Consider the following 57203-nt stretch of genomic DNA (forward strand, 5'->3'; position numbering starts at 1 on the left):
CTCATCCGTGACGACACCTTCGCCGAGCTCGATGACGATGCTTCTGAGTTCCTCGACGAACTGCAGTCGCTGCTCACCCTGGAAGCGATCCAGGCGATGAACGAGGCCTCCGCCATTAACCGGCTCGATCCGGCACAGGTGGCGAAGGAGTTCCTCGACGAGAACGGAATGATGTGAAATGACCCAGCACTCCACAGGAACCTCGATCACCTTTGACCGAGCTACGAAGACCTACCCAGGCGCGGCCGCGCCCGCTCTCGACGCTCTCGATCTTGAGGTCGAGGCCGGAGAACTCGTCTGCCTCGTCGGACCCTCCGGCGGGGGAAAGACCACAGCCTTACAGCTGGTCAACCGACTCGTCGATCTCACCAGCGGCGACATCCGCATCGGCGACCGCTCGATCAGTGACCAGTCAGCCATCGAACTGCGGCGGACCATCGGCTACGCGATCCAACAGTCCGGCCTCTTCCCCCATTACACGGTTGCCCACAATATCGCCACAGTCCCTACCATCCTCGGCTGGGACAAAGAGCGTATCCGTACGCGCACGGCCGAACTGCTCGAACTGGTCGGGCTCAGCCCAGTCGAGACCTGGCTGTCGCGCTACCCGGCTCAACTCTCCGGTGGACAGCAGCAACGCGTGGGCATAGCCCGGGCGCTCGCCGCTGACCCGCCGGTCATGCTCATGGACGAACCTTTCGGTGCCCTCGACCCGATCACCAGGGTCGCAGTGCAGGACGAATTCCTCGCTATTCACCGTGCGGTGGGCAAGACGACGCTGTTCGTCACCCATGACATCGATGAGGCGATCAAGATGGCGGACCGGATCGCCATCCTTAAGCCCGGCGGCAAACTCGCTCAGTTCGGCACGCCGTCCGAGGTGCTGTCGAACCCGGCCGATGACTTCGTCGCCGAGTTCCTCGGATCCGAGCGCGGACTCAAACGTCTGGCGCTGACGACGGTCGGCGAGATCGTTCCCGGCCGCAGCGACCGAGCGAGTGCTGAGACGGCGCAGTGGCCCGACGTCGAGGCCACAATGACTCTGCGCGAAGCACTGTCTGTAGTCTCCGCTGCTCGGGCGGAGGGGGCCATCGTCCACAAAGGCGGCAACCGCCTCGGCGAGGTGAGCCTGCACGACCTCATCGCACCGCCGGTCGCCGTAGAGGACCGGGAAGGCGTGAGAACATGAGCGACTTCGCCCCCGCCGGCGACCCCGTCATCCCCGACTACGGGCAGGCCTCTGACTGTGTGATCAACAACGGAGCATTCTGCACCGACTGGTTCATCAGCCAATGGTCGACCGTCTTCTGGCCCCCAGTGCTCAGTCATATCGTCATGGTTGCCATCGCCGTATCGATCGGTTTCGTCATCGCATTCTTCGCCGGACTGTTGGCCTACCGAAAGAAGTGGTTGGCTGGACCGATCGGCATGGCCGCGACTTTCCTCTACACCCTGCCGCCATTGGCTCTGTTCCAACTGCTCGTGCCTTTCACCGGGCTGAGCCTGCTGACAGTCGAGATCGCGCTCGTATGCTTCACCCTCGTCATCATCTTCCAGGCAGTGCTCGTCGGACTCTCCGGCGTCCCCGATGACGTGCGCCGGGCCGCGACAGGCATGGGGCTTGACCGCAATCAGCTGCTGCTCAAGGTCGAGCTGCCACTGGCGCTGCCATCGATCATCTCCGGGGTACGCATCGCCACGGTGCTCACGGTGAGCATCGCGACGATCGCCGCTTTCGTCATCGACGACGGTCTGGGATCTCCGATCATCAAAGCAGTCTCGTCACCATTCAACACGCAATTCGTTGGAGCCGGAGCCCTTGCAGTGCTGCTGGCCTTCGCGCTTGACGGTCTGCTCGTCCTGCTTGGCAGAGGACTCACCCCCTGGACGAAAGTGAGGAACTGATGCACGTCATCTTCGGAGCTTTCCCCTTCATGATCGACAACGTCGCGTTGCTCCTGACCAAGACCGGCGACCATCTGGTCATCAGCCTCATCCCGTTGCTTGCGGCCATCGCCCTCGGTGTGCCCATCGGGGTCTGGCTCGGCCATGCCCACCGCGGCGAGTTCCTCGCTGTGAGCGTGACCAACATCGGTCGTGCCCTGCCGAGTCTCGCGCTCATCGCGATCCTAATCGGCTTCGTGGGCATCGGCATGCTCAACGCGATGATCGCCCTGTTCCTGCTCGCCTTTCCGCCGATCCTCAGCTATGCCTTCCAAGCTGTCGACTCGATCGACCGTGACCTCACTCGCGCTGCTCGCGGTATGGGCATGTCACCCGGTCAGGTGCTGCTCAAGGTCGAACTGCCCTTGGGGCTGCCGATGATCATCGCGGGCATCCGCACCTCCGCGGTGCTGACGGTGAGCTCGGCGACCATCGCCACGATCGCCGGCAGCGGAGGCCTGGGCGATGTCATCCTCAACCAGGTCGCCTACGGGATGGAGGGAGTCATCGCCGGCGCCATCTGGGTCGCCGTACTCGCCATCCTCGTCGACCAGGCATTCGCGCTCCTTCTGCGCGTCAGCGCTCCGGCCGGAGTGAGACAGCTCCAGAGCGCAAACGCTATGTGAGGACAGCCGCAATAAGCGCGGCACAGCAGATCTGCTCCACCCACAGAAGATCACTAGGAAACAGAGGACAATGTGAAGAAGCATTTCATCGCTGGAAGTCTCGCCGCTGCGACGGCGATCGTCATCACCGGATGCACTCCTCCGGGAGGCGCAGACGACAGCTCAGGCGGCGGCAGATCGGTGCTCAACATCGGATGGAACGAAGCCTTCCGGTCGATGAATGACATGACGATGGACGGCAATGCCGTCGCCAACACCATCGTCGCCTATATGAGCAATGACAATTTCAAGTACTACGACGACGAACTCGAACTGCACGATGGTGCCCTCGGCGAAGTGGAAAAGGTCTCCGACGACCCGCTGAAGGTCAAGTACACATTCGGCGAAGACGCAAACTGGTCGGACGGAACTCCGGTTGACGCAGCAGACCTCGCTTTGACCTGGGCGGCACGATCCCAGCACTTCAATACCGTCGACGACAACCGTGACGATGACGGCACCCTGCAGGACAATCCCGACGGCACAGTCTTCTTCGACTCCTCGGCAGTGGGCGCCCCACTGATCGACGACTTCCCGGAAATCAGCGAGGACGGCAAATCCCTGACGTTCACATACTCGAAACCCTTCGCCGACTGGGAGACCGAATTCGGACTCGGAGCCTACGGTTCGGGAGTGCCCGCACATATCGTGGCCAAGAATGCTTTGGGCAACACCGACCCACAAGAGGGCAAGGAAGCGATCCTCGATGCGATCGAATCCAACGACAAGAACGCTCTGTCGAAGATCTCGAACTTCTGGAACACCGGCTTCGACTTCACCTCGATGCCGGAGAACAAAGACCTGCTCGTCCACAACGGGCCCTATGAGATCACCGACTTCGAAGAGGGGCAGTACCTGACGTTGTCCCGCGACGAGGACTACACCGGATCGGTCGAACCCAAGATCGATACTGTGACGATCCGCTACAACGGTGACCCGATGGCCATGGTCCAGGCGATCGAAAATGGCGAGGTCGACCTGACCCAGCCGCAGTCGACGGCCGATGTCCTCTCCGCTGCGGAGAAGCTCGAGGATGTGTCGATCCTGCCAGGCGAGGACGCCACGTTCGAGCACGTCGACCTCACATTCGACAACAGCGGCCCCTTCGACCCGGCCAGCTATGGCGGGGACGAAGACGCTGCGCTCAAGGTCCGTCAGGCATTCCTCAAATCACTGCCACGTCAGGAGATCGTCGATCGGCTCATCAAGCCTCTCAACGAAGAGGCCGAGGTACGGGATTCATTCAATCAGGCTCCTGACTCGCCGCTGTACGACGATATCGTCGCCGAGTCCGGAATCTCGGACTACGACGAGGTCGACATCGACGGAGCGAAGAAGCTGCTGGACGAAGCCGGTGCCGAGGCACCGAGCGTGCGCTTCCTCTACGACAACACGAATGCCAGACGATCCCAACTGTTCGCGCTGATCAAGGAATCAGCAGAGAAAGCCGGCTTCAAGGTCGAGGACGCCGGAGACGTCAACTGGGGGACCCGCCTCGGCGATGGGACCTATGACGCCTCGCTGTTCGGATGGGCGCTGAGCACGACGGCGGTGACGGAGTCGGACTCGTACTACCGCAAGGGCGCACTGAACAACTACAGCGGGTACGACAACAAGGATCTGAATAAGACGCTCGATGAGATGCTAGTGACCATCGACCCGGACAAGCAGGCGTCCCTGGCTAAAGACGTCGAGAAGCAGCTCGTCGATGATGCTTTCGGGTTGCCGCTCTTCCAGCACCCGTCACTGACGATCCACGGGGACAAGGTCTCGAACGTATCGACAACGACGCTCGATCCGTCGATGTTCTGGAACTACTGGGAGTGGGAGACCAAGTAAGTTCGCATCGGGCCGCAGGGCGGGGCCGCAGGTAGGGGCACCCCCGCGCATGGATGCGCCATGCTCAACGCAGCAGTGCGCTGCGCAGTGGGTCGAGTCCGATCGACCCGAGGTTCAGTGCACGACTGTGGAATTCCTTGAGATCGAATCCCGCGCCCGCAGCGGTGCGGGATTCGTCTCTGATGTCCTCCCACAGCCGCTGACCGATCTTGTAACTCGGGGCCTGCCCGGGCCAACCGAGATACCGATCGAGTTCGAACGCGAGGAAGGTTCGGTCCATGGCGACGTTCTGCGTGAGGAATTCCCACACTTTGGCTCGGTCCCAGACGCCTCCGCCGAGGCGAGCCGGCGCTTTGAAGCCGAGGTGGAAGCCGATGTCGACGATCACTCGTGAGGTGCGCAGTCGCTGGGAGTCGAGCATACCCAGATAGTCGCCGGGTTCGTCGAGGAAGCCGAGTTCGGCCATGAGGCGTTCGGCGTAGAGGGCCCAACCCTCACCTTGGCCGGAGACCCAGCAGACGTGTCGGCGCCACTTGTTCAACGAATCGGCGAGGTAGGACGCCTGCCCCATCTGCAGGTGATGGCCCGGAATGCCTTCATGGTAGACCGTGGTCTTCTCCTGCCACGTCGCAAATTCGGTCACACCATCGGGCACCGACCACCACATCCGGCCCGGACGACTGAAGTCTTCGCTGGGCTGAGAATAGTAAACCGCTCCGGTGGCCGAGGGTGCGATCATACACTCGATGGTCCGCAGCGGTTCCGGGATGTCGAATTGGGTCTTGCCGAGTTCGGTGATGGCTTCGTCGGCGACCGTCTGCATCCACTCCTGCAGAGCATGGGTACCATGGAGAGCGCGTTGCGGATCGCTGTCGAGCATCCGCATGACTTCGAAGAGTTCGGCACCGGGGTGGATGCTGTTGGCGACTCGTCTCTGCTCCGCATCGATCGAAGCGAGTTCGTCGAGGGCCCAGGCGTAGGTCTCTTCCAGATCGACCTCGGCGCCGAGGAACTCGCGTGAGAGCAAAGTGTAGTCTTCCCGACCGCAGGCTTCGTTCTTCGGAGCGGAGCCGGCCAGTTCGGTTCGGAGAAAGCGGGCGAGGTCGCCGAAGGACTCTCTGGCGGTTTCGGCGTGGACGGTCAGTTCGCGGGCGAGGGTTTCCGCGGTGGCGCTGGTGGCCTCTGCGGCGATCGTGGTGAAACGGCTGTCAGCCTGACTGAGCGCTTCTGACTGGTCGGCGACACGCTCAATCTGAATGCGTGCGGGCACTCGGCCGAGCTGGTCCCGCGCATATCGAAGTGATTCTCGGTAACCCTCGATCGAGCCCGGCAATGCGGCCATGGTGGCAGAGACGGTCTCCCAACCTGCTGTGGAGTCCGTGGGCAGGAGATCGAAGATGTCTCGCATCTGTTGGACCGGCGATTCGATGACATTGAGGACAGTGTGCTGCAGGCCCGCTTCAAAGAGGTCCGTGGCGGTGCCCAACCGTTCGCGCATCGCGTCGATGGTGACGAGATCGGTCTCATCGAGGCTGCTCGTCGTAAGCCCATACGCCTCTGCAGCATCGACCTTGGCCCGTGTGCGAGCGCGCAGGTCGTTGGCAGCTTTCAGCCCCTCGGGGGAGTAGTCGTCGAAACCGTGCGGGTTCTCGGCCCCGAGGAACAGTGAGATCGACGGGGAGAGGACACACAGATCGTCGAAGTAGGCATCGGCGATGGCATCGATAGCCGAAGAATTTCTGCGGGAAGACATGAAGAGACTCTATCCACGAAATTGATTGCTCGCCGAGTTGCCCGCAGTCCGACACAGGGGCCGGAGAGAGGCTGCTTCCCGCCCGTTGACTCGGCTAAACGTGGCCTTCGGCGACGCGTTGGTTGCCCTCTTCCGACGCGGTTACGGCGAGTGGCCTGGAGTTGGCTCTGACGGCGTCTCAGCCGGTTAGTTCTCAGCGGAGGCCGAAGAGCTTTCCGAACGCGCTTCCGGACGACTGATCACCCGACTGCTTGGTCTCCGGTGCCTTTTCTGCCGGCTTGTCAGCTCGAGTTTCGGCTGGCTTGACCGGTGGCGGGGGAGGGAACTCCGCGCTTGCAGATTCTGCGTTCGGAACCGTCGGTGCCGCACTCTCCGGTGCCGTCCGAGCAGGTGCGGCAGTCTCGGCAGCCGGGGTCGGGGTCACCGACTCCGGGACTTCGGGCGCCGGGGCGGCCTCGGCGGCAGGTTCCGGCGTTTCGGTGGGGGCCTCGGCCTGGACGGCGGTCTCGGACGAATCGGCGGGGGCCGCCTCGGCGAGGTTCTTAATGAGGGAGAGCTCGAACTCCAGCGTGATCTTGTCGCTGACGAGCACGCCGCCGGAATCGAGCTTCGCATTCCAGGTTACGCCCCAGTCCTTGCGATCGATGCGGCGGGAGCCTTCCAGGCCTGCGCGCACGTTGCCGTCGGGGTCGGATTCGACGCCGATGAGCTCGAGGGGAATCGACACGGTCTTCGTCATGTCACGGATCGACAGCTCACCGGTGACGATATAGGAGCCTTCGTCGACCTCGTCGATGGCCGAGGAGACGAACCGGATCTCCGGGTAGGTTTCCACGTCGAAGAAGTCTGCCGAGCGCAGGTGCTCGTCGCGTCCCTCGCTGCGGGTGTCGACGCTGACGGTCTGGATGATGACCTCGGCGGTCGAATCGGCGAGGTCCTCGGCTATGTCGGCGAAGCCGGAGACATGATTGAACGCTCCGCGCACACGCGAGACCATGGCGTGGCGTGTGGAGAATCCCAGTCGAGAATGTGAGGGATCGATGTCCCAATGACCTGTGATCCCAGAAGTTTCTGTCATGGGAGATAGCTCCTTCGGTTCCTCCGCGCTCCTCTGGGGAGGCTGTCGTAGTTGGTGTGCCAATTCGCTGATCAAGCGATCATTGAATGAGCAATCGCCTACGTAGTCTGACATGCTCGACTGCTGATATGCCACCTCGGCGGGTCAACGATCGATATTCCCCGCCAGCGTTCCGACCTGGGCCACGGCGCCCACCTGTGCCATCCCGCGTCTCTCACGGCCGTAGAATCACGTCATGGCACAAAGACTGGGCGAGCGGGACGACGGCTCCGGGGGCGGCAGACTCTCGACCTTGGACAGGCGGATCATCTCCGCCCTGCAGATCCGCCCCCGCGCCACCTGGGCGATGATCGCCGATGCCATCGGCGAGCCCGCCCGCTCGGTCACGCGCCGGGGTTCGGACCTCATCGCCACCGGCACCATCCGGGTCGTCGGAGTCAACGGCCCCACCCGCACGGCGCTCGCCTTCTGCCGCCCGGTCATCAACACCACCCGGACGGTGCTGCGCTCTCTCGCCGCAAGACCCGACTGCGTCTTCGCCTACGCTCTGACCGGTCGGTGGCCAGTGCTGGCGGAACTGCGCGTCGACGACGAAGGCCTCGAGAGGCTCTTCCTCGACGAGCTGCCCGCCACACCGGGGCTCGCCGACCTGCAGGTCCGCCGTGCCAGTCGGGTCCTGCGCTCAGTGCGGGAATGGATCCCCGACATCCTCACCCCCGAGGAGCAGGCGAGACTCGGCTACACCGCCGGCCGCACCGGTTTCCCTATCGTCAGCGTCGACCCCGACATCTCACCGCAGGACCGGGAGCTGCTGCGTTTGCTCATGGCAGACGGCAGAACACCGACGGCCGAACTCGCCGCCCGCACCCGACTGTCGGAGAACACGGTGCGCAGACGCCTGGCCTGGCTCGAGGACAACCACTACTCCCGACTGCGCGTCGTCGTCGAACCTGAGGACCTCGGGTTCTCCCATGAGGCGATCGTGCGCCTCGACTGCGTGCCGGGCAGCTCCGTCCAGGTCATCGACAGTCTGTTGCGCGGCAGTGCGGTGAGGTACCTCGCGGCCCTCGGTGGAGACGATATCCTGCTCGCCCACGTGGTCGGCCGCAGCATCGACGAACTCCATACCCTCATCTCCTCCCCGGAATGGACCACCGGCGTGCGTTCCCTCGACTCCGCCCACCTCGTCGCCGCGGTCAAACGCAGCGGGCACCTGCGCGATACGGACCAGAGGGGCCGCAGCCTCTACTGAGCAGTGCGCAGGTGCCCGTCTGAGCGCCGAAGCCGTCAGCCGGGATGTCAGCGGATGCCGACTCCTGGTCCGATCGGCAGTCCGAGGAGGTACCAGACGATGAAGAGGGCGACCCATACCGCGAGCATGGTGAAGGCGAGGGGGATCGTGAAGGACATGAACGTGCCGATGCCCGCATCCTTCCGGTACCGCTGCATCATCCCCAGCGCGAGCACGAAGTATCCGCTCATCGGTGTGACCGCGTTGGTGCACGAATCGGCGATGCGGAAGACGAGCTGCGTCGTCTCCGGTGGGATGTCGATGTACATGAGCATGGGCACGAGCACCGGCGCGAGGATCGACCACATCGCCGACCCCGAGGTGACGATGAAGTTGAGGCCCGAGACGAGGACGATGATCGCGAGCAGGATGACCAGCGGGGGCATTCCCGATCCACGCAGCACATCGGCACCCCCGACAGCGAGGACCGATCCGATGCCCGTCCACTTGAAGTAGGCGAGGAACTGGGAGATCGCGAAGAAGAGGACGAGCACCGGCGCCAGGGTGCCCATGCCGCCGGCCATCGCGTCCGGAACCGCCCGCAGGTTCGGAATGGTCCTGGTGATACGTCCGTAGACGATGCCGACGAGCATGAACGCGAACCCGATGACCACGGCGATGTTTGCCAGGATCACCGAGTCGACGATGCCGCCGTCCTCACCGCGGAAAGGTGAGTTCGTCGGTGCGAGGATGGCGACGATGACGAGCGCGAGGACGAACAGCGTCGTCGAGGCGGCCAGCAGGCCCTTCTTCTCCACTGCCGTGAGTTCAAGGCGGGCATCCTCCTCGACGGTGGCGGGGTCGACGTCCGAGTCGAGGCCCGGACGTTTGGCGAGCACGAGTTCAACGACGAGGGTCACGGTGATCGCGAGGATCACCGAGGACGCGATCGCCCAGAAGTAGTTCGCCAAGGGGGTCACGACGTAATCGGCGTCGACGATCTGCGCCGCCGTGGTCGTCAGCGAGGAGATGATCGCATCGGAGGGCGTGACCAGGGGAGAGGCGTTGTAGCCGGCGGAGATCGAGGCATAGGCGACGACGATGCCGAGGACCGGGGACCGGCCGACGGCCTTGAACGCGAGAGCAGCCAAGGGGAGGAGAACGATGAACGAAGCATCGAACATCACGTGAGAGATCATCGCCGTGAACGCGACCGCGAAGGTCACCCAGCGGGCGGGCAGGCGCACGATCGTCAGCCGCAGCAGAGCATCGAGGACACCGCTGCGTTCGGCCACGGCCACCCCGATGATGACGCTGACGACCACGGGCAGGGGAGCGAATCCGGCGAAATTCTCCATCGCCGAATCCACGGCCATGACCGCTCCCTCGACAGAGAGGAGGCTCTTAACGGCCACGGTCTCGTCTGTTCCCGGCAGAATCACCTCGACGCCGGCTGCGGCGAGGATCGCACTGATCACACCGAGGATCGCCGCGAGCACCCAGAACAGCCAGAACGGATGGGGCAGCAGGTTGCCCACCCGCTCAACCGCCTCGAGGCCGCGGAAGAGACGTCCCATCCGCGGCTGGTCGGTTCTGGTGCGAGGGGCGGGTTCCGGCGCCGAGGCGGTGATCGCCTCGCCCGTACTGCGCGGATCTGATGGTGAGGGTGCGGGCATCGTGTCTCCTCGTGTGTGCGGTCACGGTGCTCATGGTTCGGTCCGATAGCCATGAGACTTGGGTCACAGTATGTGGGTCTTCGGGGAGCTGATGGGCTTGCTGGGCGCGGATGCGCGATTCGGCCACATCCGTGACCGATTTCGCCGATATTCCGTCTGGTGGACTGTGTATGGGCACGATGGACGCAGACTTGTCCCAACCGCCGCGACTACGCATAGGAGAGGCCCTCATGACCGCATACGCCGATCTCGATCTCACTGAACTCACCACTGCGATCCGCACGGGTCAGCTCTCGCCGTCGGAGGCTCTCGAGGGGCACCTCGCGCGCATCGACGCCGTCAACCCGTCTATCAACGCGGTCGTAACCCGAGTCGACGAGGCTGCGCGGGAACGCGCCGCTGCCGCCGACGCACAGTTCGTCGCCGCCCGTGCCGAGGGGCGGGATCTGCCCCCACTCTTCGGGGTGCCGCTCACCCACAAGGACAGCATCCCCACCGCCGGTATCCGCACGACCTTCGGCTCACCGCTGTTCAAGGACAATGTGCCGACCGCCAGCGCCGTCCTCATCGACCGGCTGCAGGCGGCGGGTGTGAATTCGACCGGCAAGACCAACGTCCCGGAATTCGCCGCCGGTTCCCACACGTTCAATCCGCTGTTCGGGACCACGCGTAACCCCTATGACCCGACTACCTCGGCGGGCGGAAGCAGCGGCGGTGCGGCCGCGGCGATCGCAGCGGGCATCCAGCCGGTCGGTGACGGCTCCGACACCGGCGGGTCGTTGCGCACACCGGGTTCGTTCTGCAACCTCATCGGCTACAGGCCCTCGCACGGACGGATCCCCGTGGTATCCGCTCTCAACCCGTGGACGTGGATGTCGCGTCAGGGATTCCTCGCCCGCACCGTCGCCGACATCCGACTGCTCATGCGCGCGGTCGCCGGCCCTCATCCCGCCGTACCCGGCTCTCTGCCGGTCGACGGCAGCTATAATGAACCGGCCGTCTCGGCGCTGGAGAACCTCACCGGGGTGCGGGTGGGGTGGAGCACCGACCTGGGACTCGGTCTGCCGGTAGAGTCTCGGGTGCTCGACGTCATCGCCGCGCACCCGCAGACGTTCGCCGACCTCGGCGCAGTCGTCGAGGAGGCGGTGCCTGACCTCAGCGACGCAGAGGAGGTCTTCCAGGCCACCCGCGCGTTCGACTTCGCCACCGCCTATGCCGACCTCATCGATGCCCACCGTTTAGAGATCAAGGACGCGATGGTGTGCAACGTCGACAAGGGCACCGCGCTGACCTTCACCGACTTCAAGTCAGCCAATGCCGCCCGGGCAAGGCTCGAGGCCTCGCAGCGGGTCTTCTTCGCCACCCATGATGTGCTCATCACCCCGGCAGTGCAGGTCGCGCCCTTCGACGCGGATCTCGAATTTCCCACCGAGGTCGCCGGTGTGCTCACCCCGAACTACCTCGACTGGATGAGGGCGGCGACGACGATCTCGGCCACGGGCCTGCCGTGCCTGTCCGTGCCGGCCGGGTTCACCCCCGAGGGGCTGCCGGTGGGTCTGCAGCTCGTGACCGCCGCCGGCAACGATGCCCTCCTATTGCGCATCGCCGAGGTGTTCGCTCGGGCGACCGGGTACGCGCAGAAACGTCCGGTTATCTGAGTCTCCGGCGGCCTAGCGGGGTGTTCGTCGGCGGGTCGGTAGTGAGGGAGGCTCTGCGTGGATGATTGACGGAGAGTCGCCCCGGCGCGCGTCAGCGCTCGACGTTGCCGGCGAGGACCCCCACCAGCGTCAGCGCCATCGCGATGGCCAACGCGATCGCCGAGGCTACGAAGGCAGCAGCGATCTGCTCGCTCAGGGCCGCTGCGACAACGGCGGGACCGACGATCTGACCGATGCTGTACCAGGACGTCAGCTTCGCCGAGGCGTTCGCGACACCCATCTGTGTGCCGACGCCAATCGTCATCATGACCACGCCGACGAACGTGAAGCCGAAGAGGGCTGCGGCGATGATGAGCACGACCTGTGAGGACCCGAAGACGGCGAGCAGGGCACCGAAGACCTGGAGGCAGTAACAGAAAGTCAGAGCTTTGACCGTGCCGATGCGGGCCGCGACCGCTGACCACGTCAGGGGAGACGCTGCCGTCGCGATCCCGGCGATCAACCACGTCGAGGCGGCCGCGGTCGCTCCGAAGACTGGTCCGGCGAGCACGACGAGGTAGGTGCCGATGATGATGTAGCCGCCGCCTTGGAAGAAGTAGCCGGTGGAGAGGATGGCCATGGCTCTGCGGCGGTTGGCATCGAAAGGGGTGACGGTGTCGGCCGCGGTCGGATCGTCTGGTTCGATCGGGTCGGCCGCCTCGGCGGGGGTGATATGTGGTGGGAGCCGGGCGGGGATCGGCCAGGTCCAGGCGATGGTGGAAAAGACAGCGGACGCGGCCGCGCAGATGAGCCACAGCTGGCGCCAATCGGCGAAATTGCCGGCGACCAGCACGATGGCTCCGGAGACGAGGATGCCGAAGCCGACCCCGCCGTAGGAGATGCCGCCGTCGCGCGGTTTGCGGGAGTTCGCGGGAATGCGTTGGGTCACGCACACGAAGATCAGCCCCGAGGCGATGCCGGCGATCGTGCGGATGCCGCCCTGCCAGACGAGGTTCGGGGTCAGGGCCACCGCTGCCAGGCCCACGGAGGAGACGATGAGGCTGAGGCGGTAGACGAACCGGTTGGGTTCGACCCAGCCTTGAGCAATGACGAGTGTGCCGATGAAGTAGCCGACGTAGTTGAGCGTCGCGATCCATGCGCCGGGAGCGGAACTCCAGTGCAGGGCGGCGACCATGAGCGGCAGGGCCGGGGTGTAGAAGAACCGGCCCATGCCCATCGCCACCGACAGACCCAAGGCTCCGCGGATGGGGGTGAGGGAGGAACTGCCGGTATTGTCGGGCACTGCGATTCCCCTCCTCAGGTGGCATGGTCTCCACCACTACGATGCCACGGCCGCGTGGCGGCCGCCTCGGCGGGTGGGGATACGGACAGTGGGCGTCGAGGTGGTGGAGAGGTGTTTCGAGAGGACTGTTCAGTTCTGGTCAGGACGTATCGTCGTCAGGGAGGGTGCTTCGTCGAACGCGTTCCGGAGAACCTCAGTGCTTGCTCGGGGCCTCGCCCATGTCATCTGGAACAGACCGATCGCCATGGCGGCAGCTGCCTCGCTTCGTTCCGCATCACCGCCAAAGTGCGATTCGGCTACGAGCGCTTCTGTGAGTTGGCTTCGCCAGGCGCGGGTGAGTTCAAGAGCTGACGAACGGATGCCTGGTGAGGCTTGCAGGATGCGAAATGCCATGCCCGCTCGCGAATTCGGATCGAGTGATTCGATTGCTCCGCACATTGCCTCGCGCAGCACTTCCCAGGCATATTGACAATCGCTGTTGCGCACTAGGAGTGCCACCTGTTCGCCGAATGCTGCGATGTGATCAAGCACCAGCGCATCACGCGAGTGTACATAGCGGAAGAAGGTCGGCCGCGATACACCACATTCTCTGATCAGGTCATCGGTGGTGACATTGGGATAACCGCGGTCGAGGAAGAGCTTGAGCGCGATGTCGTCGATGTGATCCCGGCTGGTGGCACGGGGCCTCATCCGATGAGCTCCGAGACCGTGACGAAGCCGTACCCCTGCTCCTTCAGCCGATCGATCACGGGGCCGATCGACTTCTGAGTGCTGGTTCTGCCGAACCAGGGGTGCAGAAGGATGATCGATCCCGGCTGAGTGTTCTCAACAGTTGCATCAACGATGTCGCCGCTGCTCTGAGGGCTGCCTGACCAGTCTTCGTAGGCGACGTCCCAAGTCACCGTGAGGCGGTCACGCTTTGCCAAGTAGAGCGGCAAGGTGAGGAGCTTCTGACCGTGTGGGGGCCGGAAAGTCAGGGGCCCGTCGTATCCACTAGCGCGAATGACATCATCGGTGGGTTCGATCTCCTCGGCAACTGTTGAAGGGGAGACGAATGCCATGCGCCGATGATTCCACGTATGGTTGCCGATCTCATGCCCGCCCGCGATGATCCGCCGCATGGTCGAAGCATTGCCTTCGACATCTTTGCCGTTGACGTAGAACGTTGCTGGCACATCACGGTCAGCGAGCACGTCGAGGACGGCATCGGCATCGGCGTCGGTGGGGCCGTCGTCGAATGTCAGTGCCACGATACGTTCATCGGTCTCGACCCGGCTGACGAGTTCTCCGGCCACCTGCCAGGAACGCGTCTGAATCACCCGCTTGACGCCGTAGGCAAACACGAACAGAACGATAAGGGTGATCGCGGTTCCAACGAGAAGGCGCCGGCGACGACCCCGGCGAGAAGCAGAGGCGGCAGAGTTATGAGACATAGTATCAATTGAAGCGATCGTGCTCGTCGTGGTCAAGGCATCGGACGAGGCAACCTCGCCTGCGTTCGGCAATCGGCGGGGCGGGTGATGTTTCGAAAGGGACTGTGGAGGTTGTTGATTCCGCAGGGACAGGGCAGAGTTATCGAAGTGAACCTCAGAAGGAGCATCCAGGGCGGCGCCGTGGCGCTCGTCTTCGTTCTCTCGGGGTGTTCGTGGTTCGATTCGGGCGGGTCATCGTCGTCTGGTCAGGCTCCGGAGCCGAGCCCCACTCCGACCGAATTCGAGCAGTTGTTTGCCGGTGATGTCTCCGGTGAGGCCGCCGCAGTCACTGCGACGGCAGAGCGGGCCGGGGCCGGGCTGACCGCTGACAATATCGGGGTCTCCTTCGAAGCGACCGACCTGGCCGACCCCCGGCTCGATCCGGCGCAGTCCAACCTTGACGAGCAGCTGAAGACGCTCGGGTCGCCGGCGCTGCGGTTCGGCGGCAATGCCCTCGACCGGAGGACGTTTTGGACGTCGACGGGTGAGAAGCCGAAGCACGGTGAGAAGGTCACCATCACCCCTGATGACTTCAAACGTCTGAAGAAGCTCGTCGACGCCACCGGTTCGTCTGTCACCATCGGCGTCCCCCTGGGCGCCTTCGATCCGGGACGCGGAGCGGACATGGCCGCGCACGCGGTCGACATCCTCGGCGATTCCCTTGTCGGTCTGGCTATCGGCAATGAACCGAACGGGTACACCGTCAAAGATGTGCCCAGTGGAGCTGTGCGCGGCAAGGGGTGGAACAAGGACGAATACGTGGAGCAGCTTGAGGCGTATGCCAAGGCGATCCATGCCAAACGGCCCGATGCGCCGATCATCGGCCCAGATGTCTACGACGGGGCGTGGATGGACGCATTCGCCGCCTCCGGTGTCAAGAACAAGACCGCGATCTCCCAGCACTGGTATCAGCTCTACGAATGCGACGCTTCAAAGGTGCCCGGTCGCGGTCCGCAGGCGGCGAAACTCATCGACCCATTAGCGAAAGAGGCTGCGAAGAAGAACCTCGGCATCGGGAAATCGAAGGCTGACGCCGCGAATTTGCCGCTGTGGTTAGAGGAGACCGGGCCGACGAGCTGCCCGGGCACGAACGACACCTCACTGACGAACGCCTCGGCGTTGTGGGCTGCCGACTACACGATGTACGCGGCCAGCCTGGGAGTCGAACGCATGGCCATGCATTCGATGCTCGGAGCCTGCAAAGGGGGAGCGCCGATGTCGCTCATCTGCGACCCGGCCGATCACGGGGACCGGTCGAATGAGTTTCAGGTGAGGCCGAACATGCTCGGGCTGCGGCTGCTCGTGCCCAGTGTCGGCGGGCATTTCACTAAGACTTCGGTGTCTGGGGGCGGGACTATGAGCGCCTACACCGTGGTGAAGAACAATGGTCGAACCCTGGTCACGACGGTGATCAATGCGAATGACGCGGCTTCGGTGGGTGGGAATCCTGTGACGCTGTCTATGCCGTTGGGGTTCAGTGTTTCGTCGGCTTTGCAGGTGTACGGGGAGTCGAACGATGTGAAGAGCGCGACTCAGGTGGTGCCTGCGAATCCGCTTCCGGCTGATGTGCCGTTCACTGGGGAGGCGGCGGTGGACTCGACGGGTGCGTCGCCTTCCACGAGTGACGAGGCGGAGGACGGAAAGCTGAGGATCGATCTTGCTGGAAGCTCGGTGACGGTCTTTATGATGCGCAAGGGGTGAGCGCCTGCTGTACGGCGAAGGTAACGCAGTGGCATCTGTGCCGAAGGTGATCCGGAAAGCTGCTGGGCCGATCGGACGGCCCTCTTGCGCTCACGCCCCCCCCTAGCCGGTCGATCAGAGGGCGCCGTCACATCGGCATGGCAGTGGGAAATGCAGCCAACTCCGGCGCGGGATCTCCCAGGATGCTGCGGGCGACGGCATCGCCCAGCAGTGGCCCGAGAGTCAGCCCGCCCGCGCCGTAGCCCGTCATAGTCCATAGGCCTGATCTGCCTGGCACCTCTCCGGCGATAGGCAGGTTGTCTTCGCCCATGGGGCGGATGCCCACCCGGGTCTCGATGACGGTGGCATCGGCCAGCCCCGGCGCCAGGCTCAGAGCGTCCTGGAGGACCTGCATCTGTCCTGCGGCGGTGACGCGGGGATCGTAGCCGCTCCCGATCTCGCGGGTTGCGCCGACTGCGATCCTGCCATCATCGAACGGGGTCATGTAGTTGGGTGTGAAGGGGTGGACCGTCGGCCATTGTGAAGTGTTCACTCCACGAAGGTTCAGATGCGTGATCTGTCCGCGTTGGGGGCTCACAGCGCAGTTCACATCGAGGGGAAGCAGCAGTTCTGGAGTTCTTGCCCCTGCTGCCACGACGACAGAGTCAACGTCGATCGGACCGCGCATCGTCTGCACTCGCCATCCGGTGTCGCCGAGGGGATTGATCGCGATCACTGCGTCCTCGCAGTGCTCGGCCCTTAGAAGGACTGCGGCACTCAACGTCGCATTCCGGAGAACGCGGCCGTCGACCCGTCCGCCGCCGGAGACGTACAAACCCGTCAGTTCGGGGGACAGGGCGGGAAACAGTTCGTTGACCTGTGTGCTGTCTACGCGCTCCAGCGTTCCTGCGACGGAACCGGACTCAGCAATGCGCTGGGCTACCCGGTCTTCGACGGCGTCGAGTTCTGCTTCGTCTCGCGAGACCATCAGGGCGCCGGAGCGCCTGTATCCCAGTTCGGGAATCCCCAGGTCATGGAGCCTTGCGAGGAACTCCGGGTAGTAGTTGCCTCCGGCTGAGTACGCTTCATAGAAGGCACCGCTCGACGAAGATACCCAGGGAGCGATGATCCCGGCGCTGGCAGCTGTCGCCTGACCTGATGCGGCATCGTCGATCAGGGTGACGGCCGCGCCCCGGCGCGCCAGACCGTAAGCGGTGGTGACACCAGCGATTCCTCCGCCGATGACGGCGATCTTCATCGTATTCATTGTTGGCGATATTCCTTTCGGTCCGGGCTGTGGGGTCGTTGACTCAGGTTGAGAGCTGTTTGGAACTAGGGAGTCGGCACCTGCTTGATTCCCATCATGCGGCGGCGTGATTATTCTCCAATAGCTATCTTCGAGCCTCCGGCAGCGACGACCGCGAGGCCCACGCCGAGAAGGTAATCGGCTTTCGTCGCCGACGCGAACAGTGGAAGAGCTGGGCGTTGATTCCTAACGCTGCGGCCGACACGGAGAGCCACGGTTGTCATCGGGCGAGAGCGCGACCGTCTGGGTCAGGGTGCAACTCGAAAAAGTTGTCATCAGGCTCTGGTCAGCGAGGACCCTTCTTTGCTAATCTCAAAATACGTCAACACAAAATTTATGTACGTCAATTAATAATTGACAATAGCGAAGGGTAAGTGCACCGTGGCACAGACTGATTCGACAATTTCTTTCGACCCGCACGCAGTGATGGATCCCCGCAATCTCGGGGCAATGCAGCCGAATCGGCTCTCTGCATCGCGGAGCTTCATGGCGAAGATGATTCGAGAGAAATGGACCATTGAGAGAGAACTCTTCGAACTCGATGCACGGGGCAATGGGCAGATCCGCTATGCCGTGACAACTCCCGGAGGTCCGCTCACATTCATCGCCTTCCTTCAGGAACCACAAGGCAATAACCGAACCGGTCGAATCATAGGAACCAGTTGGGACATGATCGGAGCCCTTCTGGATGGAGTGGCGACGTCAGAGCAGGTGCGTGCCACTCGGGAAGAGATTCCTCGACTCTACGAAGGCCGTGCGACTCCGAACACTCTCGTGTGGTTTCGGTCGAATCAGAGCCTGCGGATATTCGGAGAGGTACGCAATGCGCTTTCGGAAGGGAGGCAACCGGACGTCAAGGAGCTGCACAAGGTCGGTTACCTCATGCGCAATACCGGCTTGGACGGTAACGGAACGTTCGGAACGATCCCGTTCGCCGCAATCCCCAAAGGGCACCCTTTGGCGACGTCCTATCACGCGCAGATGCTCTCCGCGTACCTCATGCGCGAACTCTCCGTCGACCTTGTGGAAGAGCTGGCACGGATCGATTCGCCGAATATGGCAGTGAGGTTGGACAAGGAGGTGAAGAGGACCCTGGGAGTCGGCAACGGCTCGGCGCTCGGCCTGGCCATGCTGTTCTATAACCGGCCGGTTCTCGTCAATTCTTATATCGCAGCCTATCTCGACGTTTTGGCGCATATACTCGAGGACCCGGAGGCGAGCACCCCGGAGAAGCTCTCCTTGCTTGAAGACCACCTCAACAGGACGATCCGATATAGGGCTTTCCTGCCTACTTCATATCGATTTTTCACCAGCAATATGGAGATGGTGGCTGATCTGCGACGCATCCGCGCTAAGGTTCGGGCAGGTGTGCGCGGCGACATCAGCCTCGCGGCTGGAAAGACGGTGCTTGGCACGATTCATTCAGAAGCCGCGACACAGGTAAGCAGCGAAGCTCTGCATTCATTTAATGCACTAATCATGGAGCTCGACTCCGACTACTGTGACGAGATCGCTCAAACCAGCCTGACTTTCGACGAGCGCCTGGAATTGGATCCGCAGATGACGCTCAAGGAGGTCCTGGGATTCCTCGAAGGACCATTTCGGTGGGCATTGGAGATACCGCTCAATGACGAGGACGACCGGGATCGGGTGTGGTACCAGTCTCGAGCCGCCGAAGAGCCGCGATCCGGACCGCGAGAGGAGGTTCCGTACGCGCATGAGCTCGTCCAGAGTTATCCCGACCAAGTACGTGCGCTCAGAGGTGCGATCGAGGAAGTCGACGATGTTTTGACCACGACGATCGGCGCTCTCGTCGCTGACCGGCCGGAACTCGAATACATCGCCCGGCTGGTTGTGGCACTGGCCGACAAGCCCTATGCCACGGCCCACGCCGATCCTCACGACTCGGACTTCGTGCCGGTCTGGGTGATCCGCTTCATCAACTCCTTCATTCACGGTCTGGATCGCACCGAAGACCACATGGGCAGGGATGTGCGTGGGCTGATTTTCGAGGGCGCACCATATCGGGACGAAATCGCTGATGCCGATCCAGCCACTTGGTGGTGGTCGTACTCAAAGCCCGCCGCTGCTTCTGGCCGTTCCTCTGCTACCCAGCCTCCTTCGCCGAGCGCGATCACTACCCCGATCACGGCGCATGGGGCTGATGCGTCTGCACAGACGGCACCTGGTGCGACGGTCGTCCTCACTCCGACACAGTCGCCTATCTCGCCGCCATGTGAACATGCGACAGAAGCGATCGGATTCAAATATCGTGAAATGCGACTGATGGCCGGACGTGCTTATCAGGCGCTCAACCTACCTTTCGGTGCATGGCACGGTGCCCGAGAGTTCTTCAACACGGCGCTAGTCGCCGATCTTCGGACAGCGACTGCCTTCGGAGAGCTCCTGATTCGGGACGTTGATTCGGACACGGGGCAGGCTGGACCGTGGCGCGCTCCGTGCAGCGAGGACGGCGACGACAGCCTCATCATCGACAACCACGGTCAGAGCCTGCTGGTCACCGGCCACGTACTCGTCAACCTCCTCGGAGCACATGCGAATCGACGAGGTCGACGTTTCATCATCCGTAATGCACAGACCGACCATGCACTTCCGGGTTTGCGACTTGAGCTGCACCGCTATGGGGTCGAACTCCACATCGAGGCGACCGCCGGTGAGGTGACCGGCATTGTCCGACTCGGTGACTCCCCGCAGAACTCTCGGCAGGAATATCGCACAGCCATGGACGAGTACTTCACGAACGGGCGGACGATCGAAGCTGAAGCTTTCTGGAAAATTTACTATCGGGGCAACGCCGGTCTCGATGTTGACACGCCGATTTCACGCCAGCACACCGGAGGGACCGTCCTCGACGTCATCCGTCCTGGAGAACGAATTACCAAGCAATTCACCAGCGAAGAGCTCCATCTGCTCACGGACCCAGATGAACTCGACAACCAGAACCTCGTCCACTTCATCGCTACCAACTGACCGAATGGTTGCACCGCTGCAACCGAACGCTACTCACAAAGGACACGAAATGCTCTACGTCGACAGCCTGCTCTGCACCCCACTCGAGAAGGAGAAGCCTGACCATCGCCCGGCTTTGGAAGAGATCGCGACCGGAGGAGTCGGCTGCGCCACAGTCACCGTGGGCTTCTGGGAGGACGCGACCGAATCGATGGACCAGATCGTCCGCTGGCAGCACATGGCTGAGGACAATTCTGATCTCGTCGAGATCGCCTACACAGCCAGTGACATCGAGCGAATCGCAGAATCTGGGCGCTGCGCCATTCTCCTCGGTTTCCAGAATGTGGCCTTCCTCCAGGGGCGCCTCGGCTATGTCGAACTCTTCGCCCGAATGGGGACCCGGGTTGGGCAGCTGACTTACAATATTCAGTCCGATATCGGCGGATCCTGCTATGAGCCTCGCGACTCGGGGCTCTCCCGCTACGGAAAGTACGTGGTTCGAGAGATGAACCGATGCGGAATGGTCGTGGACCTATCCCATGTCGGCAACATAACGACCATGGACGCTATACGACACTCCGCGGAGCCAGTTGCCATCACGCATTCGAATCCGGCTGAGTTGGCGCCGCACCCGCGGAACAAGCCCAACGACGTCCTCGATGCGCTCAAGGACAACGGTGGAGTCATCGGGCTCTCCGTGTATCGCAATATCGTCGGCGAGTATACGACGCCGGAGAAGTGGTCGGAGCTCGTGGCATGGACGGTCGACCGGATCGGCATAGACCACGTCGGCATCGGAACCGATTTCGACCAGACGGGCGGGATGGCTTATCTCGAATGGATGCGTCAGGGCCGGTGGGCAAGGGAAATCCAATACGGAGCAGGTTCGAAAGCCAACTCCGGTCCGCAGCCACGTCTGGGGTGGTTCGACGACCCCTCGCAGTTCCCCAACGCGGAGAAGTGCCTGCGCGACCGTGGATTCGCTGACGTCGAGGTCGCGAAGATCATGGGCGGCAATTGGCTGGACTTCTACCGCCGCACGTTCAAGTCACTCTGAGAGGACCGACGCATGACCATCACACAGCCGTCAACTCACATGACCAATACTCTCGAAGGGTCGTCTGCCATGACCAGACCATTCGTCTCAGCGCTGGCGCCGAGCAAGCAGTTCGGCGAACACCGAGCCGTCGACAACGTCTCGCTTGATGTAACTAAAGGTGAAGTCGTCTCAATCATCGGCCCCTCAGGTGCTGGAAAGTCAAGTCTGATCAGATGCCTCAACCTCCTCGAGTCTCCTGATGCCGGAAGCCTGAGTATCGGTGATACGACCATCGACTTTGACAGCGGCAAACCAGGCAAGGCACAAGTCACCCGATTGCGCCGCTTCACCGGGATGGTATTCCAATCATTCAATCTCTTTCCTCACTTCACTGCTCTGAAGAACGTCGCGCTTCCACAGATGCGCGTGCATCGGCGGTCTCGAGCGGAAGCCGAAGAGCGGGCAATGGAAGAACTCCGCCGAGTCGGTCTCGAGGCCAAAGCGGGTGCATATCCGACTCAGTGCTCGGGCGGTCAGCAGCAGCGGATCGCCATCGCGCGAGCACTTGCCATGGATCCGGAGCTGATGCTCTTTGACGAGCCGACATCGGGCCTCGATCCCGAGATCGGTGCAGAGATCCTTCAGGTGATGAGGAAACTGGCCGCCGACGATATGACGATGCTCATCGTCACCCACGAAATGGAATTCGCGCGGCAGGTCTCCAACCAGATCGCCGTGATGGTCGATGGCGCAGTGATCGAACAGGGCAACCCTGAGAAGATCATGTCCGACCCCGAACAGGAGCGAACGAACCGATTCCTGTCAGCCGTCCTGGGGCGCTGATATGGGGGAGATCATAGCGTATATCGCCATGGGCACCGGGTGGACGGCGGTCATGACCTTTGGGTCGGCGGCGATCGGAATAGTCCTCGGTCTGCCGATGCTTGCTCTGGCTCAGAGTAGGTTCAGCGTGCTCCGCGGAATTTACCACGCCATTGTCCATGTCGTCCGTGGAGTGCCGACCATCGTCTGGCTCTTTATCGCCTTCTTCGGAGTCGGTCAGCTCGGCCTCACCCTTTCTCCCGTGGCTGCTTCCCTTCTGGTGCTGTCGATCATTGCTGCGGCATACATGGCTGAGATCTATCGCGGAGGAATCCAGGCCGTACCGGCGGGTCAATGGGAGGCCGCCAACGCGCTCAATCTCGATCGGTTCTCGACTCTGCGCTTCATTATCGGGCCGCAGCTTTTCAGAGCAGTCAGTCCGTCCGTCGCTACTCAAATCATCGGGCTTCTCAAGGATTCGGCTCTGGTATCTACGATCGGCGTCGCTGATCTCGTATTCCGGGCCGGCATCATGACCCAGTACAACGCGCATGGTCTCTACATGTTCGGAATCGCGGGTTTGATCTACCTGGCTTTGAGTCTGCCGATCGCGGCGTTCTCACGTTCCATCCACGCCCACATCACGAGGAGGTATGCCCTCGCATGAGCGATTTCTCCTGGCTCTACGACTGGCCGCAGTTCATTCCGGATCTCCTGCCGGGGCTCGGCGTCGCCATTATGCTCACATTGTTCTCGTGCCTCGGTGGTTACATTCTGGGGTTTTTCCTTGCGCTCGGGGTCGAATCGCATCTGAAAATCCTGCACTATGCCGCCCTGGTCATCGTTGAACTCGGTCGAGGCGTTCCGATCCTGGTGCTGCTCTTCCTCGTCTATCAGGGACTGCCCCAGCTGGGAATGATGCTTGATCCCAATCCGGCGGCATTAGCGGCACTGATGTTCTCAGCTGCTGGGTACTCCTCGGAGATGATTCGTGCCGGCCTCAACTCCGTGGCAGCCGGTCAGGCCGAGGCGGCGAATTCTCTATCAATGTCACCGGCGGACACTTATCGTTTCATCATCATTCCGCAAGCTGCTCGAATCTCGATTCCGCCCCTGGTCAATCTGACGATCATCATCTTCCAGGCCACATCTTTGGCCACTGTCATCACGGTGCCTGAAATTATGCAGCATGCCGGAGTGATCGGCGCGGCCACGTTCGAATACATGTCTGTGTACACGGCAGCAGCAGTGCTGTACCTGTGCATTACCATTCCCGGGGCGGTCCTCAGCGGTTATCTGGAGAAGACGATGGGACAGAAAAAGCGTTCGAAGCGTAAGGCTGTGAAAGCTCTGCTCTCAAAGAGTCCGACGCAATCTGCCACCGTCGCCTGACGCGTTCTAATCAATATCTCAACAATCACTATCGACAAGGGAGTCGCAATGAAGAAGAATCTACTGGCTACTACGGCAACCGCCTTGCTGCTCGCCCTGAGCGGATGTGGCGGGACGCCCCCCGGCGCACCACAGTCCGTAGCTGAAGACTGCACCCCACGAGACGAGGGACTGAAGACGCTCAAAGAGGGTTTTCTGACAGTTGCTCAGTATGAGTATGTGCCGTTCTCGATGTCGAATTCGCCCGGTAGTCTCAGCGGACTCGAGGGGGACGTGCTCACAAAGTTCTCAGAACTAGAGTGTCTCACTCTCGAAATCAACAAGGGCGATTCCCCTGCGATGATCACCTCAGTGGCGACGGGGCGGGCAGACACGACGCTTGGTTCGTGGTATCGGACGCAGGAACGCGCAGAGAAGGTGCGACTTTCCGCCCCGGTAGTCACCTCGCCGCTTTCGTCGGTCACTGAAGAGGGGATCGACAACTTCGATGATCTCAAGGATCTGGAGATCGGCGTGGGGCAAGGCTTGATCGGAGTCGACGATATGAAGAAGGTCTTCGGAGGTCAACTGAAGATCTATCAGAATGACGACGCTGTATTCGATGACATCGCCGCGGGTCGAATCGACGGGTCAGTCCAGGGATACATAGCAGGTACACAATATCTTAAGAAGCACGAAATCGAAGGATTTACAGTCACGCCGCTGAAGCCGGACGAGCGAGTGCAAGCTACCAGCGAAGCGGGTCAGACCAACTTTCCAGTCAACAAAGACAATGAAGAACTTGGTAAGGCTCTCGACGGTGTGATCAAGGAGATGCGTGAGTCGGGTGAGCTCGATGAGATTGCGAAGAAGTATGATCTCGATCCCCAGGTAATGCATCCAGGCGAACCGAATCTTCTGTGATTGCGAGCGCGCTGTGCACTGACAAGTTGCGTTTTAGAGCGCCACGCTCAAACTAAAGGAATAATGAGGTGGTATGAGCCTGCAGTCCGTGAGCAAAACGATACTTGTATTGGAAACATTTCTAACCTTCCCCGACGGCTTGGCCAGCGTGTCACAGCTCGCCAGAAAGCTCGACTGGTCTAGGGCCGCGACCCACCAGTATGTCTCAACTCTGGCTGAGGTCGGCTGGCTGGTCCAGAACGAGAAACGAGACTACCAGCTGTCTCCCAGAGCTGCGCTGTTCGGTCGGTTCGCCATTGAGTACTCGGGAGTTCCTCATCAGGTCAGTCAGGCGATGACAGAACTGGTCGACACGCTCAACGAACCGATCTCCTACGCGGTGCTCAATGGCAATGAAGCGATCATCATCGAAAGGCTTGAACCCAAACGACCTTTCTCAATGACCGCGGAGCCCCATTTGGAGCTGAGAACTTCGGCGTCCGGCATGGTGCTGTTGGCATTCGACGCGCACTTGGACAGGAACAGATTCGCTGAGATGGCCGAAACGTTCGACAAGGTTCGTGCGCAAGGATACGCCCAATCCCATTCAGAATGGCTCGGTGACGTAGTCGATGTCGTCGCCGTACCGATCATGTCACGAGGGGAGTGCCTCGGCGCGCTGAGCGTGATCGCGCCCGACGGTCGTTTGGACATACCAAGAGCACGGAAGGAGCTCCTCGCTGCACGAGCGCGTATCGAAACGGCGATCGGCGCCACTCAGGCATCTCCTGTGTGACCCCATCGCTCAGCATGGAGGTGAAGAATCTGCGGTTTAGGCCAAAGGCCGAAGTGCTCGGCATCGCCTCCGCAGGCTCCCTAGACTACGTGTAGTGCGGGGGTCGCAGCAGTCCACGAGCAGTTGAGTGGTCGATTCTACGGTCTCCGTATTCCCACTACGGTGGTGTGCGGTACGTCGGCATCGCTGTTCCGACGGACTGGCCTTCTCTTGCGCCTATCTCTTTCTCAGTTATTTCGACGCTGCCACTGGCGGACCCAGGCGCGGCCGTAGTCGTTGCCGTTGGGCACGCGCATGAGCGTGTGCACATGGAAGCGCTGGGGGACGTCGTAGTCGAGGAACACTCCGCAGTGGTGGTCGAGTTCGATGATGAGTACCGGTGACTGGAATCGGTAGTAGAACACATCTCCCGACTCGGTCCCACCGATCCAACAGAAATACGACTCGTTCAGATGTTCCCTGACTTCGCGCACCTTCGCGCGACGCGGCCCCTCAGGCAGGATGTTGAGGAAGGTCGCGACGAGGTCGACGACCGCCTCCTGCGCCCGCGCATCCAACGTGGCCACCTGCACCCCCTCGTAGGGGATGACCCGATTGTCCTGAAACGCCCCGGCCAGATGGCGCTCATCGCCGGGATGGATTCGCCCTTCGGACATCGCAGGATCGACGATCTCGTCGTAGATGACCGCCTCGGCGCGCTGATTCTCGCTCATGCACGCCATGAGGTCGGTGCCGGCGTCGACGCGATCGTCGAAGGATCGCAGGCCCGCGTGCGGCCCCGCGTCGATTTCGTTCGGCTCAGCGCCGTGAAACACCGGGGCTATCGTCATCCGTCCTTCGACGACGAGGCAGTTGACGGCGCAATGATGTCCATAGAGCTGCCATCCCCAGGGAGCCCTGACATCGGGAGTGCCGTAGACGGCGAAGTTGTATGAGAACTCCCCGAGGATGTTCTCCAGACCCACGACCTCGCCGAGGAATCCGTTGATGAGCATCATCGAGTGGGTGAGTTCGAAGCCCTCCTTGCTCAAGCTCGCCCGGACGAGGTCCAACGCGGCCTGCCGCACCGCCTCCGAGGTGAACTCGAGCCGCAGGCCGGTGTCGAACTGCATGAACTCGGGATTGGCCCAGGTCTGCCATTCGACCGCATCGACCGGGTAACGCAGCTTTTCCACCTCATCTGCGGAGCAGGCGGCGAACAGCGCCTCGACGGCTGTGAGCATGCCCTCGACAGGTGCTTCCTCGCCCGGCTCCGCAGGCGTTAACGGGTACAGTCCTTCAACGATCTGCCCGTCCGAGGTGATTCCGGCGAAGTCGTTGAGGTAGAGCGGTTCCCATCCGGCGATCAGACCTCCGGTGAACGTGCCCGGGGCCTTGGCGACCTCACGGTATTCGTAGGCATCGAGACCTTTCAGGTCCTCGATGCGCGGGTGTCCCGGCGGATACATGAACTGCCGAAACGGGGTGGGGTTCTCATCGGTCATCTTGGTCTCTCCTCCGTCACTCGGCTGCTCGAGGAAGCGTGGGCGGCGACGGCCGCGCGCACGGCCTCGAGGTCACCCGAGGCGATGGCGGCCACGAGGTCCTCGTGCACCTGCAGGCGGGTGCCCCAGTAGCTCGCGTCGACCTCGCCGTCCTGCTCGGCGTGAGCACCTGAGAGAAACCCCAGAGTGCTTTCGTAGACAGGGCGGGCCATCGAATTCGGACAGATCGCCGCGATGGTCGCATGCAGCTTCCAGTTGCTCTGCATGAAGTCATCCCACGTCTGAGCCGCACGCATCTCGGCGAGGACCGCCTCGATCTCCCGGCAATCGGCCGCGGAGCGATGGATCGCGGCCTTCACTGCGATGAGCTCCTCAAGCGATTCGCGCAGTTCGATGGCATCCGCGGCTGAAGCCGGATCACCCTCGACGCGCATGAGCGTATGCCGCAGTCGCACGATCGGGGTCGTCTTCGCCACAAAGAGACCTCCGCCTCGACCGGGCCTGACGACGAGGACACCGCGATCACGGAGGAGCTTGACCGCCTCGCTCACGGTGGTCCGAGCCAACCCGGTCTCTTCGCGAATCGTTTCGAGTGTGCCGAAGAAATCGCCGGCTTCCAACTCGCGTTCACGGATGGCGTCGCGGATCGATTCAGCCAAGTGTTCCCCGCGCGACAGTGGACGGGAACGGCTGCCTGAATGAGGGAGAAGAGCCTCGGCGGAGTTCTGGACATCGTCGGTGATCTGTGCCATGGTTCTATTTAACCATACAAAACATACATATGTTTAAGCTCTTTACCCTGCGAGGAGACGCAATGAAGCTCATCGGACTGGAAGCCCCCGACCACACGACGTTCGTGGCTGACCGAGTGTCTGCGACCGAAGCGCGTGTGATCGCGGAACTCCGCGAATTCTGGTCCGATGCCGATGCGCACATCGCGGCGACAGGCGAGGCCGAGCGCGGAGGCACCGGTGAGACCGTCGCCATCGCCGACTACCAGGTCGTTCCGCCCGTCCTGCCCGAGGCCCGAGTCATCTGCATCGGGCTGAACTACCGCGCCCACCATGCCGAGGGTAGCTTCAAGGAAGAAGCCTTCCCGGAGCACCCGACGCTCTTCGCGCGCTGGACCCGCAGCCTCAGCGTCGACGGCGCCGAAATCCCGGTGCCCGCCAACGAGCGCGGCCTCGACTGGGAAGGTGAGATCGTCGCGTACGTCGGCGCCACCCTCGCCGACGCCGATGAGGACGAGGCCCAGGAGGCGATCGTCGGCTATTCGACGTTCAACGACGTCACCTCCCGCATCGCACAGAAGCTCACCTCGCAGTGGATCCTCGGGAAGAACGGTGACAACTCGGGTCCGCTCGGCCCGATCATCCCTGCCTCCGAAGTCGGCAGCCTTGCCGACGGACTGCGCGTGCAGACACGAGTCAACGGTGCGACCGTCCAGGACGGCAACACATCAGACATCGTCTACTCGCCCGCCTCGACACTGTCCCTCATTTCGCGCACTTTCACTCTGCAGCCCGGCGACCTCCTGGCCACAGGCACCCCCGAAGGAGTCGGTTACACGCGAGAACCAGAATGGCTCCTCCAGCCCGGCGACACCGTTGAAGTCGAGGTCGACAAGCTCGGCACCCTGCGTAACCGCATCATCGCGCGTTCGAACTGAGCTCGCGGCATTCTCCATCCATCCTGTTCCAGACCACCACTTCAAAGGCGAAGATCAATGACACAGCTGCGAACCCCCACCTGGGCGATCCTCCTCATCTGCTGGACCGCGCTCCTCTGCGATGGCTACGACCTCTACGTCTACGGTGCCACCCTGCCCGGTTTCCTCGGCAACCCCGACTGGGGTGTGACGAAGAGCCTCGCCGGCACTGTCGGCAGCGTCGCACTCATCGGCATGCTGATCGGATCCCTTGCGGCCGGAACGCTGACCGACAGGCTCGGCCGGCGACGGCTGCTGATGACCTCGCTCGGCATCTTCAGCCTCGGGATGATTCTGTGCGCCGTTGCCCCGAACTTCACGGTCTTCGCGGTCTTCCGGTTCATCACGTGCATCGGAGTCGGCGGGGTCCTGCCCACCGCTGTGGCCATCGCGAATGAGTCCGCGCCCAAGGGCAAGGTCTCACTCGCCGTCGGAGCGGTGCTCACCGGACCGCCGGTGGGTTCGCTCGTGGGGGCGCTGACGGCCACCGCGCTCGTCGTCGACCACGGTGTGCGCCCGGTCTACGCTCTCGGCGGACTCTCACTCATCCTGCTGCTCGCAGTGTGGCGGTGGCTGCCCGAATCCGAAGTATTCCTCGCAGCAAAGGCCGCACCAGCGACCGCTGGTCATGTCCGCGCCTCCGGGGTCTCGCGACTGTTCACCGCCCGTCAGCTCGTCCCGACGCTGCTGTTCTGGACCGTGTGTGCGATCAGCATGCTCACGATGTTCGGGATCACGACGTGGCTGCCAGTCATCATGCAGGGTGCTGGATTCGCCGCACAGTCCTCGATCGCGTTCCTGTCGATCTACTCGCTGGGCTGCATCATCGGAACCGTGGTCATCGCCTGGATCGCACAGCAGTCGGCCCCGAAATACATGGTCATCCTCGGCTTCTCGACTGCGGCACTGTCGCTGTTGGCAGTGTCGATGACGGAGAACCACCTCCTGCTCTTCGCCGCGATCTTCTTCGCCGGCGTCGGGGGAATGGGGACTCAGAACATGATCAACGATCACATCGCCCAGTACTATCCACCAGAGGTCCGTGCCACCGGGCTCGGTTGGGCGCTCGCCGCCGGCCGCCTCGGCGCCATCGTCGGGCCCACCTATGGTGCAGTCGCCGCCACCCTCGGCGGTTCACCGGGAGCAGCGGCCATGTGGTTCGCAATCCCCGCCGTGCTCGGCGCAGTTGCAGCCATCGCCATGCCGCTGCGTGACAGCACCGCAACCGCCACCAAGCCCACTGAAGGAGTTTCTGCGTGACCATCGCTCAAGGCCTCGACGCGGTCCCCGATCGAACGACCGTCGCCATCGCCGGCGGCGGACCGAGCGGGACGTATCTGGCCCTGCGTCTGGCGAGGGCCGGCATCGATTCGGTCGTCATCGAGCCGCGAATCGAGGTCGACCAGCTGCGCCCGCGTGCCAAGACCACGAACGCGCGAACCATGTCGCTGCTGGCCGGCATCGGGTTGGCCGAAAGAGTCCGTGAAACGGCCGCGCTGCCTGTCTCCTATTCCCAAGACGTCATTTTCTGCACGAGTTTGAGAGGCCACGAACTCAGACGCTTCCACCAGGCGTTCCAACTCATCGACGGCGACTACGGGCTCTCCCCGGAATGCGGCCAGCAGATCCCCCAACCTCAGGTCGAGCAGGTGCTGCGCGAGGCGGCGGCGCAGAGCGAACACATCACCTTCGTGACCGGAGTGCGCGCACTGAATGCGGATCCGTCGGCCTCAACTGTCAGTGTGGCTTCGGCTGCCGCTGATGACGGTGCCGGAGATGATCCCGACACAGTCGAACTGGCGGCGAAGTGGATCATCGGTGCCGACGGTGGGACATCGCGCGTGCGCAAATCGCTCGGCATCGCCTTCCAGGGGACGAGCGCTCCGCGCCCGAACTTCAACGTCGTCTTCACCTCGTCGAGGTTGCGCAAGCAGGTGAGCATCGACCCGGCCGTGCAGTGGTGGATCGTCAACGAGAGCACCTCGGGGATGATCGGCGAACTCGACCGTGACGGCACATGGTGGGCCATCCTGCAGGGCTGTGAACCGATGGATGACCCCGCCGAGGTGGCTGCAGCGATCCGGACGATGGCAGGCGTCGGTCCCGATGTCGACATCGAGGTGCTCGCGACCGATTCGTGGACTGCGCGGATGCTGCTCGCCGATTCGTACGGGGGCCGGGAGAGCGACGGTCGTATCTTCCTCGTCGGAGATGCGGCGCATCTCAATCCGCCGTGGGGCGGCCATGGTTTCAACACCTGCATCTCCGATGCGGAGAACCTCGCGTGGAAGCTCATCGCCGTCCATGAAGGGTGGGCGAGCTCGAGTCTCCTCGACAGCTACGAAGAGGAACGTCGTCCAGTGGCGGCTCGGATGATCGCCGATGCCGCGGCGAACGGCAAAGCCCTCGCCTACGACTTCGTCGACCCGCAGCTCGATGAGGCCGGTGACCAGGGCGATGAGGTGCGATCACGGGTCCGCGGAGCCCTGGCCGTCAAGGCCAGTGAGTTCCACTCCGAAGGGCTTGTGCTCGGATACGAATACGCCGGGACCTCCCGCGTCGCGCCCGGCCCCACGCCCTTCGTCGATGCCGTCGAATACCGGCCGCAGGCTCTGCCCGGATGTCTGCTTCCGCACTTTCGCCTGACCAGCGGAGCGAGCGTGTACCCCGAAGCGCGCGGTTTCACTGTTTTCGTCACCGGCGATGCTGCCGCACACCTCACCACTGAAGTACTCGAGCGCACGGCCAGAGAGGGCTCGATCCCGCTGCGGGTCGTCCGTTTGTCGGGACCAGATGCAGAGGCAGCGCGTGAGCACTGGGGTGAGGACCTGGTGCTCGTGAGGCCCGATCTCCATATTGCAGCCACTGCGTCGGCCTCGGCGAAGAAGGACGGTGGGCACGGCGACGGTGTGGGTGACGATGTAACATCACCGGATGCCGTTCTCGCCGCGGCACTGCTGACGGCGGTCGGGACGTCGACGACAGGAGACCGATCGAGCAGATCGGACGACTCAGCGCCGGGAGGCGCGGACCAACATAGGGAGGTCTCATGACCCACACCATCGCATTCGACCCGACCCATCCCGAGCTGCTCCTCGACCTCGCCGTTCCCATCGGCCGGCCACCGGAGACGGGATGGCCCGTCATCGTCTGGGTCCATGGAGGCGGGTGGCGCCTGCAGGATCGCACGGCCCGTCCCGATTTCTCCCGGCACTTCTGTTCCGCCGGGTTCGCGATGGTCTCCATCGACTATCGTCTCGCACCAGAGCATCCCCATCCGGCCCAAGTCCTCGACCTGCGTCAAGCGCTCCGCTGGTTGCGCAGACATGCGAACGACTACAGTCTCGACAGCGAGTCGATCGGTCTGTGGGGCTCCTCAGCAGGGTCGCACATCGCCGCGTTCACGGCTCTGAGCGCTCACACACCAAGGCTGCCAGGGGAGACTGTTCCCGCCGATGACGAGAAGCTGAGCACCGAGGTGGCTTGCGTCGTCGACGGCTACGGTCCCACCGACATCGCCGCTCTGCTGCCGGGACTCCCCGAAGCCGAACCGGGGACCCCCGCGGAGCCGGGGCCGGGTGAACGACGCGCGGCCACTCCCGAGGAGGACCTCCTCGGCGGACTTCCTCCCACCGTTTCAGCATACGAGGATCTGCGTGAGCGCGCCCGCGAGGCGAGCCCTGTGCTCCTCGACGTCAGCGGCCCGCCGCCCTTCTTCATCCTGCATGGAACCGCGGACACCGCGGTTCCCGCTGATCAGTCGCGGAGCCTCCACGAATATCTGAGTGCACGCGGCGGTGAGTCCCTGCTCTACCTCATCGAGGGCTTCGGCCATGGGTTCTTCAACCCGGGAGAAGTGCTCGAGCTCGGTCCCGGCATCCGACTCGACAACGGCCGTCTCGAGGCCGAACCCGAGACTCCCTTCACTGCCGACAACCGCGGCAGCTTCGACCCGGTTGGACGTCACCCGTCCTTCACGCTCGTCCGTGACTTCTTCACCCACCACCTCTGCGTCCGCAGGCGCTGACCGGCTATGACACCGAACCCACGTTCCACCTCTGATGAAAGGCCGACAATGACCACAGCATTCGATTGGGAGAGCATCCAGAAGACCGCTCTGCTGCGTGATGAACTTCCCGGGGAACTCGCCCCATTCGCACTGTCTTCGGGGGAAGGCCTGCGTCACCACCTCGGCGACTGGCACGTGACGACGATGGCGAGGCATGCGGACACCGGTGGGGAGTTCTCGCTGTACCGGATCGCTCTTCCCGGCGGATCGAACTCTCCGTTTCTGTCGGTGCCGGGGCACTCGTTCGTTCACGTCGTCGAAGGCGAGGTGACGGTGACCTTCGACGGACGGTCCCATCGCCTCATCGGCGGGGATTCAGGGTCGATCCCTGCAGGGACCCGGTTCTCAATCGCCGGCGGGGCCGCGTTCAACTCGCTCTTCCTCTACTCCACCGAGGACTGGCTGCACCGCCTGGCCGGTGACGCCGGGGAAGAGACGGGGGCGCATATCTTCTCCAGGCGACCCGCCTCGTCAGTCTCCGCGCTGCTCCGCAGCGAACTCGTCGATGGGTACGGGGTCACGATCCACGACGGCAGCGACATCTCGTCCGGTGCATCCTCCAGCGACGGATCATCGGTCGGCGGGACCGCTGCGACCCGCCCTGGCAATCATCTGCCCGACGGTGAGGTGCCTTTCGTCAATGCGGCCGGGCACGGCGACCGCTACGAGACCTTCGAACAGATGAACACCTACCCGGTGCGCGCCCGCAACACCGGGGGCCGGTTCTTCGCCATGGACACGAGGGGCGCCAAGACCCCCTACATTCCGCTGCACTTCCACCAGGAGCATTCGGAGAACTTCCTCTGCCTCGGCGGCCGGGTCAGACTCCATGCCAACGGCGAAGAGGTGGTCCTCGCCCCTGGCGACTTCCTCCATGCGCCGGCAGGGACGATCCACAGCTTCTCCCTTGCCGCGAACAACACGCACATGCTCGGCCTGCTCACGCCCCCGGTGTTCGAACCGTTCTTCGAGTACATGAACGACCCAACCGAGGAGTACGTCCACGTCGAGGGCGGAGAGCCGCACTTCCCGGCCGCAGGATTCGCGAAGGCCCAGGCAGAGCTCGACCTTGTGGTGGTCGGCCCTCCACCGGAGTCCTGACTCGGCCCCTGTGGCCCGGCGGGGCACTTGTTCGCCGAGTCCACCTTCTCGACGGCGCTGCTCGATACGTCTGATTGGACCGCGCAGTGGGCAGGGTCTACACACCCATAATCAACGGGCGCGTCTGCGACGACCAGGTTCTGGTCCCTGGTTATGACAGTTACGAGCATCGGATCAGCGTGCAGTGCTCGGATGTCACCGCACTGCTCCGCCCAGGTGAGAACGTCATCGGAGTCGCCCTTGCCGATGGTCGGTGGACAGGCAGGTTCGAGATCTCAGGCTCCAGCGCTCAGTTCGGCGACCGGACCTCCCCCGACCGTGCCCTGTAGTCTCTGCCGGACTAGCGCACTCGCAGCGCCGCGGGCTTGATCGTCACATCGATCCGGTTAGTTTCACCGACTTCGTCACCGTCAACCTCGACGATGCGCGGCTGCTCAAGCTCAATCGTCAATGAAGAAATCCGCTGATGTATCGCGCTCTCACTGCTCTGCGCAGACTCGTCCTTCGCCATCATCTTCCGCAGACCGTTATCCCACACCATGTTCTTCATCGTGTCGAGCCAACCGGCGACACCCTCTGCCTTGAGGATAAGGACATCCAGTTCACCATCGGTGGGATCGGCATCGGGAAGGAGAGTGATACCACCCTGCAACGTGCCGCAATTGCCGACGATGAGCGTATGCGCCGACTCGTGCCCGATCGGTTCACCTCCGCGTGACAGGTTGATCTCCATGACATCGCTGGCAGAGACGGCACGCCCAAGCGACTCAACATAGGCCAGCCATCCTGCCTTGTCCTTAAGGTCATCGTTGGTCTCTGTGATCATGTGGGCATCTATTCCGAACCCGGCCATGACGACGAAAGGCTCACGATTCATGCCCTGGGGAAGGGTGACCTCCACCCAGCCCATGTCGATTTCGCGTGCTGTGCCGTTGAAGGCGCGATCCATTGCCTCGCCCAAGCTGTTGAGCGGAACGTCGAGATTGCGGGCTAGGAGGTTCCCGGTCCCCAGCGGAACGATGCCGAGCTCGGCAGAGGAGCCGATCTCCGCGAGGTGACCAGCGATCGCACGGACTGTCCCGTCCCCTCCTGCCGCGATGATCACTTCAGCACCGGCATCGAGCGCGGCCTGCGTCGCTGATTTGCCGGGATCGTCTTCCTCAGTTTCGTGCCACGTGATATCGACGCCAGTCTGTGTCGGGAGCGCGGCCTCAAGGTCTGCCTTCTCGGTCTTGGACGGATTCCACACAATGCCGACCTGATTGGCATTCATTTCGGGTCCTCTCTTAGACGATGCTGCGGGTGGTGTTGCTTGGGCATCGGCTTCAGCCGTCGGCCTGTTCACAGGCTAGCGCAGTCGTGACCACGTCAGGCAGGCAGCCCGCTCTGATCCAGCCCAACCTCCAGCTACTTCCAAGGATGGAGGGCGCCATGATCACCTCCAGCGACCCGACCGGCCGTCTCGTCCGCCCTGCTCGGGGCGGACGGACTTCGATCACAGACGCTCACCAGGCTGACGGCTCTGCGACGGGATGCTCACCAACTGGCATTGCCGACGCACAGGCATTGGAGCCGAGAGCCTTTTCGGTATATAACACTGACATCAATCACGACGCCGTTGGACCGAAGCTAGGTGATGAGAAGTTGCGTTGGGAACAGACAGCGATAGAGACCGCTAAACAGGTTCATCCCGATCCCGAGTTTGATGTCCTGGGACACTCCTATTCGCTTTCGGTGTTGCGCGAGCACAAACGGGAAGCATTCGTCGATGGTGCACGATGGCAACGAAGCAGACTCGGAAGCGATGAGAGCGTCGAACGCGTCCGGGCGTACCTCCGCGACACTGTCGGCATAGACGTCGACGAAAATACTCCCCGCGAACTGGTCAAGGCGTTGCTTAAGGAGTCCTGAGGCGGTCAAGCGACACAGGCCGCTGGCCGGCCGAGGGTCGATAGCGGGATGATATCGCTTTGCCAATCAGTGCTCGAGCATGCCTGGGCCAGACAAGCAACAGTTTCTCCAAGAAGCTAACCAACACGGTCTCCTCATCTCTCATCTCAACCGAACATGGTCTGGCCCCGGGGGGGGACGCCCCGGGGCCAGAAGGGGAAGCCGTGGGCGGGCCCGCATCATTTCATCGTCATTGTGACGTCACTGCCGCGCATCTTGCGTCGAGCACACTGGTAGAAAGACTTGCGGGCGCGACCACACGGCTGCATATCTCAACCTGGGTGTGGAAACGTCTCACCTCCTTTCAACGATGATGTCAGCGCCTTTGAGCCGGGGAGGAGAACGCTGACAAGCGAGGATTCGGTGGGCGATGACCTGGGTTGCTGAGAGGCCGGGCGACCGGAACAGCTGCCGCGATTCGGAGTGCCTGACAACCCGGCACCTGCAATGACTCACGGCCTGCGGTCCATCACCTGTGTGGTGACTTGTGTCGAGGTCCCGCAGTTCGCGGTCGCTGAAAACGATCGCCCAGAACGCAGCATCGATACCCAGCTGAGCGTCTGGTGCACACGTCTGCATGGCAACACACCACCAGTTGTTGTCAGGCGCTGATGGCTGCCGGTTCAGCAGAGCCCGAGTTGATAGCGATCCTGCGGGGTTTCGCTGATTCCGCTACCGGGATGCTGAGCGTTAGTACGCCGGCGTCGTAGTTCGCCGTGATGGTGCTGGTATCGAGGTTGTCGCCGAGGACGAGCTGACGGCTGAAGGTCCCGCGGGGCCGTTCTGCCGCGACTGAAGACTCCCCATGGTCGAGGGCGGGCCGTTCAGCTTTGACGGTGACGACGTTGTTCTCCACGTCGAGGTCGATGTCGTCAGGATTGATTCCCGGTAGGTCGAGTTCGACGCGGAAAGTATCGCCGTCGCGCCAGGCGTCCATGGGCATCATCACCGGTCGGGCAGTTGTGCCGGTGGCTCCGAAGATTTCTCTGCTCAGGCGTTCGACTTCTCGGAATGGGTCAGTGCGCATCATGATCATTGGTGAAACCTCCTTTGCTGGATGGTGGATTCGTGCAGATGATATGATCTACATCATCTGATGGACATATTAATTAGTCGATCCGAATGCGAATGTCAATACTCAGTTAGGAAGAATTTTGGGAGATGAGGAGATGACGAGTGCGGCGTCTGGTGGGCGCTTGTTCTCGATTTCGCATGTTGCGGAGTTGACCGGTGTTGGTGTGCAGTCGTTGCGGCAATACGAGGCTCGTGGGCTGGTGACTCCTGCTCGGAGTGAAGGTGGGACGCGACGGTTCAGTCGCGCGGATATTGCTCGTCTGCGGCGTGTGCGCGAACTGGTTGACGTTGGCGCGAATCTCGCTAGCATCGGAATCATTCTCGATCTCCAGGATGAGAACACCTCGCTTCGGTACGAATTGAGGAGGATGCAATGATGACGAATGAAGCGCAGCCCGGCGTCGAGGTTCCTGAGCCGGACTGGAGCGAACAGCTCATCGACGTTGCAGCGCATATCGACGATGACGGTAACGAAGACACTGAGCCTCGCATGGGCGCAATTCGCGAAGCAGATGTGGGTGATGTTGCCGATCAAGCCATCGTTGTAGAGGTTGATGACGAGGACGGATACGAATCGACGCCGATCTGATGGCGATAGTCGTGCGGGATTGAAGCTGGAAGCTGCTGTGCTACTTCCTCCGGCCTTGCCGGCGTTCGAACACGAACCCTTCCGTCCATAACCGCCTGACCCGCTCCACAACGTCCGGGGCGTACCCGTTATACGGCATTCGTATTCACCAGTCCCTCGAGCACGGGAGAGGACTTGCCGACCGACCCGGTCTGGGCCGATAGGATTGCACCAGTGCCGAAAGTGCATATTGCTTCGCCCGCATGAAGGCAGTTCTGTGCGGCAAGTGCAGTCTGCTGATCGACGATCAGGCCGGCCGCCGGAGTCTCCGAAATCGATGATTCCAGCTACTTGCTTGAGCTGGCGATGGTCGCCCCCTTCCGCGGAATCTGCGCGTCGTCGAGAACACCACGGGTGCCGACGTCCTCACGATGAGGACATCGGCACCCGTGGTGATTGTCGTGCCGGAGCAGCCGAAAGGTCAGTTCACGGCGACCTTTTCGCCTTCAGCGGGGCGAGCCGCCTCGGCGCTGGTCGACGCACCGTGCGCATCCGGTTCGAGCGAGAGCTCGTCGAAGGGACTCTCACCCGAGAAGGTGGCGCGGGCCTGGTCGAGGTCGATCTCGTTCGTCCACTTGCCGATGAGCAGGGTGGCCACGGCATTGCCGGTGAAGTTCGTCAGGGCACGGCACTCGGACATGAACTTGTCGATGCCGACGATGACGCCCATGCCGTCGAGCAGCTCGGGGCGGTGCGACTGCAGACCGGCGGCCAGGGTGGCCAGGCCGGCACCGGTGACTCCGGCGGCGCCCTTCGAGGCGATGATCATGAACACGAGCAGCGAGATCTGCTCGGGGACCGACATCGGCATGCCCATGGCCGAGGACACGAACAGCGAGGCCATGGTCAGGTAGATGGCGGTGCCGTCCAGGTTGAACGAGTAGCCGGTGGGCACGGTGATTCCGACGACGGGCTTCGAAACACCGGCGTGCTCCATCTTCGCGATCAGACGCGGCAGAGCCGACTCCGACGACGAAGTGGAGAAGATGAGCAGGAACTCACGAGCCAGGTACTTCAGCAGCAGGAAGATGTTCAGCCCGGTGACGATCTTGAGCAGTCCGCCGAGGACGATGACGATGAAAAGGGCACAGGTGAGGTAGAAGGCGCCCATGAGGGTCGCCATCGCTCCGATCGCAGCCCAGCCCGTCTTGCCGACGACCGCAGCGATCGCACCGAAGGCACCGACGGGAGCGGCCCACATGATCATCATCATGAGCCTGAAGACCACGGCCTGGATGTGCTTGATGCCGTTGAGCACGGGCTCGCCGGCCTTGCCCATCGACTGCAGGGCGAAACCGACGAGGAGCGCGAGCACGAGTGTCGGCAGAACCGGGATGTCACCGGGGATGAGGCTCATGAGGAAGGCGACCATGCCGCCTTCCTCACCGCCGGAGGCCTCTTCATACGGCTGGAGGTGGAGTCCGTCGCCGGGGTGGATGAAGTTGCCGACGACGAGGCCGATGACCAGGGCGAAGGTCGCCATGACGAGGAAGTAGATGAGCGCGAGTCCGCCGACCTTGCCGACGGTCGCGGCCTTCGCCACGGAGCCGACGCCGAGGACGATGGTGCAGAAGATGACCGGGGCGATGATCATCTTGATGAGCGCCACGAAGGCCTTGCCCAGGGGTTCGAGGGCGATTCCCGCATCCGGGGCGACGAGCCCGATGGCCGCACCGGCGAACACGGCGACGATGACCATGATGTAGAGCCAGTGAGTGCGATCCTTCTTCCGCTGCGGGGTGTCCTGAGCGGTGGCCGCTGCGGTGGCGTTGCCCGCATTCGCGGACCCGCCTTGCTGCTGTGGCGACGTTGCCATGTTTCCTCCAAATGATGTTCGCGAACTCACCCGTCGGTGGGTGCGAACGCGCGCGACGACTGGCCGCGGTGGTGATGTACCCGACAACTGTGCCAGCCGGTGTGATCGGTGTCTCGGTTGCGTTCATAGTGTTCACAGACACAGTTGACGGCTAATGTGGAGGAGTAAGGACACACCAATGGTCACACCTGAAGAAGGAGCACGTTCGTGAAGATCAGCACCGCACTCCTGCGCGCAGTCCCCGGCGCTTTCATTCTCAACTCGGGCATCGGCAAGCTCGGCCTCGATGAGGAATCCGCCGCCGGCCTCCAGCAGATGGCCGCCAACGGTGTGCCCATGGTCGAGAACATGACCCCTGCCCAGTTCGGGAAGTTCCTGTCCTACGGAGAGATCGCCGTCGGCTCCGCCCTGCTGCTGCCGTTCGTGCCCACCCGCATCGCCGGTGCCGCACTGACGACCTTCGCCGCCGGCCTCGTCGCGAACTACTTCTCCATCGATTCGATGACCAAGGACGACGGCATCCGTCCGTCCGAGGACGGCACCGCTGTGGCCAAGGACACCTGGCTGGCTGCAATCGGCCTGGCCCTCCTCATCTCCGGCGGCAGCAAGAAGAAAAAGAAGAGCGTTAAGAAGTAATGACGTCCCTCCCGGTCCCACTACGGCGGGGCCGGGAACGGTTCCGGGCTCGCCGAGGCGGACCCCTGGCCAGGCGTCTCTTCCTCGTTCAGCTCGTCCTCATCGTCCTCGTCTGCACCGCCCTGTCGGTGACGAGCTACGTGACGACGCTGAACAACATCCGGCACGCCACCGGCGAGCGGGTCCTGTCCATCGCTGAGACCTTGGCCCACGATCCCTTTGTCACCGAGGCTGTGATCGGGGACGATCCCTCCGCACGATTGCAGCCCTATGCGCTGACCGTCATCGATTTCGCCGAGGTGGATTTCGTGACGATCATGGACCGCGACGGTACCCGCTACACCCACCCCGACCCCGAACAGCTGGGCAAGACCTACCTCGGGTCCACGGCGAAAGCCCGCGCCGGGCAGACCCAGACCGAGGAATACGTGGGCACGCTCGGACCGTCGGTTCGCGCGATCGTGCCGATCACGGACGCCGACGGCGAGGTCACCGCCATGGTCGCCGTCGGCGTGACACTCGAGACCCTGTCCGTGGCTCAGGCAGCCTCCCTGCCGCAGATCATCCTCGTCGGCCTCGCCGCGCTCGCTCTCGGCGGGCTCGGCTCGTGGCTGCTCGCCCGCTACCTGCGCCGAGTCACCCTCGGCTATGGTCCCGAGGAGCTGCGCCGGCTGTTCGCGTTCTACGATTCGGCCCTGCATTCCCTGCGCGAAGGCCTCATCCTCGCCGACGAAACCGGTCGGCTCGTCCTCTACAACGACGAGGCCGCGTCCCTGCTCGGCCTGCCCACGGTCGAGGAATCGACGCCGATCTCCCTCGCCGAGGTGGCCCTGCCCGAATCTGTTCGTGATCTTCTGGCGACCGGTCGGGTGGCCGTCGACGAAATCCACTTCACCGAGGATCGTGTCCTCGTCATCAGCCAGAAGCAGGCCCGGCAGCCGCGCGGCGGGAGGGACGAAGGCGGAACCGTCGCGACCCTGCGTGACCGCACGGACATCCAGGAGCTCACCGGGGAGTTGGCGACGATGACGACCCTGTCCGAGGCCCTGCGCGCCCAGACCCATGAGCATGCTAACCGTTTGCATACGGTCTCCACGCTCATCGAGCTGGGTCGGGTGCAGGAGGCGTTGGATTTCGCGGTCAAGGATGAGCAGGAGTCGCAGCGGCTGACGGATTCCTTCGTGGCCTCCCTCGACGAACCGTTCATCACCGCACTCATGATCGGCAAGGCCGCGCAGGCCCACGAGCGCGGAATCGAACTCACCGTCACCGCTGCCGGTGAGCTCCCTCCCGAACGACTCGATGCCCGCGACCTCGTCACCGTCGCCGGCAACCTCCTCGACAATGCCTTCGACGCGGTCGCGGACGCGGAAGAGAAGCACGTGTGGGCGGACTTCGTCGCCGCTGACGGGGAGCTCATCATCACTATCGCCGATTCCGGTGCCGGAGTTGCGGGGGAGGACATCGATGCGCTCTTCCACCTCGGCGCCTCGGCGAAACCCGCGGTCGGGGGAGACGGACGGCACGGATTCGGGCTCGTCTTGGTCCGGCAGGCGGTGAGCCGCCTCGGCGGACATATCGATGTCGATTCCGATGGCGGTGCGATCTTCACCGTGACGCTTCCACTGGGGGACATCGACGCGGCCGGCGACTACGATTCTTCGGAGAACCACACGACCGACGGCGAGGATTCGAGCCAGGATCGGGCGGAAGGAGACTCACGTGAGCGATGATGCCGCGCTGCGGGTGCTCATCGTCGAGGACGATCCGATGACGGCGCAGGCGCATGCGGACTTCGTGGCCCGGGTGCCCGGTTTCGAGGTCGTCGGAACGTGCCTGGGCGGGCATGAGGCGATCGAACGCTTCGACGAACTCGCCGCGGCGGGCACGCCGGTCGACATCGTCTTACTCGACATGAACCTCACGGATTCGCACGGTCTCGAGGTCGCAGGGCGGCTGAACTCGCGCGGTCAGGACGTCGACATCATCGCGATCACGGCGGTGCGGCATCTGCAGGTCATCCGGTCGGCGATCTCGTCGGGCATCACGCAGTACCTCATCAAGCCCTTCACCTTCGCGTCGTTCCGGGAAAAGTTGGAGAACCAGCGGGAGTTTCGGCGCGGACTCGCCGGGGCGGGGTCGTTGGCGACTCAGGCTTCGGTGGACAATGCGCTCTCAGCCCTGCGTTCGGTATCGTCGACGACTCTGCCGAAGGGGCTCATCGCCGAGACCCTGGAAGCCGTGTCCGCGTTCGTCCGCGATTCCACGGTTCCGGTCTCCGCCACCGAGGTGGGGCGTCGGCTTGATCTGTCCAGGGTCACCGTCCGCCGTTATCTCGAGCATCTCGTCTCGACGAAGCAGGCGATCAAGCAGCCCCGGCACGGGACTCCGGGGCGGCCGGAGTACGAGTATCGGTGGGTGTGAGCTGACCGTTGTTTCCCACGAGCCACACGGACGAAGGCGGGCGAAGGAATCTCTTCCTTCACCCGCCTTCGAGCAGTCGGCTGGCGTTCGTCAGTTGTTGAGGTTCTCGATCGCGTAGTCGGCCTCGGACTGAGTGAACTGCTCATCGTATTCGCTTGTCGGGGCTCTCCGCTTCTGCAGGGGATGTCGACCGGAAGTGCACACCGAGCTGTGCGGCTCTGAGGAAAGTATCAGGTTCACGGGAGTTGATGACGCGCGATTCTCTGTCATACTCGTGAACGCCCCCCTCATCACCCAGCAGCTTCCCCGGCTGCACCTCGACATGAGTCGAGTCAGAACGAAAGCTCCCCATCAGTGTCCCCTCAACCGAACAAGCCAGCCGATGACGTCAACCTTTCGTCGACGGTCCGATCAGCATCAGAACAGCCGTTGGTTTCCGACGGGCGATCATCGGTCTTCGACTCATATTTCGGACCGCGAGCCGCCTCGGCGCAGGAATTCGCGTCGGCGCTCGAACTGCGCAGCATGCTCTCCGAGTCCGAGCTGGAGCGGATCTTCCGCGCGAGCGGCGGCCACACCCGCATCGCCGCCTCCCTCGTCCGGGCGCGAGTCGAAGCGGGACTGCCTGCGGGCGACACCGACCCGGATCGGACCGTTGCAATGCTGTCCCCGGAACTGACTCCGACCGTCGGCGCAGGCTCCCGCGAATCTGCCGCGCTCTATCTGCTCGCCCTCTTCGCTTGGGCACCGCAGATCACCCCGAGCATGGTCGATCTGGTCCACGCCGCCTTCGCCGCCGCAGAGGTGGCGACCTCAGCCAGGCCCGAGGAGCTCACCTCGCTGCTGACCGCAGAGGGCCTGATCACCGCGTCCGCCGACACCGATGCGGTGTTCACGGTTCCGGACCTCATCCGCGCACTCATGCGTCGAGTCACCTCTGTCGACACGAACCTTGCCGAGAAGAGTCCGCGCGAGGCTCTCGGAGCGGCGGTCTCCGATTCCATCGGCCGGCAGCGTTCGGACAGGCGCGAAGGTCTGACCGAGGTCGTCGAACTCGTCCTCGAACTTCGTGATTGGCATGTGCTCGTACGGGCATGGGCGCGCCGTTCGGTCAACGTCTTCATCGATGTGCCCAGCGCCATCGAGGCCTACCTCAGCGTCCCCGAGGAGGTGGTGGCGCAGAACCCGATCCTCACCCTCGCTCGCAGTGCTGCCCGTCGCATCGACTCGACCCGCACGCGCCTGGGCACCGACGATATGCCGACACTGCTCTCGGCCACCGACTTCTCCAGCATCGTACTGCCTGAGATGCACGGACTCCTGTCTGCCGAGTCCGAACGTCGACTCACCGCCGACGAGGTGGCCGTGGTGACCATGCTCGAAGCGCGGACGCACCGGCTCAACCGGGAGAACGAAGCCGCGTTGAACGTCATCGAGGTGGGACGAGAACGTCTGCGCCACCTCAGCCCGGGAGAGCCCGGACCCACGCTGATGCTGCAGGCAGAACTCAACCTCGAGCACGGGCGGAATCTGGTCGTGGCTGGTCGCTTCCCCGAAGCGATGTGCGTGCTCCAACGGGTCGTCCAGTTCGCCGAGATCTACGCCCCGAACTCGCCGCACCCGCTGCTCGCGGGACTCGTGGAGACCGCCCTGGCTGGGATGGGGCACGGGCACGGATCCGACATGGACCGCAACCTGGCACGGGCACGTGAGGACGCTCGCAGATTCGGAATGGCCGCGCTGCCGGACGAATTTACGGCCCTGTGCATCGAATTGACGCGCAGTCTGGACCGTCTCGACCTCGATACGGCTGGACAGATCCTCATCGCAATCGACCAGGCGAAGCCCACCCAATTCCTGGGGCCTATTCCGCACGTGCTGAGAAGCCTGTGCTTTGTGTATGAAGGGCGAGCTTCGGCCGCGGCGAAGCTGCTGGTGGAGAGTCCTCAGGTTCAACTTATGCCGACGACAGGAGTCCCGAGTGCACGGTTCTCGGCCATCGTCAACATCGTCGGCTTCGTGCTGGCCGCTGCGGGCGAGGGGAAGGCCCTGCAGGACTTGGCCGAGCGGATGAGTCCGCAGAGTCCGGGGTACTCGGTCGTCAAGGCGCGTCAGGCCTTCGTCTTCGGGCAGCACGATTCGCTGTGGACCGCCACGGGGCAGTCGTTGGCCGGCGACGAGGGACCCAGGCTCAAGAGCTGCGCCATGGCTCTGCGTGCCGACATGCTCCACCATGAGGGCCGTTCCGCCGAGGCGCTGGAAGCCTTCGTCGACATGCTCGACTACTGCGCGATCACGGCATCGGTGCTTGCCGTCACTCAGTTGTCGAAATCTGCTCGAGAGGCGCTCATTCCCGCTTCGGCCGATTGTTCCGAGTGGGTGGCCGTGGCGCGGTCGTTCAATTCTGCAGAGCTCACGGCGGCCGTGTTGCAGAAGCGTCTGCTCGAGCTGCCGGAGACTTCTCCAGTGTCCCCGGATTTCCAGACCGATCTCACCCCGGCCGAACAGTCGCTGCTGTTCGCGATCGACTCATCGAAGTCGATCGCGCAGATCGCCCGTGAGTTCGGAGTGGTGTCGGGAACGCTGAAGAACCGCTTGTCCGCGCTCTACCGCAAACTCGGCGTGCGCAGTCGTGCCGAGGCTGTGGCCCACGCCAACCGCGCTCAGCAGAGGTGACTGCGTGGCAATCATCTGCAGAGAGGCGGACGACTCGCTGGCTAGTTGTCAGAGTCGCCGGACCGATCGATCGATCCACCGCGAACAGTCCGAGCTCTCCGTCTTCAACGGAGGATCAGTGGCAGAACTCCCACCAGCCGACGACGTGACAGTGGGGGCCTTCGTCAGGGTCTTCTCCATCTGCATCTGAGGCGCCAGAAGCATCTGCTGCAGTCGAAGCGTCGGCGTCTGAGGCCGAGTCGACCCCCGCATCCGGTTCGCTGGGCGCGGTCGAGGAACCCGCGTCGCTGCTCGCCGCCGCATCGTCAGAGCCTTCCGACGAATCCGATGAGGAGTCGGAACTCGGTTCTGATGGGGCCGAAGGAGTACTGCTCGGCTCGGGGCTGGGCTCGCGCGAGTCCGTCGGCTCCTCGGTCGGTGTGGGGTCGGCAGTTTCTGGCGCCGTTTCGGACGAGGACTCATCCGGTTCCGTAGGCGGAACCTCAGCGGGTTCCTGCTTTTCGTCATCGTCCCTCGGCTGCTGCCGGTCGGACGAGGAAGGGGGCTGGGTCTCCTTCGCCGGGGTCGGCGCTTGAGGGGTGCTCCGAGGGGCGCGCGACCGGTCCTCCTCGCGTGAAGGGGAGCTCTCAGCGGCGTTTTGCTCGCGTTCGTTCGAACTCTCACCTCTCTCATCGCTTCCGTCCGGCACAGCAGTGTGCGGTGGAGGGGTTGAAGAAGGCGTCGTCTTCGGTGGGTCAGCTGGCGCCGAGGAGGTCTCTGCCGCAGCGGCAGGCTGCGGGGCAGGCTCGTTCTGAAGATTCACAAGTGCGGCGGCACCGGCCGCAATGGCGGCGCTGGCAGCGATGCCTGCGATCGCAACCTTGACCACCGACGCTCCGGCCGCGATTCCGGCGGTGCTGCCTCCGGAGCTGCCCGCAGACGCAGTGCCCGTGCTGCTCTTCGAAACTGCGGCTGCCGCACTTGAGTCCGGCTCGGCGGCGACCGTGCCCGGCTGCCCAGCGGGCCCGACGGTCGCCGTCCCTGCTCCCGTCAGCAGCACAGCTGCTTCCGGGAAATGGCCACATTCGATGAGCGCGGCTGCGAGAGCCGCCGGCGTGATCCATGCCTGGAATGTCGCGTTGATGCTGCGGAGCTTAAAGGACTGACGGCGGCAGTGACTGCAGCGACTGAGATGAGCCTCGATCGCTTCGGCCCGTTTCGGGCCCAGCTGCTGACGCACGAACCGCGCAAGCGCAGAGGAGTACTCCGCACATTCGGGGTCGCTGGGTTCGACGTGTTCTTGCAGATAGGCGGCCCGCAGTCCCTCTCGTGCGCGACGCAGGAGCGAACTGAAGGAATTCGATGACAGTTCCATCGTCGCGGCCGCATCAGCGGTCGATGTCCCATCGATGTCGATGAGGATGAGTGCGCTCTGCCAGGCGTCGGGGAGAGTTTTGAAGGCACGGCCCAGCTGATCTCGCTCAGCCACCTCGGCGGCGTGATCGCCCGGTTCGCCGTCTGCAAGGAACGTCAGCACTTCGGGTTCGACGATCGTCGTCGCACGGACCATCGCCGTGCGCCGGTATGATTCGGAGCGCACAGCAGCCATGAGGTACGCCTTGAAGGACTCATCGGGTCCTTTCCCGTGCCCCCAAGCGCGCCAGATCTTGGCGAATGCCTCGGCGACGGCATCTTCTGCTTGTGCACGATTTCGGTTGAGGCGCAGTGCGAAATGCAGTGCGGGCAGCCGATGTCGGGCATATAGCTCACCGTAGGCCGCCCGTGCAGCTGCCGATTCGGGGCGGTGTCGACGGATGCGGGCGCAGAGGACGGAGTCGCTGAGTTCGTTGCCCGGGCGCGGCAGTCCGAAAGGGGAGCGGGAACTATCGGTCGACGATGACCACGCTTCGGTCATCGGCTCATCGCCTCGGTGAAGATGCACGGAAGTCTGCGCTGAATCTGCATGGGGACCTCAACTGTGATTCGGGAAACAGTTCGGGGTAGTTCTGGGGAGTGCTGAAACTCTACATGAGAAATTCTCGGCTTCCCAAACATGCGAAACCCGGTGATATGAGCTCGAAATGTCTGCCGAGGGGGCAGTGATGCCTCATCGCCGGGGTCCTGTCTGCAGTGTCGCGGAGAAAAACTTCTGGAACTCGCGAACGAAAGCCTCTGTGCGCAGGTCTCAGTCTATGGAGAGGTCAAGACCCACGATCGCTCCGAGCCCGAGCCGGCAGTTGGACAACAGCCGATTCGGGTCCCCTCCGAGTCCCGGACTCGCCCGAGGCGACCCTGCAGAACCACGTGGCTGCAGGGTCGCCTCACAACCTGCAGAACCACGTGGCTGCAGGGTCGCCTCACAACCCCATAGTAAGTGCGTCCGCTTGCCTGACATTCGTCGAATGTGCAGGTGGCGGCTATTCTGAAGGAGCCAACCCTTGTCTCTGAAGCGACACCCTCTCACGAGGCACGGAGCCGCGATCCTCGCATCGTCCGTTCTTGCTTCGTTCGCCTTCCTCGGTGCATCCGTCGCGCCGGCACAGGCCGCGGCAGAACCCTTGCCGAACCCCTCTTTGGCCGACAAATGCGGCCTCGATATCGGGGTTGTCCTCGATCTGTCGAATTCCCTGACTGATCGGGAGGTCGACGATTCGAAGTCGGCCGCCAAATCTGTCGCCAGCGGCCTCTCGGGCACTCCCAGCAGAGTTTCTGTCAACTCGTTTGCGACTTTCGGGCCCGACGGCACCAACGCGCCGATCAACAGCACGTCTGTCGCAACCTCGGACTCAGTGGACGAACTCAATGAGCAGATCGACGCGCTTCGGCGGGTTCCACAGGATTCGGGAGGCACGAACTGGGACCGCGGACTCGGGCAGCTGGACGGCACAAACCATGACTTGGTGCTGTTCGTCACCGACGGCAAGCCCACGGCATACGGGGTGCCAGGGTCCGAACGGGGCAATACCGACCGCGGTACGCGAACCGATCAGATCGATATCGACAAAGCCATCGAATCGGCGAATTCATTGAAATCGCAGGGTACCAAGGTCGTCGGTTTGGGGGTAGGCAGCGAGATCAACGAGGGCAACATCAAGCTGGTCTCGGGCCAGATCTCAGGAGACGACTATTATGTAGTCTCTGACTACTCAGAATTGGCCGAACAGCTCCGTGAGATCGCCACGAAGAGCTGCCGAGGAACTCTCAACGTCACCAAACTCATCGACCCTGGGGCCGGTAAGCACGCGAAGAACACCGCGAAATACCCAGGCGAGGGCTGGACGATCTCGTCCCCGGATTCAGTGGACGGAGTCGAGAAGACCACCGATGCGGCCGGGACGGTGAGCTTCAAACTGACGACCCCGGCCGAAGGCGCGCGAGCCTCGGAGAAGCAGCAGGAAGGCTACCGACTGCAGCAGCAGTCTGGTTCAAACGCGCTCTGCACCGCAGATGGACGCGACGTCGGTACCAGAAACATCGCCGACGGATTCGAATTGACCGAGACTGTCGACACGAACGCGATCATCACCTGCCGGATCGTCAACGAGCAGATTCCCGGAGCACTGAGCTGGAAGAAGGTCGACGAGGACGGCAAAGTGCTCGCCGGTGCGGAATTCACACTGACGGGTCCGGACGGCGAGGACTTCGTCGTGGCCGACAACGGCGAGCTCGACGCCGACGAGCGGGCCGGGCAGTTCGAAGTGACCGACTTGGCCTGGGGTGACTACACCATCACGGAGACCAGCGCTCCCGAGGGATATGTGCTCACGGACGAGACGCAGACCGTGACGATCACCGATGAGAAGCGGGACGCGGCGTTCTCAGACATCGTCAACAAGAAGGATGTCGGAGTCGGTGCCGATCCGGACGGCGAAGCCTCTGCAGATCCGGGTTCAGACGCGGATGCTTCCACTGATCCTGATGCGGACGCTGACCTGGACGGGTCGCCTGATGCAGATGCATCGTCTGATCCTGACGCTTCCAGTGATCCGGATGCTTCCACTGATCCTGATGCAGGCGCTGACCTGGACGGGTCGTCTGACCCGGACGCGTCGACTGACCCGGACACGGCGTCTGACCCGGACCCGTCGCCTGACGCGAATGCGGGATCCGAAGCATCGAAGGAGTCAGATGCCGAGGCCTCGACCGATCTTGACGGTGGTGACGATGCTTCGACTGACCCAGACGGCAAGGACGAGGGGTCAAAAGATGTTGACGTAGACGCCACTGCCGATCCGGACGGCCAGGATACGGCAGCGACGGACGCCGATGCCAAGGCATCGACCGACCCCGGTGCTGACGCGGCAACTGATCCGGGTGCTGACGACTCGGCCGCAGCTGATCCAGAGGCTGATGACTCGTCTGCGACGAACTCGAACGCGGACAGCGCTGCGTCAAGCACGTCGAAGTCCGGAAACACTTCAGCAGATGGATCCGCGAGCGACACCGGAGGGAGCCCCAGTGGTGGGACCGACTCCGGCAGCGACGGCTCTCATCTGCCGAGGACAGGCGCCGCTGGAGCGATGACGTTCAGCCTCCTCGGCGTACTTCTCGTTGGGGGCGGAATCGCCGCTATCCTCGTATCGCGGCGACGGAAGACCGGCATGCTGTGATGCAGTCTCGTATCTGATCCGAACAGAGGGCGGAGCCGAATCGATATCGGCTCCGCCCTCTACCATTTGGAGAATATGCCGGGGGTCGTACCAAGAGTCGACCGGAAATGGCGGGTGAGGTGGGCCTGATCGTGGAACCCTGACGCCGCGGCTGCCTCGGTGGGGGAGCGACCGGCCAGGAGAAGTCTGCGGGCGCGGTCGACGCGGCGGCCGATGACGTACCGGTGGGGCGCGATTCCGAACGCGGACGTAAACACTCGCACCAGATGGCTGCGGTGAGCGCCGAGTTCGGTGGCCGCCTCGGCGATGGTGAACGATTCGAGGAGGCGATCATCGAGCAGATCGCGCAGACGCCTGGCGAGCGGCGCATCCGAGGTGAGCACACCGATCGGGGTGAGTCGTGAGAGCGCGAACTCGCGGAGTGCGAGGACCCCGCACTCGGCGGCGAGGGCATCGGCCGGATCGGCCAGGGCGGCGTGGATGTCGTTGACCGCAGTCAGGGCATCGGTGCCCAGCAGGGTGGGCGAATCCGCCGCGGCATCGACGGCGGACTCCGGCAGCCATTCGGGCTCGAGGTAGAGCACTCGTTTGCGGAACCCCTTCTCCGACGACGCCGAGCGGCCGTCGTGGGGCACCTGGGGCGGCAACAGCGTCACCGCGGTCGGAGTGGCAAGGTGATCGTGGCGATCGAGGTCATAGGTCACGGCGCCTTCGTCGATGAGCAGGACCGTCCATGAATCATGCGTGTGCGCGGGGTAGGCATGATGGTCGAAACGGACGTGGAATACCTCCTGGATCTGCGGAACCTGAGGATGCCAGGCGCGGATGACGTCGACCATGCAACAAATGTACAAGACCGCGGTGAGCGGGGTCGGTGAAGCTGGGACCATGCATGAGAACACGAATTCCCCAGATCAGACTGACACCGAATCGTCGACCGAGGCGACTGCGAGTGATCCCGCCACCGAGGAGGTCGTGCTGTCAACGTCTGACGATGGAATCGCGCCGACTGTCGAACCGAGTACGCCCGTCCGGTTCGATACGAAGGTCGTCGTCGTCCTCCGCGATGACTTGAAGGCATGGCAGGAACTCAACGTCACCGCCTTCCTCGTGTCCGGAATCGCCCCGAGCGACGAGGGACTGGTCGGGGAAAGCTACCGGGACGCCGACGCCAACGAGTACCTGCCGATGCTGCGCCAGCCGGTGATGGTGATGACAGCGGATCGGGCGAAGCTCGCTTCGATCCGGACGAAGGCGGTGGGGCGCGGAATCCCGACCGCCGTCTACACAGAGGAATTGTTCTCCACCGGCCATGATGCGGCCAACCGGGCTGCCGTCGCCGCTGTTCCGGCCGCGGAACTCAACCTCGTCGGGGTGGCTCTGCGTGGTGCGAAGAATGGTGTTGATCGGGTGGTGAAGGGGGTGCGGATGCATATGTGAAGTACAGGCGGGTTGGTCGCGCTGCCCGTCTTGTCGCCGGGCCCTCAAACAGGGGAACAGAGCCGTCAACAGGGGAACAGAGCCGTCAACTGGGGAACAGAGCCGTCAACAGGGGAGCCGAGTCCTCATTTGGGGGAGAGGAACGCTGACAGGCGGTTCAAAGTGTCCGCCTCGAGCGAATAGTACGACCAGACTCCGCGCTTCTCACGGTGCAGGACCCCGGCGTCGACGAGGAGCCTCAGGTGGTGGGAGACGGTCGGCTGGCCGAGACCGACGGGTTCGGTGAGATCGCAGACGCATGCTTCCTGCTGTTCGTGCGCAGCGACGAGGGAGACCAGACGCAGTCTGGTCGGGTCAGCCACTGCCTTGAGGATGCGCGCGAAGTCCTGCGCATCATCGAGGCTCAACGGCGAGACGGTCAGCGACGGGCAGCAGTCGTCCGCCTGTGTCGGGAAGGGTACGGGTTGTGTGGTCACTCATCCATTATGCCCAGATATTGACACTTGTCGATGTATCGTGGTCCTATCGTATCGATAAACTTCAATGCGTCAGCATGTGATCGCGGCGCCGAGACGATCAGGACCTCGAGGGAGACAATGCATTCCACTGCGCCCGCCGGCACCGATTCGCCTGTGGCGGCGAAGATGTCGATTCTGGATCGATTTCTGCCGCTGTGGATCATCGGTGCCATGGCCCTGGGTCTGGTGTTGGGCAGACTCGTGCCTGGCGTCGCCGAGACTCTGGACGCGGTCAAGGTCGCAGACGTGTCCCTGCCGATCGGCATCGGCCTGCTGGTGATGATGTTTCCGGTGCTCGCCAAGGTCCGATACAGCGAAACCGGACACGTGCTGGCAGACAAGAAGCTCATGATCACCTCCTTGGTCATCAATTGGTTGGCCGCACCGGCATTCATGTTCGTGCTCGCATGGCTATTCCTTCCCGATCTGCCCGAATATCGCACCGGACTCATCATCGTCGGGCTTGCTAGATGCATTGCCATGGTCCTCATCTGGAACGATCTGGCCTGCGGTGACCGTGAGGCCGCCGTCGTGCTCGTGGCCATCAACTCGGTTTTCCAGGTTCTCGCATTCGGGCTCCTCGGCTGGTTCTACCTCCAGTGGCTTCCGAGCCTGCTGGGACTGCCGACGACGACCAGCGATTTCTCCTTCTGGGCGATCACCGCGAGCGTCCTCGTCTTCCTCGGGATCCCGCTTCTCGCCGGCTTCCTCACTCGAACGGTGGGAGAGATGACGAAAGGACGTCTGTGGTACGAAGATCGGTTCCTCCCCAAGATCGGGCCGTGGGCGCTGTACGGACTGCTCTTCACCATCGTCGTGCTCTTCGCCTTCCAGGGTGACGAAATCACCTCTCACCCGGGCAACGTCGCCCGCATCGCCTTGCCGCTGCTCGTCTACTTCGTCGTCGTCTTCGCCGCCGGGCTGGTCATCGGCAAGGCACTGAACCTGGGTTATGAGAAGACGACGACTCTGGCATTCACCGCTGCCGGCAATAACTTCGAACTCGCCATCGCAGTGGCGATCGGGACGTACGGCGTCGCCTCGGGACAGGCGCTCGCCGGAGTGGTCGGTCCGCTCATCGAGGTGCCCATCCTCGTTGCCCTCGTCTACGTCGCACTGTGGGCGCGCCCCCGCCTCTTCCCCTCAATCGCTGTTCAAGGAGCGAATCGAGTATGAGTCTCACACCAACGCCTAAGCCGAGCGTCCTCTTCGTCTGTGTGCACAACGCCGGCAGATCCCAGATGGCCGCCGGATTCCTCCGGGACCTGGCCGGAGAGCACATCGAAGTGCGGTCCGCAGGCAGCGAACCCGCCGAGGCGCTCAACCTCGTCGCCGTCGATGTGATGAGAGAGCTCGACATCGACATCACACGCAGCAGTCCCACTTTCCTCGACGTCGACACCGTGCGCACCTCCGACGTCGTGATCACCATGGGCTGCGGCGACACCTGTCCGATCTTCCCCGGAAAACGATACGAAGACTGGGTTCTAGATGATCCCGCAGGTCAGGGCCTGGAATCTGTGCGCCGAATTCGTGACGAGATCAGGACCCGAGTCGAAGCCCTCATTGTCGAGCTCGCCCCCGAAGCAGGGACGAAGAACACATCTGCGAATGCCCCTTCGCGCCCAGCTGCCGAGGAGGCACCGATTGACTGACATCGCGCTCGCAGATCTCCCGGTCGCCGTGATCGGTTCCGGTCCTGTCGGGCTCGCGGCCGCGGCCCAGCTCGTCCGACGCGGGATCCGACCGCTCGTCCTCGAGGCGGGATCCACCGTTGCGGCGGCAGTGACCGAGTGGGGTCATATCGGGTTGTTCTCTCCGTGGAAGTACAACATCGACGAGGCGGCGCGCAATATGCTGGCTCCCACCGACTGGCAGGATCCCGACGGTGACCGCCTTCCCACCGGTGCCGAGCTCATCCGTGACTACCTCAAGCCACTTGTTGAGACAGCTGAACTCCGAGATTCCGTCCTCTTCGATACCCGTGTTGTTGCGGTGAGTCGAGTCGGAATGGATCGGACGGGCACCGCGCAGCGCGAATCGACTCCCTTCCTTGTTCGCACTCAGAGCTCAGATGGAACATCGGCGGATTTCCAAGTCAGGGCAGTTATCGACGCTTCGGGGACATGGGCGAGCCCGAACCCGCTCGGACAGTCCGGACTCGCAGCGACCGGCGAAGTCGAGGCTCGTCGCAGCGGGTTCGTCACCTCGCCTCTGCCCGATGTGACCGGTCGTGACCGTGAGCAGTTCGTCGGACAGCGGACCCTTGTCGTCGGCGGAGGCCACTCGGCGGCGAACACGCTCTTGGCTCTGGCAGATCTGCGTGCGGAGGTGCCGGGCACGCGAATCGACTGGGTACTCAGGCGTGCCGACCCGGCATCCGTCTACGGCGGAGAGGACCAAGACGGTCTGCCGGCTCGCGGTGCACTCGGGGCGCGACTTCGCCGTCTTGTCGAAGACGGAGCCATTGAAGTGCATGCCTCCACGACGATCACCGGGTTCGCCGCCGACGGTCGTGGCACCATAGCTGCGGATAGTGGCGGCGAGTCGGTGATACTTCACGCTGACAGGGTTGTCCCCGCCACTGGCTTCCGGCCCGACCTCGGATTCCTGCGTGAGATCCGACTCGACCTCGACCCAGTAGTCGAAGCTCCACGACAGTTGGGTCAGCTCATCGATCCCGAATATCACAGCTGCGGAACTGTCGCGCCCCACGGTGCTCGAGAGCTCGGGCATCCGGAGCCAAATTTCTACATTGTGGGCATGAAGTCCTATGGGCGCGCCCCGACGTTCCTCATGTACACCGGCTATGAGCAAGTCCGTTCTGTAGTCGCAGCGATCGCTGGGGATCAGGAAGCAGCCGACCGAGTCGAGCTCGTCTTGCCGGAGACCGGGGTGTGTTCGACCGACGCCGGATCTTCGTGTGATGCGCCGGCCGACAAGCCTGGTTCTGTCGACTTGCCCGACACCGCCGACGCATCGGACGCATCAGACACAGCCGGATGCTGCGGACCTGCGGAACCGGTTGTGATCGGGATCCCCACAGGGGCAGAACACGGGCGATCGGGAGAGAGCGGGAACGGCCGACTCGAGGACTCGATTTAAGCCGCTTCGGCCTTCGCCGCCACAGCCGCGGACTCGCCGCCTCAGCCGCGGACTCGCCGGTTCGGTTTACGCTGCCTCAACGGTAGGTGGCGTTCTTCGGATCCTGGTGACCGTGGTCGTTGAACGAGATGAGGTTGATGCCGCCTCGACCGGTGATGATCTTCGTGATGCCGGTATTGATCGTCACTCGGTTGAACGCCATCCATTGGTCGAAGCCTCCGCCGATCAGACGGGCCGCGGTCCACGCGATGGCCCCGGCGCTTGAAACGACGACCGTCGACTGGCCAGATCTCATGGCTGCGACCGCATCGTCGAGGGCGCGATCGACCCGTGAGGTGAACTGTTCGTAGGTCTCCGTATAGTCCTCGTCGTGTTCGCCCGACGCCCAGCGTGCGGCCCCGCGTTCGAGTTCGGTCTGAAAGATCTTTGAATCATGCTGGGCTCGGGGGTCGAGATTCGTGAGCACTCCGGTGAGTTCCCATGCGGCGTACTCGTTCCAGCCGGAATCGACCGCAGTGACGCGTTCGCAACCGGTGCTGAGTTCGTGATCGTGTTCGCGGTGGCCCTCGAGCTCGCGGTGGCCGTCGTGCTCTCGGCCGTGCTCGAGCCCTTGAGCGAACCCTTCGAGGATGCCGGCGGCAGTCTCCCGCTGTCGCCGCATCTCGCCGTGGATGATGCGTTCGGGCTCGACGCGCTGGGAAGCGAGGAATCGTCCGGTGACACGGCTCTGTTCCTTGCCGAGATCGGAGAGTCGATCATAGTCATCGGTGCCGAACGAGGCCTGTCCGTGTCGGATCAGATAGAGCACACTCATGATTCACCACATCCTCGTCGTGAAGCCCGAATCACTGTTCGAGCGATCGTTTACTAATGTGAGTCTACGGGACATCGGTGGGGAACAGCTGCTCGGCCAGTCGAAGCACCTCGGCGAGGGCGGGACTGACGTCATCTCTGCGCCATGCCATGAGCAGCGGGAACGGCCCCTTCGGGTCTTCGAGGGGGACGAAGGCGATATTGGGGAAAGAGGCGTTCTTCGGCACCGACGCCACTGTGACCGAACAACCGATCTCCGCACCGACGAGCGAGAGTATCGTCCACGTGTCCGGAGCCACCTGGATGACGGTGGGGTTGAAACCTGCGGCCTGCGACAGCTCGTAGAGCCGCTCGATAGTCGTCGACCCCGGATTCGGCGGCACCGTGATGAACTCCTCTCCCTCGAGCTCGCTCATCGACACCGACTCGCGGCCTCCTAGGGCATGCTCTCTGTGCATGGCGACGACAAGCGACTCCTGGGCGACGACGCGAGTATCGACCGACTGTGGCACGAATGGCCAATAGCCGAAGACGAGGTCCACTGAGCCGTCGGCGACGCTGTCGATGGCCGGCATCCCGAATGAGGCGCTCTGCAGGCTGAGGTGGATTCCCGGATGAGTCCCGCGGACCAGTTTGAGCAGCCGTCCGATGAGTTTGTGGGTCGCAATGCCGGTGAATCCCAGCCGCAGATGTCCGACCTCGCCTTTACCGGCTGCCTGCACTGCTGAGTCCGCGAGACGATGACTCATGAGGATGTCGCGCGCAGGTTCGACGAGCGCCTGTCCTGCCGGAGTCAGGCGCACGGACCGAGTGCTGCGTTCGAACAGCTGTGCCGACATGTCGGACTCCAAGCCTCGGATGAGTCGGCTGAGGGGCGGTTGGGTCATGTGCAGTCGTTCGGCGGCTCTGCCGAAGTGAAGTTCCTCAGCGAGGACGAGGAATGCGCGGATGTGCTTTGTGTCCATATCGGTGCCCCAATCGTCGACGCGGCATCCTCATCAGTGAGGGCCGGAATACATTCGTGCAGTGAGTGCATTAATCATCTCCATTATAAGTATTGGACGGGTATCAATGATTCTGAAAAGATGACCGAGGTCACAGTCATTCGAGGTTCGAGGAGGAACGCGATGGACAAGACGATGGGTCTTCGCCAAGCGATCAGCACCTATCTCAGCGATGGGGACACGGTCGCGCTGGAGGGATTCGGGCATATCGTGCCGGTCGCCGCCGCGCACGAGATCATCCGGCAGGGCTTCACTGATCTTGTCCTTGCACGCATGTCCTGCGACGTCATCGTCGACCAGCTGCTCGGAGCGAATTGCCTGAAAGGTCTCATCTCCTCGTTCATCGCCAACAGTTCGGCCGGTTCCCTTCACGAGCTTCGGCGGCGCATTGAGAAGTCGGATCCGGAACCGCTGTGGTTCGATGAATACAGTCACGGTGGAATGGTCGCCCGCTATCAGGCCGGCGCTTCGAAGCTGCCGTTCCAGCCCATCGCCTCCTACCGAGGCAGCGACTTGGCGGCGAAGAATCCGCAGATCAAGTCGGTTCCTGATCCCTACGGTGGACCGGACATCCACGTCGTCCCCGCCCTCAACCCCGACCTTTCGATCATCCATGCCCAGCGCGCGGACAGGCACGGAAACGTGCAGGCCTGGGGGATGCTCGGGATCCAAACCGAGGCCGC

52 protein-coding genes (2 of these 52 cut by a window edge) are annotated in these 57203 nt (G+C 63.0%); 34 read left to right on the forward strand and 18 right to left on the reverse strand.

Translation table 11 applies throughout. The features are described 5' to 3' along the window. The 5 genes from D3I60_RS14605 to D3I60_RS14625 all read left to right on the forward strand — a co-directional run. A protein-coding gene (locus D3I60_RS14605) for an ABC transporter substrate-binding protein (protein WP_262777010.1) crosses the window boundary here: on the forward strand, positions 1 to 177 show its final stretch. The gene continues 792 nt to the left of window position 1, outside the view; 177 of the gene's 969 nt are visible here — the last part of the coding sequence; its start codon lies off the left edge, out of view; its stop codon occupies positions 175 to 177. 1 nt (position 178) lies between these two features. Beyond that, positions 179 to 1189, forward strand: a complete 1011-nt coding sequence (locus tag D3I60_RS14610) for an ABC transporter ATP-binding protein (RefSeq protein ID WP_262777012.1) — start codon at positions 179 to 181, stop codon at positions 1187 to 1189. Further along, complete coding sequence (locus D3I60_RS14615; RefSeq protein ID WP_262777014.1) at positions 1186 to 1905, forward strand: ABC transporter permease; 720 nt, start codon at positions 1186 to 1188, stop codon at positions 1903 to 1905. The genes D3I60_RS14610 and D3I60_RS14615 overlap by 4 nt, the downstream gene beginning before the upstream one ends. Next, on the forward strand, positions 1905 to 2570 hold the full coding sequence (locus D3I60_RS14620; protein WP_262777016.1) for an ABC transporter permease: 666 nt from the start codon (positions 1905 to 1907) through the stop codon (positions 2568 to 2570). Before D3I60_RS14615 ends, D3I60_RS14620 begins: the two co-directional genes overlap by 1 nt. Positions 2571 to 2642: 72 nt before the next feature. Further along, positions 2643 to 4448, forward strand: coding sequence for an ABC transporter family substrate-binding protein (locus tag D3I60_RS14625; RefSeq protein ID WP_262777018.1), 1806 nt, complete (start codon positions 2643 to 2645; stop codon positions 4446 to 4448). A gap of 64 nt (positions 4449 to 4512) precedes the next feature. Here D3I60_RS14625 and D3I60_RS14630 read toward each other — a convergent pair whose 3' ends face one another. Next, positions 4513 to 6201: a DUF885 domain-containing protein gene (locus D3I60_RS14630; protein WP_262777019.1), complete on the reverse strand. Its 1689-nt coding sequence runs from the start codon at positions 6199 to 6201 to the stop codon at positions 4513 to 4515. A 193-nt stretch (positions 6202 to 6394) separates the two neighbouring features. Then, a complete protein-coding gene (locus D3I60_RS19200) occupies positions 6395 to 7279 on the reverse strand; it encodes a YceI family protein (protein ID WP_346659577.1) in 885 nt (294 codons plus the stop codon). A gap of 235 nt (positions 7280 to 7514) precedes the next feature. Between D3I60_RS19200 and D3I60_RS14640 the strand changes: the two genes are divergently transcribed. Beyond that, the gene (locus D3I60_RS14640) at positions 7515 to 8531 is read left to right on the forward strand and encodes an Lrp/AsnC family transcriptional regulator (RefSeq protein WP_262777021.1); all 1017 of its coding nucleotides are present in this window, start codon (positions 7515 to 7517) and stop codon (positions 8529 to 8531) included. 47 nt (positions 8532 to 8578) lie between these two features. On the opposite strand, the gene D3I60_RS14645 is transcribed toward D3I60_RS14640, so the two are convergent. Continuing rightward, complete coding sequence (locus tag D3I60_RS14645) at positions 8579 to 10186, reverse strand: AbgT family transporter (protein ID WP_262777023.1); 1608 nt, start codon at positions 10184 to 10186, stop codon at positions 8579 to 8581. A 230-nt stretch (positions 10187 to 10416) separates the two neighbouring features. Here D3I60_RS14645 and D3I60_RS14650 point away from each other — a divergent pair, with 230 nt between their 5' ends. Beyond that, entirely contained in the window at positions 10417 to 11844 is a 1428-nt protein-coding gene (locus D3I60_RS14650; RefSeq protein WP_262777024.1) for an amidase, read from the forward strand. Between the two features lie 91 nt (positions 11845 to 11935). Here the strand turns inward: D3I60_RS14650 and D3I60_RS14655 are convergent, their stop codons facing one another. From D3I60_RS14655 to D3I60_RS14665, 3 genes are all read right to left on the reverse strand, one after another. Next, the gene (locus tag D3I60_RS14655; RefSeq protein ID WP_262777025.1) at positions 11936 to 13126 is read right to left on the reverse strand and encodes a YbfB/YjiJ family MFS transporter; all 1191 of its coding nucleotides are present in this window, start codon (positions 13124 to 13126) and stop codon (positions 11936 to 11938) included. Positions 13127 to 13255: 129 nt separating this feature from the next. Next, positions 13256 to 13816 carry a TetR/AcrR family transcriptional regulator gene (locus D3I60_RS14660; RefSeq protein WP_262777027.1) on the reverse strand — a complete coding sequence of 187 codons (561 nt, stop codon included), beginning with the start codon at positions 13814 to 13816 and terminating at the stop codon, positions 13256 to 13258. Next, positions 13813 to 14469 (reverse strand): polysaccharide deacetylase family protein, encoded by a 657-nt coding sequence (locus D3I60_RS14665; protein WP_262777028.1) that lies wholly within the window; start codon positions 14467 to 14469, stop codon positions 13813 to 13815. The genes D3I60_RS14660 and D3I60_RS14665 overlap by 4 nt, the downstream gene beginning before the upstream one ends. Before the next feature lie 237 nt (positions 14470 to 14706). On the opposite strand from D3I60_RS14665, the gene D3I60_RS14670 reads away from it, so the two are divergent. Continuing rightward, on the forward strand, positions 14707 to 16299 hold the full coding sequence (locus D3I60_RS14670) for a hypothetical protein (protein ID WP_262777030.1): 1593 nt from the start codon (positions 14707 to 14709) through the stop codon (positions 16297 to 16299). 127 nt (positions 16300 to 16426) lie between these two features. Here D3I60_RS14670 and D3I60_RS14675 read toward each other — a convergent pair whose 3' ends face one another. Then, positions 16427 to 17545, reverse strand: a complete 1119-nt coding sequence (locus tag D3I60_RS14675; RefSeq protein ID WP_262777032.1) for an NAD(P)/FAD-dependent oxidoreductase — start codon at positions 17543 to 17545, stop codon at positions 16427 to 16429. 525 nt (positions 17546 to 18070) lie between these two features. Here D3I60_RS14675 and D3I60_RS14680 point away from each other — a divergent pair. From D3I60_RS14680 to D3I60_RS14710, 7 genes are all read left to right on the forward strand, one after another. Further along, entirely contained in the window at positions 18071 to 20575 is a 2505-nt protein-coding gene (locus D3I60_RS14680) for a hypothetical protein (protein WP_262777034.1), read from the forward strand. Between the two features lie 49 nt (positions 20576 to 20624). Beyond that, positions 20625 to 21611 carry a dipeptidase gene (locus D3I60_RS14685; protein ID WP_262777036.1) on the forward strand — a complete coding sequence of 329 codons (987 nt, stop codon included), beginning with the start codon at positions 20625 to 20627 and terminating at the stop codon, positions 21609 to 21611. A gap of 12 nt (positions 21612 to 21623) precedes the next feature. After that, a complete protein-coding gene (locus tag D3I60_RS14690; RefSeq protein WP_276584647.1) occupies positions 21624 to 22436 on the forward strand; it encodes an amino acid ABC transporter ATP-binding protein in 813 nt (270 codons plus the stop codon). Positions 22437 to 22464: 28 nt separating this feature from the next. Then, positions 22465 to 23082 (forward strand): amino acid ABC transporter permease, encoded by a 618-nt coding sequence (locus D3I60_RS14695; RefSeq protein ID WP_262777038.1) that lies wholly within the window; start codon positions 22465 to 22467, stop codon positions 23080 to 23082. After that, the gene (locus D3I60_RS14700) at positions 23079 to 23807 is read left to right on the forward strand and encodes an amino acid ABC transporter permease (protein ID WP_262777039.1); all 729 of its coding nucleotides are present in this window, start codon (positions 23079 to 23081) and stop codon (positions 23805 to 23807) included. The genes D3I60_RS14695 and D3I60_RS14700 overlap by 4 nt, the downstream gene beginning before the upstream one ends. A gap of 48 nt (positions 23808 to 23855) precedes the next feature. Then, a complete protein-coding gene (locus D3I60_RS14705) occupies positions 23856 to 24710 on the forward strand; it encodes a substrate-binding periplasmic protein (RefSeq protein ID WP_262777041.1) in 855 nt (284 codons plus the stop codon). Between the two features lie 73 nt (positions 24711 to 24783). After that, positions 24784 to 25485, forward strand: a complete 702-nt coding sequence (locus D3I60_RS14710; protein WP_262777043.1) for an IclR family transcriptional regulator — start codon at positions 24784 to 24786, stop codon at positions 25483 to 25485. 227 nt (positions 25486 to 25712) lie between these two features. Here D3I60_RS14710 and D3I60_RS14715 read toward each other — a convergent pair whose 3' ends face one another. Both D3I60_RS14715 and D3I60_RS14720 read right to left on the reverse strand, forming a co-directional pair. Continuing rightward, the gene (locus tag D3I60_RS14715) at positions 25713 to 26969 is read right to left on the reverse strand and encodes a DUF3500 domain-containing protein (RefSeq protein ID WP_262777045.1); all 1257 of its coding nucleotides are present in this window, start codon (positions 26967 to 26969) and stop codon (positions 25713 to 25715) included. Then, the gene (locus tag D3I60_RS14720) at positions 26966 to 27721 is read right to left on the reverse strand and encodes a FadR/GntR family transcriptional regulator (protein WP_262777046.1); all 756 of its coding nucleotides are present in this window, start codon (positions 27719 to 27721) and stop codon (positions 26966 to 26968) included. Before D3I60_RS14720 ends, D3I60_RS14715 begins: the two co-directional genes overlap by 4 nt. 62 nt (positions 27722 to 27783) lie before the next feature. Between D3I60_RS14720 and D3I60_RS14725 the strand changes: the two genes are divergently transcribed. From D3I60_RS14725 to D3I60_RS14750, 6 genes are all read left to right on the forward strand, one after another. Continuing rightward, the gene (locus tag D3I60_RS14725; RefSeq protein ID WP_262777048.1) at positions 27784 to 28638 is read left to right on the forward strand and encodes a fumarylacetoacetate hydrolase family protein; all 855 of its coding nucleotides are present in this window, start codon (positions 27784 to 27786) and stop codon (positions 28636 to 28638) included. A gap of 57 nt (positions 28639 to 28695) precedes the next feature. Further along, positions 28696 to 29937 carry an MFS transporter gene (locus D3I60_RS14730; protein WP_262777050.1) on the forward strand — a complete coding sequence of 414 codons (1242 nt, stop codon included), beginning with the start codon at positions 28696 to 28698 and terminating at the stop codon, positions 29935 to 29937. Then, positions 29934 to 31730 carry an FAD-dependent monooxygenase gene (locus tag D3I60_RS14735; protein WP_262777052.1) on the forward strand — a complete coding sequence of 599 codons (1797 nt, stop codon included), beginning with the start codon at positions 29934 to 29936 and terminating at the stop codon, positions 31728 to 31730. Before D3I60_RS14730 ends, D3I60_RS14735 begins: the two co-directional genes overlap by 4 nt. Further along, positions 31727 to 32704, forward strand: a complete 978-nt coding sequence (locus D3I60_RS14740; RefSeq protein ID WP_262777054.1) for an alpha/beta hydrolase — start codon at positions 31727 to 31729, stop codon at positions 32702 to 32704. The genes D3I60_RS14735 and D3I60_RS14740 overlap by 4 nt, the downstream gene beginning before the upstream one ends. A gap of 48 nt (positions 32705 to 32752) precedes the next feature. Then, positions 32753 to 33847, forward strand: a complete 1095-nt coding sequence (locus tag D3I60_RS14745; RefSeq protein ID WP_262777056.1) for a cupin domain-containing protein — start codon at positions 32753 to 32755, stop codon at positions 33845 to 33847. An 86-nt stretch (positions 33848 to 33933) separates the two neighbouring features. Next, a complete protein-coding gene (locus D3I60_RS14750) occupies positions 33934 to 34176 on the forward strand; it encodes an alpha-L-rhamnosidase N-terminal domain-containing protein (RefSeq protein WP_262777058.1) in 243 nt (80 codons plus the stop codon). 11 nt (positions 34177 to 34187) lie between these two features. On the opposite strand, the gene D3I60_RS14755 is transcribed toward D3I60_RS14750, so the two are convergent. Next, the gene (locus D3I60_RS14755) at positions 34188 to 35120 is read right to left on the reverse strand and encodes a diacylglycerol/lipid kinase family protein (RefSeq protein WP_262777060.1); all 933 of its coding nucleotides are present in this window, start codon (positions 35118 to 35120) and stop codon (positions 34188 to 34190) included. Positions 35121 to 35278: 158 nt separating this feature from the next. Between D3I60_RS14755 and D3I60_RS14760 the strand changes: the two genes are divergently transcribed. Continuing rightward, positions 35279 to 35758 carry a hypothetical protein gene (locus tag D3I60_RS14760; protein ID WP_262777061.1) on the forward strand — a complete coding sequence of 160 codons (480 nt, stop codon included), beginning with the start codon at positions 35279 to 35281 and terminating at the stop codon, positions 35756 to 35758. Positions 35759 to 36398: 640 nt separating this feature from the next. Here the strand turns inward: D3I60_RS14760 and D3I60_RS14765 are convergent. Then, positions 36399 to 36830 carry an Hsp20/alpha crystallin family protein gene (locus tag D3I60_RS14765; protein WP_262777237.1) on the reverse strand — a complete coding sequence of 144 codons (432 nt, stop codon included), beginning with the start codon at positions 36828 to 36830 and terminating at the stop codon, positions 36399 to 36401. 136 nt (positions 36831 to 36966) lie between these two features. Between D3I60_RS14765 and D3I60_RS14770 the strand changes: the two genes are divergently transcribed. Both D3I60_RS14770 and D3I60_RS14775 read left to right on the forward strand, forming a co-directional pair. After that, a complete protein-coding gene (locus D3I60_RS14770; protein WP_262777238.1) occupies positions 36967 to 37248 on the forward strand; it encodes a MerR family transcriptional regulator in 282 nt (93 codons plus the stop codon). After that, entirely contained in the window at positions 37245 to 37460 is a 216-nt protein-coding gene (locus tag D3I60_RS14775) for a hypothetical protein (protein WP_262777063.1), read from the forward strand. Before D3I60_RS14770 ends, D3I60_RS14775 begins: the two co-directional genes overlap by 4 nt. A gap of 460 nt (positions 37461 to 37920) precedes the next feature. Here the strand turns inward: D3I60_RS14775 and D3I60_RS14780 are convergent, their stop codons facing one another. Then, the gene (locus D3I60_RS14780; protein WP_440588579.1) at positions 37921 to 39315 is read right to left on the reverse strand and encodes a cation:dicarboxylate symporter family transporter; all 1395 of its coding nucleotides are present in this window, start codon (positions 39313 to 39315) and stop codon (positions 37921 to 37923) included. Positions 39316 to 39522: 207 nt separating this feature from the next. On the opposite strand from D3I60_RS14780, the gene D3I60_RS14785 reads away from it, so the two are divergent. Genes D3I60_RS14785 through D3I60_RS14795 form a run of 3 tightly spaced genes read left to right on the forward strand, consistent with a single transcriptional unit; the run spans position 39523 to position 42375 of the window. Beyond that, entirely contained in the window at positions 39523 to 39951 is a 429-nt protein-coding gene (locus D3I60_RS14785) for a hypothetical protein (protein WP_262777064.1), read from the forward strand. After that, positions 39951 to 41684: a sensor histidine kinase gene (locus D3I60_RS14790; protein WP_262777066.1), complete on the forward strand. Its 1734-nt coding sequence runs from the start codon at positions 39951 to 39953 to the stop codon at positions 41682 to 41684. The genes D3I60_RS14785 and D3I60_RS14790 overlap by 1 nt, the downstream gene beginning before the upstream one ends. Next, positions 41674 to 42375, forward strand: a complete 702-nt coding sequence (locus D3I60_RS14795; protein ID WP_262777068.1) for a response regulator — start codon at positions 41674 to 41676, stop codon at positions 42373 to 42375. The genes D3I60_RS14790 and D3I60_RS14795 overlap by 11 nt, the downstream gene beginning before the upstream one ends. 90 nt (positions 42376 to 42465) lie before the next feature. Here the strand turns inward: D3I60_RS14795 and D3I60_RS19375 are convergent, their stop codons facing one another. Next, positions 42466 to 42699: an Ltp family lipoprotein gene (locus tag D3I60_RS19375; RefSeq protein ID WP_369415292.1), complete on the reverse strand. Its 234-nt coding sequence runs from the start codon at positions 42697 to 42699 to the stop codon at positions 42466 to 42468. Positions 42700 to 42729: 30 nt separating this feature from the next. Between D3I60_RS19375 and D3I60_RS19205 the strand changes: the two genes are divergently transcribed. Next, positions 42730 to 45051, forward strand: a complete 2322-nt coding sequence (locus D3I60_RS19205; RefSeq protein WP_262777070.1) for a helix-turn-helix transcriptional regulator — start codon at positions 42730 to 42732, stop codon at positions 45049 to 45051. Between the two features lie 115 nt (positions 45052 to 45166). Here D3I60_RS19205 and D3I60_RS14805 read toward each other — a convergent pair whose 3' ends face one another. Further along, complete coding sequence (locus tag D3I60_RS14805) at positions 45167 to 46945, reverse strand: sigma-70 family RNA polymerase sigma factor (protein WP_062860790.1); 1779 nt, start codon at positions 46943 to 46945, stop codon at positions 45167 to 45169. Positions 46946 to 47468: 523 nt separating this feature from the next. Here D3I60_RS14805 and D3I60_RS14810 point away from each other — a divergent pair. Further along, the gene (locus D3I60_RS14810) at positions 47469 to 49640 is read left to right on the forward strand and encodes a SpaA isopeptide-forming pilin-related protein (protein WP_262777072.1); all 2172 of its coding nucleotides are present in this window, start codon (positions 47469 to 47471) and stop codon (positions 49638 to 49640) included. Between the two features lie 59 nt (positions 49641 to 49699). Here the strand turns inward: D3I60_RS14810 and D3I60_RS14815 are convergent, their stop codons facing one another. Beyond that, complete coding sequence (locus D3I60_RS14815) at positions 49700 to 50479, reverse strand: AraC family transcriptional regulator (RefSeq protein ID WP_262777073.1); 780 nt, start codon at positions 50477 to 50479, stop codon at positions 49700 to 49702. A 7-nt stretch (positions 50480 to 50486) separates the two neighbouring features. Here D3I60_RS14815 and D3I60_RS14820 point away from each other — a divergent pair, with 7 nt between their 5' ends. Continuing rightward, on the forward strand, positions 50487 to 51080 hold the full coding sequence (locus D3I60_RS14820; protein WP_262777075.1) for a DUF2000 family protein: 594 nt from the start codon (positions 50487 to 50489) through the stop codon (positions 51078 to 51080). 125 nt (positions 51081 to 51205) lie between these two features. On the opposite strand, the gene D3I60_RS14825 is transcribed toward D3I60_RS14820, so the two are convergent. After that, the gene (locus D3I60_RS14825; protein WP_440588580.1) at positions 51206 to 51556 is read right to left on the reverse strand and encodes an ArsR/SmtB family transcription factor; all 351 of its coding nucleotides are present in this window, start codon (positions 51554 to 51556) and stop codon (positions 51206 to 51208) included. Positions 51557 to 51676: 120 nt separating this feature from the next. Here D3I60_RS14825 and arsB point away from each other — a divergent pair, with 120 nt between their 5' ends. Genes arsB through D3I60_RS14840 form a run of 3 tightly spaced genes read left to right on the forward strand, consistent with a single transcriptional unit; the run spans position 51677 to position 54703 of the window. Beyond that, positions 51677 to 52774 carry an ACR3 family arsenite efflux transporter gene (arsB, locus tag D3I60_RS14830; protein WP_262777077.1) on the forward strand — a complete coding sequence of 366 codons (1098 nt, stop codon included), beginning with the start codon at positions 51677 to 51679 and terminating at the stop codon, positions 52772 to 52774. Then, a complete protein-coding gene (locus D3I60_RS14835; protein WP_262777079.1) occupies positions 52771 to 53253 on the forward strand; it encodes an arsenate reductase ArsC in 483 nt (160 codons plus the stop codon). The genes arsB and D3I60_RS14835 overlap by 4 nt, the downstream gene beginning before the upstream one ends. Beyond that, on the forward strand, positions 53246 to 54703 hold the full coding sequence (locus D3I60_RS14840) for an NAD(P)-binding domain-containing protein (RefSeq protein ID WP_262777081.1): 1458 nt from the start codon (positions 53246 to 53248) through the stop codon (positions 54701 to 54703). Before D3I60_RS14835 ends, D3I60_RS14840 begins: the two co-directional genes overlap by 8 nt. Positions 54704 to 54779: 76 nt before the next feature. On the opposite strand, the gene D3I60_RS14845 is transcribed toward D3I60_RS14840, so the two are convergent. Both D3I60_RS14845 and D3I60_RS14850 read right to left on the reverse strand, forming a co-directional pair. After that, positions 54780 to 55517, reverse strand: a complete 738-nt coding sequence (locus tag D3I60_RS14845; protein ID WP_262777083.1) for a histidine phosphatase family protein — start codon at positions 55515 to 55517, stop codon at positions 54780 to 54782. Positions 55518 to 55581: 64 nt separating this feature from the next. Continuing rightward, the gene (locus tag D3I60_RS14850; protein WP_262777085.1) at positions 55582 to 56481 is read right to left on the reverse strand and encodes a LysR substrate-binding domain-containing protein; all 900 of its coding nucleotides are present in this window, start codon (positions 56479 to 56481) and stop codon (positions 55582 to 55584) included. Between the two features lie 162 nt (positions 56482 to 56643). Between D3I60_RS14850 and D3I60_RS14855 the strand changes: the two genes are divergently transcribed. After that, a protein-coding gene (locus D3I60_RS14855) for a CoA transferase subunit A (RefSeq protein ID WP_262777087.1) crosses the window boundary here: on the forward strand, positions 56644 to 57203 show its 5' portion. The gene runs 355 nt beyond the window's last position; only the first 560 of its 915 coding nucleotides appear in the window; it begins with the start codon at positions 56644 to 56646; the stop codon falls past the right edge of the window.

It is taken from the genome of Brevibacterium permense, from assembly GCF_025506275.1.
Classification (GTDB): Bacteria; Actinomycetota; Actinomycetes; order Actinomycetales; family Brevibacteriaceae; genus Brevibacterium; species Brevibacterium permense_A.

What these genes read in the sequence shown, in the direction of transcription:
- D3I60_RS14610 (WP_262777012.1), top strand. Translation starts at nt 179, where the DNA reads ATGACCCAGCACTCCACAGGAACCTCGATCACCTTTGACCGAGCTACG.
- D3I60_RS14615 (WP_262777014.1), top strand. Translation starts at nt 1,186, where the DNA reads ATGAGCGACTTCGCCCCCGCCGGCGACCCCGTCATCCCCGACTACGGG.
- D3I60_RS14620 (WP_262777016.1), top strand. Translation starts at nt 1,905, where the DNA reads ATGCACGTCATCTTCGGAGCTTTCCCCTTCATGATCGACAACGTCGCG.
- D3I60_RS14630 (WP_262777019.1), bottom strand. Translation starts at nt 6,201, where the DNA reads ATGTCTTCCCGCAGAAATTCTTCGGCTATCGATGCCATCGCCGATGCC.
- D3I60_RS19200 (WP_346659577.1), bottom strand. Translation starts at nt 7,279, where the DNA reads ATGACAGAAACTTCTGGGATCACAGGTCATTGGGACATCGATCCCTCA.
- D3I60_RS14640 (WP_262777021.1), top strand. Translation starts at nt 7,515, where the DNA reads ATGGCACAAAGACTGGGCGAGCGGGACGACGGCTCCGGGGGCGGCAGA.
- D3I60_RS14645 (WP_262777023.1), bottom strand. Translation starts at nt 10,186, where the DNA reads ATGCCCGCACCCTCACCATCAGATCCGCGCAGTACGGGCGAGGCGATC.
- D3I60_RS14650 (WP_262777024.1), top strand. Translation starts at nt 10,417, where the DNA reads ATGACCGCATACGCCGATCTCGATCTCACTGAACTCACCACTGCGATC.
- D3I60_RS14660 (WP_262777027.1), bottom strand. Translation starts at nt 13,816, where the DNA reads ATGAGGCCCCGTGCCACCAGCCGGGATCACATCGACGACATCGCGCTC.
- D3I60_RS14675 (WP_262777032.1), bottom strand. Translation starts at nt 17,545, where the DNA reads ATGAATACGATGAAGATCGCCGTCATCGGCGGAGGAATCGCTGGTGTC.
- D3I60_RS14680 (WP_262777034.1), top strand. Translation starts at nt 18,071, where the DNA reads ATGGCGAAGATGATTCGAGAGAAATGGACCATTGAGAGAGAACTCTTC.
- D3I60_RS14685 (WP_262777036.1), top strand. Translation starts at nt 20,625, where the DNA reads ATGCTCTACGTCGACAGCCTGCTCTGCACCCCACTCGAGAAGGAGAAG.
- D3I60_RS14690 (WP_276584647.1), top strand. Translation starts at nt 21,624, where the DNA reads ATGACCATCACACAGCCGTCAACTCACATGACCAATACTCTCGAAGGG.
- D3I60_RS14695 (WP_262777038.1), top strand. Translation starts at nt 22,465, where the DNA reads ATGGGCACCGGGTGGACGGCGGTCATGACCTTTGGGTCGGCGGCGATC.
- D3I60_RS14700 (WP_262777039.1), top strand. Translation starts at nt 23,079, where the DNA reads ATGAGCGATTTCTCCTGGCTCTACGACTGGCCGCAGTTCATTCCGGAT.
- D3I60_RS14705 (WP_262777041.1), top strand. Translation starts at nt 23,856, where the DNA reads ATGAAGAAGAATCTACTGGCTACTACGGCAACCGCCTTGCTGCTCGCC.
- D3I60_RS14710 (WP_262777043.1), top strand. Translation starts at nt 24,784, where the DNA reads ATGAGCCTGCAGTCCGTGAGCAAAACGATACTTGTATTGGAAACATTT.
- D3I60_RS14715 (WP_262777045.1), bottom strand. Translation starts at nt 26,969, where the DNA reads ATGACCGATGAGAACCCCACCCCGTTTCGGCAGTTCATGTATCCGCCG.
- D3I60_RS14720 (WP_262777046.1), bottom strand. Translation starts at nt 27,721, where the DNA reads ATGGCACAGATCACCGACGATGTCCAGAACTCCGCCGAGGCTCTTCTC.
- D3I60_RS14725 (WP_262777048.1), top strand. Translation starts at nt 27,784, where the DNA reads ATGAAGCTCATCGGACTGGAAGCCCCCGACCACACGACGTTCGTGGCT.
- D3I60_RS14730 (WP_262777050.1), top strand. Translation starts at nt 28,696, where the DNA reads ATGACACAGCTGCGAACCCCCACCTGGGCGATCCTCCTCATCTGCTGG.
- D3I60_RS14740 (WP_262777054.1), top strand. Translation starts at nt 31,727, where the DNA reads ATGACCCACACCATCGCATTCGACCCGACCCATCCCGAGCTGCTCCTC.
- D3I60_RS14745 (WP_262777056.1), top strand. Translation starts at nt 32,753, where the DNA reads ATGACCACAGCATTCGATTGGGAGAGCATCCAGAAGACCGCTCTGCTG.
- D3I60_RS14755 (WP_262777060.1), bottom strand. Translation starts at nt 35,120, where the DNA reads ATGAATGCCAATCAGGTCGGCATTGTGTGGAATCCGTCCAAGACCGAG.
- D3I60_RS14760 (WP_262777061.1), top strand. Translation starts at nt 35,279, where the DNA reads ATGATCACCTCCAGCGACCCGACCGGCCGTCTCGTCCGCCCTGCTCGG.
- D3I60_RS14770 (WP_262777238.1), top strand. Translation starts at nt 36,967, where the DNA reads ATGACGAGTGCGGCGTCTGGTGGGCGCTTGTTCTCGATTTCGCATGTT.
- D3I60_RS14775 (WP_262777063.1), top strand. Translation starts at nt 37,245, where the DNA reads ATGATGACGAATGAAGCGCAGCCCGGCGTCGAGGTTCCTGAGCCGGAC.
- D3I60_RS14780 (WP_440588579.1), bottom strand. Translation starts at nt 39,315, where the DNA reads ATGGCAACGTCGCCACAGCAGCAAGGCGGGTCCGCGAATGCGGGCAAC.
- D3I60_RS14790 (WP_262777066.1), top strand. Translation starts at nt 39,951, where the DNA reads ATGACGTCCCTCCCGGTCCCACTACGGCGGGGCCGGGAACGGTTCCGG.
- D3I60_RS19375 (WP_369415292.1), bottom strand. Translation starts at nt 42,699, where the DNA reads ATGTCGAGGTGCAGCCGGGGAAGCTGCTGGGTGATGAGGGGGGCGTTC.
- D3I60_RS14805 (WP_062860790.1), bottom strand. Translation starts at nt 46,945, where the DNA reads ATGACCGAAGCGTGGTCATCGTCGACCGATAGTTCCCGCTCCCCTTTC.
- D3I60_RS14815 (WP_262777073.1), bottom strand. Translation starts at nt 50,479, where the DNA reads ATGGTCGACGTCATCCGCGCCTGGCATCCTCAGGTTCCGCAGATCCAG.
- D3I60_RS14820 (WP_262777075.1), top strand. Translation starts at nt 50,487, where the DNA reads ATGTACAAGACCGCGGTGAGCGGGGTCGGTGAAGCTGGGACCATGCAT.
- arsB (WP_262777077.1), top strand. Translation starts at nt 51,677, where the DNA reads ATGCATTCCACTGCGCCCGCCGGCACCGATTCGCCTGTGGCGGCGAAG.
- D3I60_RS14835 (WP_262777079.1), top strand. Translation starts at nt 52,771, where the DNA reads ATGAGTCTCACACCAACGCCTAAGCCGAGCGTCCTCTTCGTCTGTGTG.
- D3I60_RS14845 (WP_262777083.1), bottom strand. Translation starts at nt 55,517, where the DNA reads ATGAGTGTGCTCTATCTGATCCGACACGGACAGGCCTCGTTCGGCACC.
- D3I60_RS14850 (WP_262777085.1), bottom strand. Translation starts at nt 56,481, where the DNA reads ATGGACACAAAGCACATCCGCGCATTCCTCGTCCTCGCTGAGGAACTT.